This window comes from Halorussus sp. MSC15.2 (assembly GCF_010747475.1).
Lineage (GTDB): Archaea > Halobacteriota > Halobacteria > Halobacteriales > Haladaptataceae > Halorussus.
Window position 1 is genome coordinate 882,866 of record NZ_VSLZ01000001.1, and the last position, 55,589, is coordinate 938,454.

Annotated in this window: 55 protein-coding genes and 1 pseudogene (2 of these 56 running past the window's edge); 31 read left to right on the forward strand and 25 right to left on the reverse strand. The window is 66.0% G+C overall.

The genetic code is table 11. From position 1 onward, the window contains the following. Together FXF75_RS04645 and FXF75_RS04650 are read right to left on the reverse strand one after the other, a co-directional pair. Window positions 1–1,134: the 5' portion of a hypothetical protein gene (locus FXF75_RS04645; RefSeq protein ID WP_163520340.1), read on the reverse strand. The gene continues 156 nt to the left of window position 1, outside the view; only the first 1,134 of its 1,290 coding nucleotides appear in the window; the start codon lies at window positions 1,132–1,134; its stop codon lies beyond the left edge, outside the window. A gap of 440 nt (window positions 1,135–1,574) precedes the next feature. Further along, complete coding sequence (locus FXF75_RS04650; protein WP_163520341.1) at window positions 1,575–4,295, reverse strand: lamin tail domain-containing protein; 2,721 nt, start codon at window positions 4,293–4,295, stop codon at window positions 1,575–1,577. A 186-nt stretch (window positions 4,296–4,481) separates the two neighbouring features. On the opposite strand from FXF75_RS04650, the gene FXF75_RS04655 reads away from it, so the two are divergent. Both FXF75_RS04655 and FXF75_RS04660 read left to right on the forward strand, forming a co-directional pair. Beyond that, on the forward strand, window positions 4,482–4,682 hold the full coding sequence (locus tag FXF75_RS04655) for a hypothetical protein (protein WP_163520342.1): 201 nt from the start codon (window positions 4,482–4,484) through the stop codon (window positions 4,680–4,682). Window positions 4,683–4,734: 52 nt separating this feature from the next. Beyond that, window positions 4,735–4,995 carry a hypothetical protein gene (locus FXF75_RS04660; protein WP_163520343.1) on the forward strand — a complete coding sequence of 87 codons (261 nt, stop codon included), beginning with the start codon at window positions 4,735–4,737 and terminating at the stop codon, window positions 4,993–4,995. A 121-nt stretch (window positions 4,996–5,116) separates the two neighbouring features. Here FXF75_RS04660 and FXF75_RS04665 read toward each other — a convergent pair whose 3' ends face one another. The 5 genes from FXF75_RS04665 to FXF75_RS04685 all read right to left on the reverse strand — a co-directional run bounded on the left by FXF75_RS04665 (window position 5,117) and on the right by FXF75_RS04685 (window position 8,536). Beyond that, on the reverse strand, window positions 5,117–6,085 hold the full coding sequence (locus FXF75_RS04665; protein ID WP_163520344.1) for a succinylglutamate desuccinylase/aspartoacylase family protein: 969 nt from the start codon (window positions 6,083–6,085) through the stop codon (window positions 5,117–5,119). 66 nt (window positions 6,086–6,151) lie between these two features. Further along, window positions 6,152–7,084 (reverse strand): hypothetical protein, encoded by a 933-nt coding sequence (locus FXF75_RS04670; RefSeq protein WP_163520345.1) that lies wholly within the window; start codon window positions 7,082–7,084, stop codon window positions 6,152–6,154. Beyond that, window positions 7,035–7,634, reverse strand: coding sequence for a gamma-glutamylcyclotransferase family protein (locus tag FXF75_RS04675; RefSeq protein WP_163520346.1), 600 nt, complete (start codon window positions 7,632–7,634; stop codon window positions 7,035–7,037). The genes FXF75_RS04670 and FXF75_RS04675 overlap by 50 nt, the downstream gene beginning before the upstream one ends. A 232-nt stretch (window positions 7,635–7,866) precedes the next feature. Further along, complete coding sequence (locus tag FXF75_RS04680; RefSeq protein ID WP_163520347.1) at window positions 7,867–8,190, reverse strand: hypothetical protein; 324 nt, start codon at window positions 8,188–8,190, stop codon at window positions 7,867–7,869. Between the two features lies 1 nt (window position 8,191). After that, a complete protein-coding gene (locus FXF75_RS04685) occupies window positions 8,192–8,536 on the reverse strand; it encodes a winged helix-turn-helix domain-containing protein (protein WP_163520348.1) in 345 nt (114 codons plus the stop codon). Window positions 8,537–8,642: 106 nt separating this feature from the next. On the opposite strand from FXF75_RS04685, the gene FXF75_RS04690 reads away from it, so the two are divergent. After that, the gene (locus FXF75_RS04690; protein WP_163520349.1) at window positions 8,643–9,002 is read left to right on the forward strand and encodes a hypothetical protein; all 360 of its coding nucleotides are present in this window, start codon (window positions 8,643–8,645) and stop codon (window positions 9,000–9,002) included. A gap of 28 nt (window positions 9,003–9,030) precedes the next feature. On the opposite strand, the gene FXF75_RS04695 is transcribed toward FXF75_RS04690, so the two are convergent. Both FXF75_RS04695 and FXF75_RS04700 read right to left on the reverse strand, forming a co-directional pair. Continuing rightward, window positions 9,031–11,289 carry an NADP-dependent malic enzyme gene (locus FXF75_RS04695; RefSeq protein WP_163520350.1) on the reverse strand — a complete coding sequence of 753 codons (2,259 nt, stop codon included), beginning with the start codon at window positions 11,287–11,289 and terminating at the stop codon, window positions 9,031–9,033. An 83-nt stretch (window positions 11,290–11,372) separates the two neighbouring features. Beyond that, window positions 11,373–12,491 carry a Xaa-Pro peptidase family protein gene (locus FXF75_RS04700; protein WP_163520351.1) on the reverse strand — a complete coding sequence of 373 codons (1,119 nt, stop codon included), beginning with the start codon at window positions 12,489–12,491 and terminating at the stop codon, window positions 11,373–11,375. A gap of 225 nt (window positions 12,492–12,716) precedes the next feature. Between FXF75_RS04700 and FXF75_RS04705 the strand changes: the two genes are divergently transcribed. The 9 genes and pseudogenes from FXF75_RS04705 (at window position 12,717) to FXF75_RS04745 (ending at window position 21,197) form a co-directional block, all read left to right on the forward strand. Next, window positions 12,717–13,193: a heme A synthase gene (locus FXF75_RS04705; protein ID WP_163520352.1), complete on the forward strand. Its 477-nt coding sequence runs from the start codon at window positions 12,717–12,719 to the stop codon at window positions 13,191–13,193. 96 nt (window positions 13,194–13,289) lie between these two features. After that, window positions 13,290–14,195: a basic amino acid ABC transporter substrate-binding protein gene (locus tag FXF75_RS04710; protein WP_375335528.1), complete on the forward strand. Its 906-nt coding sequence runs from the start codon at window positions 13,290–13,292 to the stop codon at window positions 14,193–14,195. 6 nt (window positions 14,196–14,201) lie between these two features. Further along, window positions 14,202–15,119: an amino acid ABC transporter permease gene (locus FXF75_RS04715; protein WP_163520354.1), complete on the forward strand. Its 918-nt coding sequence runs from the start codon at window positions 14,202–14,204 to the stop codon at window positions 15,117–15,119. After that, entirely contained in the window at window positions 15,116–15,889 is a 774-nt protein-coding gene (locus FXF75_RS04720; protein ID WP_275897377.1) for an amino acid ABC transporter ATP-binding protein, read from the forward strand. Before FXF75_RS04715 ends, FXF75_RS04720 begins: the two co-directional genes overlap by 4 nt. A gap of 245 nt (window positions 15,890–16,134) precedes the next feature. Further along, window positions 16,135–16,945, forward strand: a pseudogene (locus FXF75_RS04725) (basic amino acid ABC transporter substrate-binding protein). A 4-nt stretch (window positions 16,946–16,949) separates the two neighbouring features. Continuing rightward, a complete protein-coding gene (locus FXF75_RS04730; protein ID WP_375335518.1) occupies window positions 16,950–17,624 on the forward strand; it encodes an amino acid ABC transporter permease in 675 nt (224 codons plus the stop codon). Then, window positions 17,621–18,370 (forward strand): amino acid ABC transporter ATP-binding protein, encoded by a 750-nt coding sequence (locus FXF75_RS04735; RefSeq protein ID WP_163520355.1) that lies wholly within the window; start codon window positions 17,621–17,623, stop codon window positions 18,368–18,370. Before FXF75_RS04730 ends, FXF75_RS04735 begins: the two co-directional genes overlap by 4 nt. Beyond that, a complete protein-coding gene (locus FXF75_RS04740; protein ID WP_163520356.1) occupies window positions 18,363–19,343 on the forward strand; it encodes an amino acid ABC transporter permease in 981 nt (326 codons plus the stop codon). The genes FXF75_RS04735 and FXF75_RS04740 overlap by 8 nt, the downstream gene beginning before the upstream one ends. A 168-nt stretch (window positions 19,344–19,511) precedes the next feature. Continuing rightward, window positions 19,512–21,197, forward strand: coding sequence for a Na+/H+ antiporter NhaC family protein (locus FXF75_RS04745; protein ID WP_163520357.1), 1,686 nt, complete (start codon window positions 19,512–19,514; stop codon window positions 21,195–21,197). A 57-nt stretch (window positions 21,198–21,254) separates the two neighbouring features. On the opposite strand, the gene FXF75_RS04750 is transcribed toward FXF75_RS04745, so the two are convergent. Then, window positions 21,255–21,890 (reverse strand): hypothetical protein, encoded by a 636-nt coding sequence (locus FXF75_RS04750; RefSeq protein WP_163520358.1) that lies wholly within the window; start codon window positions 21,888–21,890, stop codon window positions 21,255–21,257. Window positions 21,891–21,962: 72 nt separating this feature from the next. Continuing rightward, a complete protein-coding gene (locus tag FXF75_RS04755; protein ID WP_163520359.1) occupies window positions 21,963–23,021 on the reverse strand; it encodes a hypothetical protein in 1,059 nt (352 codons plus the stop codon). 234 nt (window positions 23,022–23,255) lie between these two features. Here FXF75_RS04755 and FXF75_RS04760 point away from each other — a divergent pair, with 234 nt between their 5' ends. Beyond that, the gene (locus FXF75_RS04760; RefSeq protein ID WP_163520360.1) at window positions 23,256–23,564 is read left to right on the forward strand and encodes a HalOD1 output domain-containing protein; all 309 of its coding nucleotides are present in this window, start codon (window positions 23,256–23,258) and stop codon (window positions 23,562–23,564) included. A gap of 16 nt (window positions 23,565–23,580) precedes the next feature. Here the strand turns inward: FXF75_RS04760 and FXF75_RS04765 are convergent, their stop codons facing one another. After that, entirely contained in the window at window positions 23,581–25,020 is a 1,440-nt protein-coding gene (locus FXF75_RS04765) for a replication factor C large subunit (RefSeq protein ID WP_163520361.1), read from the reverse strand. 108 nt (window positions 25,021–25,128) lie between these two features. Between FXF75_RS04765 and FXF75_RS04770 the strand changes: the two genes are divergently transcribed. From FXF75_RS04770 to FXF75_RS04785, 4 genes are all read left to right on the forward strand, one after another. Continuing rightward, window positions 25,129–25,884, forward strand: coding sequence for a molybdopterin-binding protein (locus FXF75_RS04770; RefSeq protein ID WP_163520362.1), 756 nt, complete (start codon window positions 25,129–25,131; stop codon window positions 25,882–25,884). Window positions 25,885–25,996: 112 nt separating this feature from the next. Next, the gene (locus FXF75_RS04775; protein ID WP_163520363.1) at window positions 25,997–26,602 is read left to right on the forward strand and encodes a GNAT family N-acetyltransferase; all 606 of its coding nucleotides are present in this window, start codon (window positions 25,997–25,999) and stop codon (window positions 26,600–26,602) included. 11 nt (window positions 26,603–26,613) lie between these two features. Beyond that, window positions 26,614–27,210, forward strand: a complete 597-nt coding sequence (locus FXF75_RS04780) for a GNAT family N-acetyltransferase (protein WP_163521113.1) — start codon at window positions 26,614–26,616, stop codon at window positions 27,208–27,210. 16 nt (window positions 27,211–27,226) lie between these two features. After that, a complete protein-coding gene (locus FXF75_RS04785; RefSeq protein WP_163520364.1) occupies window positions 27,227–27,457 on the forward strand; it encodes a flagella cluster protein in 231 nt (76 codons plus the stop codon). Here the strand turns inward: FXF75_RS04785 and FXF75_RS04790 are convergent. Beyond that, window positions 27,447–28,646 carry an amidohydrolase family protein gene (locus tag FXF75_RS04790; RefSeq protein WP_163520365.1) on the reverse strand — a complete coding sequence of 400 codons (1,200 nt, stop codon included), beginning with the start codon at window positions 28,644–28,646 and terminating at the stop codon, window positions 27,447–27,449. The two genes, FXF75_RS04785 and FXF75_RS04790, sit on opposite strands and share 11 nt — an antisense overlap. Before the next feature lie 156 nt (window positions 28,647–28,802). Here FXF75_RS04790 and FXF75_RS04795 point away from each other — a divergent pair, with 156 nt between their 5' ends. Continuing rightward, window positions 28,803–29,396: a transporter gene (locus FXF75_RS04795; protein WP_163520366.1), complete on the forward strand. Its 594-nt coding sequence runs from the start codon at window positions 28,803–28,805 to the stop codon at window positions 29,394–29,396. A gap of 402 nt (window positions 29,397–29,798) precedes the next feature. Here the strand turns inward: FXF75_RS04795 and FXF75_RS04800 are convergent, their stop codons facing one another. After that, window positions 29,799–30,395, reverse strand: coding sequence for an N-acetyltransferase (locus FXF75_RS04800; protein ID WP_163520367.1), 597 nt, complete (start codon window positions 30,393–30,395; stop codon window positions 29,799–29,801). Between the two features lie 79 nt (window positions 30,396–30,474). Further along, window positions 30,475–31,215 carry a metal-dependent hydrolase gene (locus FXF75_RS04805; RefSeq protein ID WP_163520368.1) on the reverse strand — a complete coding sequence of 247 codons (741 nt, stop codon included), beginning with the start codon at window positions 31,213–31,215 and terminating at the stop codon, window positions 30,475–30,477. Window positions 31,216–31,322: 107 nt separating this feature from the next. Between FXF75_RS04805 and FXF75_RS04810 the strand changes: the two genes are divergently transcribed. The 4 genes from FXF75_RS04810 (at window position 31,323) to FXF75_RS04825 (ending at window position 34,820) form a co-directional block, all read left to right on the forward strand. Beyond that, entirely contained in the window at window positions 31,323–32,036 is a 714-nt protein-coding gene (locus tag FXF75_RS04810; RefSeq protein WP_163520369.1) for a helix-turn-helix domain-containing protein, read from the forward strand. Between the two features lie 227 nt (window positions 32,037–32,263). Beyond that, on the forward strand, window positions 32,264–33,052 hold the full coding sequence (locus FXF75_RS04815) for a proteasome subunit beta (protein WP_163520370.1): 789 nt from the start codon (window positions 32,264–32,266) through the stop codon (window positions 33,050–33,052). Beyond that, window positions 33,052–33,798 carry an archaeal proteasome endopeptidase complex subunit alpha gene (gene psmA / locus FXF75_RS04820; protein ID WP_163520371.1) on the forward strand — a complete coding sequence of 249 codons (747 nt, stop codon included), beginning with the start codon at window positions 33,052–33,054 and terminating at the stop codon, window positions 33,796–33,798. The genes FXF75_RS04815 and psmA overlap by 1 nt, the downstream gene beginning before the upstream one ends. Before the next feature lie 68 nt (window positions 33,799–33,866). Next, window positions 33,867–34,820 carry a hypothetical protein gene (locus FXF75_RS04825; protein WP_163520372.1) on the forward strand — a complete coding sequence of 318 codons (954 nt, stop codon included), beginning with the start codon at window positions 33,867–33,869 and terminating at the stop codon, window positions 34,818–34,820. 68 nt (window positions 34,821–34,888) lie between these two features. On the opposite strand, the gene FXF75_RS04830 is transcribed toward FXF75_RS04825, so the two are convergent. The 6 genes from FXF75_RS04830 to FXF75_RS04855 form a co-directional block, all read right to left on the reverse strand. Further along, entirely contained in the window at window positions 34,889–35,209 is a 321-nt protein-coding gene (locus FXF75_RS04830) for an antibiotic biosynthesis monooxygenase (protein WP_163520373.1), read from the reverse strand. Window positions 35,210–35,448: 239 nt separating this feature from the next. Then, window positions 35,449–36,474, reverse strand: coding sequence for a helix-turn-helix transcriptional regulator (locus FXF75_RS04835; protein ID WP_163520374.1), 1,026 nt, complete (start codon window positions 36,472–36,474; stop codon window positions 35,449–35,451). A 261-nt stretch (window positions 36,475–36,735) separates the two neighbouring features. Next, a complete protein-coding gene (hmgB, locus tag FXF75_RS04840) occupies window positions 36,736–38,073 on the reverse strand; it encodes a hydroxymethylglutaryl-CoA synthase (protein WP_163520375.1) in 1,338 nt (445 codons plus the stop codon). A gap of 89 nt (window positions 38,074–38,162) precedes the next feature. Then, window positions 38,163–40,193 (reverse strand): hypothetical protein, encoded by a 2,031-nt coding sequence (locus FXF75_RS04845; RefSeq protein WP_163520376.1) that lies wholly within the window; start codon window positions 40,191–40,193, stop codon window positions 38,163–38,165. Between the two features lie 49 nt (window positions 40,194–40,242). After that, complete coding sequence (locus tag FXF75_RS04850; RefSeq protein ID WP_163520377.1) at window positions 40,243–40,833, reverse strand: DUF2150 family protein; 591 nt, start codon at window positions 40,831–40,833, stop codon at window positions 40,243–40,245. 49 nt (window positions 40,834–40,882) lie between these two features. Then, window positions 40,883–41,752, reverse strand: coding sequence for a TatD family hydrolase (locus FXF75_RS04855; protein ID WP_163520378.1), 870 nt, complete (start codon window positions 41,750–41,752; stop codon window positions 40,883–40,885). Window positions 41,753–42,025: 273 nt separating this feature from the next. Here FXF75_RS04855 and FXF75_RS04860 point away from each other — a divergent pair, with 273 nt between their 5' ends. After that, window positions 42,026–42,493: a hypothetical protein gene (locus FXF75_RS04860; RefSeq protein ID WP_163520379.1), complete on the forward strand. Its 468-nt coding sequence runs from the start codon at window positions 42,026–42,028 to the stop codon at window positions 42,491–42,493. Window positions 42,494–42,602: 109 nt separating this feature from the next. Here the strand turns inward: FXF75_RS04860 and FXF75_RS04865 are convergent, their stop codons facing one another. Beyond that, window positions 42,603–43,064 (reverse strand): NYN domain-containing protein, encoded by a 462-nt coding sequence (locus FXF75_RS04865; RefSeq protein WP_163520380.1) that lies wholly within the window; start codon window positions 43,062–43,064, stop codon window positions 42,603–42,605. A gap of 175 nt (window positions 43,065–43,239) precedes the next feature. Between FXF75_RS04865 and FXF75_RS04870 the strand changes: the two genes are divergently transcribed. The 3 genes from FXF75_RS04870 (at window position 43,240) to FXF75_RS04880 (ending at window position 47,313) form a co-directional block, all read left to right on the forward strand. Continuing rightward, entirely contained in the window at window positions 43,240–44,814 is a 1,575-nt protein-coding gene (locus FXF75_RS04870; RefSeq protein ID WP_163520381.1) for a S8 family serine peptidase, read from the forward strand. A 147-nt stretch (window positions 44,815–44,961) separates the two neighbouring features. After that, on the forward strand, window positions 44,962–46,692 hold the full coding sequence (locus FXF75_RS04875) for a sodium:proton antiporter (protein ID WP_163520382.1): 1,731 nt from the start codon (window positions 44,962–44,964) through the stop codon (window positions 46,690–46,692). Window positions 46,693–46,935: 243 nt separating this feature from the next. Then, window positions 46,936–47,313, forward strand: a complete 378-nt coding sequence (locus tag FXF75_RS04880; protein ID WP_163520383.1) for a hypothetical protein — start codon at window positions 46,936–46,938, stop codon at window positions 47,311–47,313. Here FXF75_RS04880 and FXF75_RS04885 read toward each other — a convergent pair. Then, window positions 47,289–47,768, reverse strand: coding sequence for a hypothetical protein (locus tag FXF75_RS04885; protein WP_163520384.1), 480 nt, complete (start codon window positions 47,766–47,768; stop codon window positions 47,289–47,291). The genes FXF75_RS04880 and FXF75_RS04885 overlap by 25 nt on opposite strands. Window positions 47,769–48,092: 324 nt before the next feature. Here FXF75_RS04885 and FXF75_RS04890 point away from each other — a divergent pair, with 324 nt between their 5' ends. The 3 genes from FXF75_RS04890 to gcvH all read left to right on the forward strand — a co-directional run bounded on the left by FXF75_RS04890 (window position 48,093) and on the right by gcvH (window position 49,901). Beyond that, window positions 48,093–48,272: an AbrB/MazE/SpoVT family DNA-binding domain-containing protein gene (locus tag FXF75_RS04890; protein WP_163520385.1), complete on the forward strand. Its 180-nt coding sequence runs from the start codon at window positions 48,093–48,095 to the stop codon at window positions 48,270–48,272. 151 nt (window positions 48,273–48,423) lie between these two features. Further along, window positions 48,424–49,521: a glycine cleavage system aminomethyltransferase GcvT gene (gene gcvT, locus FXF75_RS04895; protein WP_163520386.1), complete on the forward strand. Its 1,098-nt coding sequence runs from the start codon at window positions 48,424–48,426 to the stop codon at window positions 49,519–49,521. After that, window positions 49,518–49,901 (forward strand): glycine cleavage system protein GcvH, encoded by a 384-nt coding sequence (gene gcvH, locus FXF75_RS04900; protein WP_163520387.1) that lies wholly within the window; start codon window positions 49,518–49,520, stop codon window positions 49,899–49,901. The genes gcvT and gcvH overlap by 4 nt, the downstream gene beginning before the upstream one ends. Before the next feature lie 10 nt (window positions 49,902–49,911). Here gcvH and FXF75_RS04905 read toward each other — a convergent pair whose 3' ends face one another. Beyond that, entirely contained in the window at window positions 49,912–50,670 is a 759-nt protein-coding gene (locus FXF75_RS04905; protein ID WP_163520388.1) for a hypothetical protein, read from the reverse strand. A 348-nt stretch (window positions 50,671–51,018) separates the two neighbouring features. After that, on the reverse strand, window positions 51,019–53,187 hold the full coding sequence (locus tag FXF75_RS04910) for a hypothetical protein (protein ID WP_163520389.1): 2,169 nt from the start codon (window positions 53,185–53,187) through the stop codon (window positions 51,019–51,021). A 234-nt stretch (window positions 53,188–53,421) separates the two neighbouring features. On the opposite strand from FXF75_RS04910, the gene gcvPA reads away from it, so the two are divergent. Further along, window positions 53,422–54,765 (forward strand): aminomethyl-transferring glycine dehydrogenase subunit GcvPA, encoded by a 1,344-nt coding sequence (gene gcvPA, locus FXF75_RS04915; protein ID WP_163520390.1) that lies wholly within the window; start codon window positions 53,422–53,424, stop codon window positions 54,763–54,765. Window position 54,766: 1 nt separating this feature from the next. Then, window positions 54,767–55,589 carry the 5' portion of an aminomethyl-transferring glycine dehydrogenase subunit GcvPB gene (gene gcvPB / locus FXF75_RS04920; protein ID WP_163520391.1) on the forward strand. The gene runs 656 nt beyond the window's last position, so the window shows 823 of its 1,479 coding nt (coding positions 1–823); it begins with the start codon at window positions 54,767–54,769; the stop codon falls past the right edge of the window.

Genomic DNA, 55,589 nt, shown 5'->3' on the forward strand with positions numbered 1-55,589 from the left:
GTGCGCGGCGACCGGAATCGGCAGGACCGCGACCCCGAGGGAGGCGTAGTCGAGGACGAGACCCGCGCCGAATCCGAGCGACGCGAGCGCGCCTGCTTCCATCTCGGGGAGACGCCGACCGAGGGCCACGGCCGCCAGCGGGACGCCCGCGACCAGCACCGGATACCACAGCGCGACCACTGCGTCGGGCGACAGCCACGGGAGGTGTCGCTCGCAGAGGACGCCGCCGAACCGAACGACGAGCGGGAGCGCCGCGAGCGTCCCCGTCAGAGCGACCCGTCGGCGGTTCCGTCGGTCGGTGAGCCGTGCCAGATAGCGCCGGGACTTCCGACCGAGCAGGGGTGCCAGCGCCACCGCGACCACCGTGGACCACCCGTCGGCGTCGTAGGTGTCGTCGTTGGCGTGGTACACTCGGCGGACCGTGAACCCCGGCTTGCCGAGGAACGCCGACTCGACCCGCCGCTGGGCGACCTCCACGCTATCGACGGTGTGCGTGATGGTGAACCAGTCCCAGTGTTCGGCGTGGGCCTGCACCGCGGTCCAGTTCCCGTCTCGCGGACCGTAGGCCCGGAGGTGGTGGCGAGCGCCGAAGTACTCCCCGCGGTGGAGTTGGTATCGCTCGGTGACCCAACCCCGGTCGGCGACGTAGACGTAGCGGGCCGCGCCGGGGGCGTCGCGCCACGGGACGCGCTCGTCGCCGACGACCCCGGTCTCGTCGGGCGGGTCGCCGACCCACTCGTCGTCGCTGTGGTTCCACTCGCGGCGACCTGTGAGATACCGCTCCACACGTCGAGGGTCGTCGCGGACGACGACGTTGATGGAACTCGCCCGCCGGTCGAACGTCCGGCCGGGGGCGACGTACGGCCAGATTCGGGTGTCGCCGACGCTGACCAGCGTCGCTCCGGCGTCGTCGGCGGTTCCGTTCGCCGTCGGTCCGGTTTCGTCCGCTCGGGCCGCCCCGAGACCGACTGCGTCCGCTCCGACCGCACTCGGTCCGACTGCGTCCGCTCCGACGCTGCGCTGCTCGACCGCGAGGGCCGACGTTACGACCGCTGGATTCACTACCGCGGACCCCACGACTGCGGACCCGACGAGCGCAAGCACGACGAGACCGACGGTCGTGACACGTCGCATATTCCGGGGTTCACAGGGACCGACCAAGTAACTGTGGTCCGACCGCCGTAACTTCGACGCGGCGGTGAACGACCATCCGATAGTTCCTGAAGTGAGTCCGCTGCTGACTACGTGTTGATTCGACCGCAGTCGGCGAGTCGCCGTCCGAAACCGCCGAGGTCGGGAGCCGAGTATAGCAGTACGGAGAGCTATAATCGTCAATTAGCGAGCCTTTTCACTCTCGGATGGGTCGCTCCCGACGTGGCGTGCACAACAAGTTGCGCCGCACCCCGACGCTAGGCACCTGTCATCTCGCCACCGCACGCCACACCCAGTCAGCCAACAGTCGTGCGACGTCGTCTCATCCCCTTCCCCCATCTGCGTTTTTCGATGCTGTCGAGGGAGAGCAACTCGTTACGGTGACTCGGTGAAGAACGGAAAGACCCGACGAAGTGCGGGTTTCAGTAACTATACTCGGTGTGCAGAGTTCCGCCCGCGTCGTAGAGCGACACCGTGTCGCCGCCGTCGTTCCAGACGTACGACCCGCCCCAGTAGAGGTCCGTCGCGGAGTCGGTGCCGTCGCCCGAGTGGAGTCGCACCGTCTCGCCCGCCCCCAGCGAGAAACCGTCGGGGAACCCGTAGGTGTGGTCCGCCTCGTCTTCGACGGTCCACCCGGTCAGGTCCTGCGCGCTCGACCCGGTGTTCTCGAAGTCCACGTACTCGTCGTTGAGCGTGGAACCGGCCTCGCTGACCGTCTTCACGGCGATTTTGCTGTCGGAGTCGTTGGTCGGGTACGTCTTCTCGGCGGCCAGATTCCCGGCGTCGTCGTAGACGGACGCCGTGTCGCCGCCGTCGTTCCAGACCGCCGACCCGCGGTCCCAGTAGAGGTCGGTCGAGGAGTCGGTGCCGCTCCCGGTGTGGACGCGCACGGTGTCGCCCGCCCCCAGCGAGAAGCCATCGGGGAAGCCGTAGGTGTGGCCCGCTTCGTCTTCGAGAGTCCATCCGGTCAGGTCCTGCGCGCTCGACCCGTCGTTTTTCACGTCCACGTACTCGTCGTCGAGCGTCGAACCGTCTTCGCTTATTGTCGGAATCGACACCGAGTAGTCCGACGACGTGCCGGGCGTGTAGGCGTCGAACAGCGGGAAGGAGCCGTCGAAGACGGTCGTCTCGGGCACTTCCGGACTGGTGGCGACGCTGTTGGTGTCGTCCAGCACTCGGTCGGCGTTGACTTGGAGGTCGGTGCCGAGTCCGTCGGCGAGGTCGTTGACGTTCGCGCGGGCCGCCGCCGTGGTCTTGCCACTCCCCACTAGAACCACCGCGCCGCCGTCGGCGACGAAGTCGTTCAGGGCGTCGATTTCGCTCTGTGTGAACGACTCGGGCGGCGTCGTGACGACGACCGCTCGCGCGCCGTCGAGGTTCGCACCGGTGAACTCGTTGACGCCCTCCAGCGCGACGTCCTGTCCTTCGAGGTAACGCATGTAGTAGGCGGTGTCCTCGGCCGAGAGACCGTAACTCGCGCCGAACTGACCGTGGCCGCCGTCGACGAGAACGTCGCCAGAAGTGTCGGCGAGGTAGTCCACGAGGTTCGTCAGGAAGGCGAAGTTGCCGTAACTCGACGTATCGGTGCTGTACCCCTCCGACTTCTCGTAGCTCTCGTCGATGAAGGGACCGCCGACTACGCCGACGTTGGCGTCCTCGTCCACCGCTACCAACGGAATGTCCCCGCTGTAGGCGTAGCCGCCGTCGAGGTCCTGCGTGGCCGTGGACTCGGCGTAGACCGGGACCCGGGAGTCCGGAACGCCGCCGGACGCCGTCCGGACGCTCGCGGTCTGGGGGAAGAAGAGGTCGTCCACGGGGTTGTCGCGAATCTCGGTGGAGTTCCCGGGGTCGCTCTCGGCCCAGACCTGCGTCCCGTCGGCTCTCGCGGTCGTCTCGGAGTCGACGAACGCGTCGTGCTTAGCGAACGACGAGTCGTAGACGCGGGCGTGACCGTTCTTCACGAGTCGGTGGTTGTAGTTGGCGTCCCGGTTCCCGTCGCCCGACGCGTCGTAGTAGATGTAGCCGAGGACGCGGTCGAACGCGTCCCGGACCGGTTCGTTGTCGTCGAACGCGAGGTCCACGGACTTCCCGCCGAGTTCGCTCTTGCCGAAGTTAGTGGCGTCGTCCGCCCGGGCTTCGAGGTAGGTGTTGGACTCGATTCCCTCCCACTCCTCTACGCGCTCGTACTGACTGTTCGAGGACTTCTCGGGGGTGTCCGTGCCGAGGATGCGGATGTTCTCGGTCGTCCCGTCGTCGAACGTGACCTTCACCGTGTCGCCGTCGATGACCTCCGTGACAGACACCGTGTAGGTCTTCTCGGGGTCGAGTCCGAGTCCGTCCCGGTCGCCGAAGTAGGAGAACGCGGTGTTGAACTGCGTCGTGACCGGTTGGTACGGTTCGCCGCCGTTGCGAATCTCGTCGGTCACTTGGTCGTCGTTGAACCGAAACGCGAGTTCGAGGTGGCTCGCCACGTCGTTGAGATTCGCGGTCTCGTCGTAGTTACTGTGGTCCGACTGGTCGTGGAGGAACAGCCACCCGCCGTTCGACACGAAGTCCCCGAGAGCACTCAGTTCCGACTGAGTGAACGCGGTACTCGGCGACGTGATGACCGCCGCGTCCGCAGCCGAGAGGTCGGCGGTCAGCGAGGTGGTCGCGCTCACCGCGTACCCGTTGTTCTCGGCGTAGCCGTCGAACTCCGCGAACTTCGAGAGAGTGTAGTACTGGCCGTGACCCTCGTCCCAGAGGACGGTGCCCGAACCGCCGAGCGCGTCGTCCCAGACGTTGAGGACGAACTCTTCGTTCCCCGTCTGCCAGTCGGTGTCGGCGTCCGTGACCAGCATCGACCCGAAGCCGACGACGTTCCAGTCGCTCGCCACGACCGGAATCGGGGTATCCTCGCCGTAGGAGACGGCGTCGGCGCTGGTGTCACCGTCGCCGTTCGTCGCGGTGTCCTCGGCCCAGACCGCGACGTGGGCGTCGTCCGTGAGCGGTGCGTAGTCGTAGGTCACCAGACTCGACGTGGAGTACGCTTCGAGTTCCGGTATCCGACCGGACGCCGCCCGACTCCGACCGGTGAGTTCGATACCCGCGGCCGAACTGCCGGCCGCGGTCGCGAGCGCCGAGAGGAACGTACGTCGGTTCATGCGTGAAAAAAACAGAAACTCTAACCACATAAATCAACGTATTTCTAATATATTGTAACTATATATCTATAAAATGTAATCTCGCGTGAAGTTCTTCCGGATGCGTCCGCCGAACGGAACCGAGGATTTGACTGTCTTGGAGTTCCAACTCGCGGGCATGACCAGACGAAACGACGGTGGTCGCTGATGGGCCGCGGCGAGAAGGTCCGGTTCGGACTGGCACTCGCGTTCGGAGTCGTAGTACCCGGACTGCTCAAGTACGCGTTGACCACCGCGGGCTACGACGCGCTCGGCACCGCGGTCTGGGTCAGCGGCTATCTCACGGCGATACTGGCCATCTGGTACGTCTGGGTTCGTCCGCTGAACCTCGAAGGCACCGCCGGATGACTGCCGGATAGCGGAACTTTAAAGGGTATTTCGGGCCGAGTTTCCAGTAAAGATGCTAGAGTTCGTGCCAATGCCGCTCATCGACGACTTCCTGCTCCAGTACAACGTCGGGCAGGTACTGCTGTTGGCGTTCGTCCTGTCGGTGGTGGCGGCCATCCCGCTCGGCTCCCGGAAAGTGCTGTCACTGAACGCTATCACGTTCGGCCTGCTGTTCGTCGTAGTCCCGTCGAGTCTCGCGCCGCTCCACTACAAGTTCCTCGGCATCGCGCTGCTGGTGGTCGCGCCGGTGCTCTACGTCACGGCGCGAAAGTAACGCCGCGCGAGTACCCGGCACTCTTCCTCACGTCGTCACGCGACACGGACTCCACTCCCGAACGGTACCCTCCTCTCCGTCGTGGAACCGCTCTGCCAGTCCCGTCGGCGAGCTCCACCTTTCACTCTTCGCGGACGAGCGCGACGCTCAGCAGTTTCTCACCGGCGGTTACGGTCGCCTCCTGCGTGAGCGAGTAGAGGATTCCTCCACGGTCGGTCTCGACGCGCTGTAGCACCTCGTAGCTCGTCGGGTCGTAGAGCGTGCCGACGCGTTCGCCCGCCTCGACGCGCTCGCCCACCTCGCGGTCGGGGTCGACCCGGAACAGTCCGGAGTCGTCGGCCGTGACTCGGCCGAGGTGGTTGCGCGCCACCGTCGGGTCGTCGGCGGTCGGGTCGCCCGCGAGCAGGCCGAGGTGTCGGAGGACGTTCAGCGTGCCCGACACGCCCGCCTCGACGGCGTCCTCAACGAGGTGTTTGTTGTGGGCGAGTTCCGGCGTGACGGTCGGGATGCCCTCCCGGGACGCCACGACCCGGAGTTTCCCGCCGAAGTCGCGGGCGTCCCACTCGGCGTCGGCGTCCTCGCCCGCCTCCTCCGAGAGCAGGAGGTCGGTGCCGAACGCCTCCGCGAGCGCGCGGGACTCCGCGTCGCCCTCCATGAACACGACGTGGGTGAGCATGTCCGCGCTCCCGGTGTGGAGGTCGAGGACCGCGTCGGCGTCCGCGACGTACTCCCAGAGCGTCGCGGCCATGCGTTCGTGGAGGGTCCCGTCGGCGTCGCCCGGCCAGACCCGGTTCATGTTCCGGTTGACGCTGTCCAACTGCTCCGGGGTCGTGTACGAGACCCGGTCGAAGGTGAGCGGGTCGGCGACCGGGACGGCGACCACTCGACCTGCGAGTTCGGTCCCGTCGGCGGTGAGGCGGTCGTGGACCCGCCGGAGGGTCTCGGTGCCGTTTATCTCGTGGCCGTGCTGTGCGGCCTGTGCGTAGACCGTCGGGCCGTCCGCAGACCCCTCGTAGGTATGAACCGTCGTTTTGACCTTCCCGCCCGAGGGTAGTCGAGCGAGCGTGATGCGCTCGGAATCGTGTCGCATGGGTCGCTCAATTGCGTGCACACAATTGAATGCTTCTCTCGGAGACCCCTGACGGGGCGTGGCAGTTCAGAGGGTCGACTTGCTCCTGTAGAATATCACCAGTGCCCAGACGACGCCCGCGAACAGGAAGAGGAGCAGTTGATAGTCCTCGTTGTCCACGCGCAACGCCGCGCCGACCAGCACCAGCGTCAGCGGTGCGGTGAAATCGTACAGGTGTCGCTCGAAGAGGTGGACCGAGTCCCTGTACACCCTGACGGGTTGGCACACGCCGTTGCCCTTTCGACTGATTTCGTGAAGCTTCAGTTCCTGACGAACGTCGTGGTCGAGGAAGATTTCGGGGATGTCCTCCCCGGTCTTGCGGATGTCCTCCAAGTGGAGTCGTTCCCGACAGTCCAGATATCGTTGCGAGTCCCTGTTTTTCTGCCGCCGTTTGCGTGCCCGCGTCTCGTCGTCGAGCGGGAGCGCCTTGACGCCTCTCGCGATACCCCGAGTCGATTCGACCACAACCCTATCGCCCTCCTCGATGCCCAGCAGTTCTATCGTGTTCGCCGGAATCCGACAGACCCTGTTCTCTAAGTCCGGAAAGACTGCCATGCGGACGCGACACGCCGCCGGACGAACGCCGAGAACCGAGTTCAGGACCCGCCTGTGCCAGCGTTGCTCCCGGTTCGATATCGGCTTCACCCACACCCGTCCCGCTTCCGTCGCGGTGCCGTAGTTAGTATCGTCGGCCGAGGGAACGCCGAGCGCCGTGCGAATCGTGAAATCGAGTCCGATTCGCTGGGCCGGCCCGTCGGTCGAACCACGCCGGGGACGTGTCTGGACTCTCGAGTGTATCTCGGTCTCCTTGTCCGGATTCCTGAGCTTCAGGAACTCCCGCTGGGACGGCCCTCCCCATCCGTCGAGAATCTCGGGGTCTATCTGAACGATATATTCGGTCTCGGCCTCCCTATCGTTCGTTCTCGTTACCGTGAACGTACTCGGGTGATTCCTTCCCATTGCCCCACTCCTGAAGGTAGCGTTCGAGGGTCTCCCCGGTCGCCACCTCCGTAGAGTGTACAAAATCGTCGTAGAAATCAGTGCCCCAATATCTCGCCCCTTTCAGGCAAATTTTTAGGTACCCTGGAATGGGGAGGATGTCGTCGCGTTGCTTCTCGCCGACGGCGATTTTGACCGGGACCGACAGTGCGTCCTCCCGCGCCGAATCGTAGAACTCGATATCGTCGCTATCGACTTCCTCCATCGTGTACCCGCTCTCCCTGTCTATCAGTTCCCCCTTCTCGTCGTCGTAGAGGCGCGGCACGAGTATCCCGTTTATCCACGCGTCCGGGTCCGGGACGACGTTGAGCACCGCTCGACGCATCCCGGTGTACGACCGGAAGTCGGCTTCGTTGTTCAGTATCCGCTTGTATCCCCGGACTCGGACCCTGATACCCCGTTCGTAAGAGGGATGGGGAAGGTCGTCCCACTCGTCCGGATAGAGCAGACTGCCGTAAACGATAATCCCGACGTCACTGAAATCGCGTTCGGTAGACTGGTCGGCGTCCATCCGTGTCCCCCTTACGAGGGTAGACCTTTAATTAGTAGGCGGTCGGTTGCACCCTGATTCCCGGCGACCGCGACCGACGCTGCGAGAAAACGACATCGTCCCGGGAACCGCCGACGGCGCCGTCGGGACTGTTCGTCGGTGGACGACCGAGGTGTCTTCACCTCCAGCAGTCAGGCACGGTCGGCTACGGGCTATCGGTGGGCGACGGCCGCCTCGCGCGACCCGCTTCGAGTCACGTCGGCATCCTGAGCGCGTAGAGGATACAGCCGAGTCCCACCAGCGTACTGCCGTTGGAGAGTATGACGTACGCCGACGCCGCGGTGGGGCTGTTTCCGAGGAGGAGCATGGGAACTACCAGCACGAACGGGAGACCGACGGTGAGGGTGAATCCGACCGCGATGAACAGCATCGGTCTGCTGTCGTTGCGCCGGTAGCCGCGGAAGGCCTGATACGCGACGAGGAGACCGACGAGCGCCGCGACGAAGTTCATCCCCTGCGACAGCAGTCGCACCCAACTCGGGATGTCCGGCGGCGCGGTTTGGAGCGGTCCCAGCACGTCACATCCCCTCGACGAGGTCGGTGAACCTGTCGGCCACGTCCTCGCGGCGACTGACTTCGACGGTGAGCGACCCCTCGACGAGTTCGACGGTCACGCGTTCGAGGCGAGGCGAGTACACTTTGTGGTGGTGGCCCGCCGCGGTGTCGAGGCGGGTCTGAGACTCCACGAGGTCGTACGCTCGCAGGTCCTCCAGTCGCCGGTAAATCGTCGGCTCCGATGCGCCGCACCGTTCGCTCAATGCGTTGGCTGACATGGGTTCGATGCTGGTTGCTGTGAGGATTGTGCGCACCGTCTCGTCTTCGAGGAGGGCGGCGATGTCCTCCACGTCGCAGTCCTCACTCACTGTTATCGAGTAACTTTCCGAATCGGTATAAAAACCTGACGACAACTTCAGTGCGTGAAGTCGCGTCCACCCCGCTAACACGACGGGGGGCGTAGCGGAACCCGAGATGACGATTTCGCTCACCGCGCACGACGTTCGCCTGCCCGACCTGACCGCGCTCGCGCTCCTCGCGCTCACGCTCGCGGTCGGAATCGCCTTCTACGGAGACCTCCCGGCGGAGATGGTCGTGGGGTGGCACGTGGGACTCGACGAGGGCGTGCGACTCACGCGCGCCCCGCGACCTGTGGCGACTTTCGCGGTTCCCGCCGTGGCGACCGGCGCGTACGTCGTCGTCAGAGCCGTCGCGTTGCTTCCCGGCGTCCGCGACGAAGTGCGAGCGGCCCGCTTCGTCTACGACCTCGCCGCCAATCTCCTGCTCGTCGCGTTCTGCGCCTCGCAGATGGCGGTCGTCACCGCGAACCTGTGAGGAAGAAACGGGGCGTGAAAGTGAGGTCTTACTCGTTCTGCTGGGCGTCCACGACCGCGACGCCCGCCAGATTCACGATGTCCTTGACTTCGTCGCCGCGCTGGATGACGTGGACCGGTTTGTCCATGCCGACCAGCATCGGGCCGATGGCGTCCGCGCCGCCGAGTCGCTGGAGGAGTTTGTAGCCGATGTTCCCGGCTTCGAGGTTCGGGAAGACCAGCAGGTTCGCGGGGTCGTCGAGTTCCGAGAACTCGTAGGTGCCGTTCAGGATGTCCTCGACGACAGCGGTGTCGGCCTGCATCTCGCCGTCCACCGGGAAGTTGACCTCGGGGTCCGCGCGGAGCTGCTTGGCGGCTCTGCGGGGCTTGCGCGTGCCCTCGTTGTCCACGCTCCCGAAGTTCGAGTACGACAGCATCGCCGCGCGCGGTTCGACGTTGAACCGGCGGGCGAGTTCCGCGGTGTGGCGGGTGATTTCGGCCAGCACGTCCTCGTCGGGGTCCTGATTGACCGTGGCGTCCGCGCAGAAGACGACCCGGTTCTTGAACGTGAGCATGTAGACGCCCGCGGCGTAGTCGGCGTCGTCGGCCGTGCCGATGACCTGCAGGGGCGGTCGGAGCGCCGAGGGGTAGTGGTGGGTGAGACCCGTCAACATCGCGTCGGCGTCGCCCTGCTCGACCATCACGCTCCCGAAGTAGTTGCTGTCCTTGCGCACGAGGTCGGCGGCCTCGCTCTCGGTGATACCCTTGCGCCGCCGGAGTTCGTAGAGGCGCTCGGCGTACTCGTCGTAGTCACCGTTCGCGGGGTCGGCGATTTCCGGGTCGAAGTCGAGACCGAGGTCGGCCGCGGTGGCTTCGATGGACTCGCTGTCGCCGATGAGGACGGGGTTGGCGATGCCCTCCTCCTGCATCTGGTAGGCCGCCCGAATCATCTTCTCGTCGTCGCCCTCGGCCAGCGCCACGCGCTTGGGGTCGGACTTGGCCTTGTTGAGGACGACGCGCATCATCTCGCGGGACTTTCCGAGGCGCGCTTCGAGCGTCTCGACGTACTGCTCGGTGTCGAGTTCGCTGCGGGCGACGCCCGACTCCATCGCGGCCTCGGCGACCGCGGGAGCGACCTCGAAGAGGACGCGGGGGTCCAGCGGTTTCGGGATGATGTACTCCGGCCCGAACTGGAGCGGTTGGTCGCCGTAGGCCTTGACCACGGCGTCGGGCACGTCCTGCTTGGCGAGGTCCGCGAGCGCCTCCGCGGCGGCGACTTTCATCTCCTCGTTGATTTCGGTCGCGCGAACGTCGAGCGCGCCCCGGAAGATGAACGGGAACCCGAGGACGTTGTTGACCATGTTCGGGTAGTCCGAGCGCCCGGTCGCCATGATGACCTTGTCGTCGCGGGCCTCCTTGGCCTCCTCGTAGCCGATTTCGGGGTCAGGGTTCGCCATGGCGAAGATGACGGGGTCGTCGGCCATCGACCGGACCATCTCCTGCGAGACGATGCCTGCGACCGAGAGACCGACGAACACGTCCGCGCCCTCCATCGCGTCGGAGAGGTCGCCTTCGGGGACGTCGCGGGCGAACTGGGCCTTGTACTCGTTGACGTCACCGTGTTCTGCCCGGTCCTCGGTGATGATGCCCGAGGAGTCACACATGATGATGTTCTCCTTGCGCGCGCCCAGCGAGACGTAGAACCGCGCGCTGGCGATGGCCGACGCGCCCGCGCCCGAGAAGACGATTTTCAGGTCCTCGATGTCCTTGCCGTTTATCTCGGTGGCGTTCAGCAGGGCCGCCCCGGAGATGATGGCGGTGCCGTGCTGGTCGTCGTGGAACACCGGGATGTCCATCTCCTCGCGGAGCGTCTCCTCGATTTGGAAACACTCCGGAGCCTTGATGTCCTCCAGATTGATGCCTCCGAAGGTGGGTTCCATCGCCTTGGTCGTCCGGATTATCTCCTCGGCGTCCTCTTGGTCCAACTCGATGTCGAACACGTCGATGTCCGCGAAGCGCTTGAAGAGGACCCCCTTGCCCTCCATCACGGGCTTGGACGCTTGCGCGCCGATGTCACCCAGTCCGAGGACCGCGCTCCCGTTCGAGACGACGCCCACGAGGTTGCCCTTCGCCGTGTACTTGTAGGCGTCTTCGGGGTTCTCGTCGATGGCGCGGCAGGGCGCGGCCACGCCCGGCGAGTACGCCAGACTCAGGTCGCGCTGGGTGTTCGTCGGCTTGGTCGTCGAAATCTCTATCTTCCCGGGCGGTTCCTCGCGGTGATAGTCGAGTGAATCTTCGTCTAGTCCCATAGACCGAAGAATCGTACCCGCCGATATAAAAGTATCCGAAGCCGTCGAATCGCGGTTCGACAGATGACGAACTCCGTCCGGGGTCACTCCCCCTCGTCTTCCTGCACGAGCACGTCGGGACACTCTATCACGGCGTCGTAGTCGTAGGCGTCCACGGCGGTCGTGGGCCACCGCCCGGTGTCGGTCAGCACCTCGAACCCATCTTCGGTTACCAGCACGGTGTCCTCGCTCTTCGCGCCCTGCACGGTCGGGTTCCACGCGTAGGCCATGGGCGTCGTGACTTCGGCCGACTCGGCCATCTCGGGCGCGGCTATCCACTCTCGGCCCGCGAACCCGGCCGCGCCGCCCTGATGGTGGCGCTCCCACTCGTCGGCGTGACCGAGGTGTTCGTAGGCGGCCTGAATCGCCTGAAAGACGCCGGTCGGGTCGCCCGACAGGCCGGATATCGCCTGTGTCGCGCCGAGCGCGGTCACCGCCACGATGCGGGCGGCGTGGTGGCGCTCGCCGAGTTCGTTGAGGTCGGCGTCGTCCATCTCCGACTCGAACGCGACGGTCCGGGTCGTGCTGGCGTGGAGTCCGTGGCGCTCGGCCGTGACCGAGACCAGCGCGTACTCGCCAAGTTCGGCGTCGGTCGGCGTGTAGTGGCGGTACTTTCCGGCGCGTTCGGAACCGCCGACCAGCGCCACGGGGGCCTCGATGCCGCGGGCCGAGAGCGCGACCCGGAGCGCGGAGGCCACCTCCGACTCCGTGTCGCCGGGTTGGAGTTCCCGGCAGACCGCTTCGACCGCCTCGGCGGTCTCCCGACCGAGTTCCCGGTAGTTCTCGACGTCCTCGTCGGTGAGCGGTTGCCGAAGCGGCGAGGCGTCAACCGACTGCAGGCCGGGCGCGTCGAAGTCCGCCGCGGCGGGGTCGGGACTGCGGTCCGCGACCGCTTCGCCCAGCGACTGGCGGTACCAGTCGAACTCGGTGACCGGAACGTCCTCGGGGAGTTCCTCGTCGCGGAGGCGGTCGGCCTCGATGTTGTTCGTCACGACTTCGAGTCCGTCGCCGTCGTAGCCCACCGCGGCGACTCCCGCGTCGCCCTCGCGGTCCACGACGTTGCTCCCGCCGGTCAACCACGCGAACGAGTTCGGCCGGGCGAACCAGACTGCTTCGAGGTCGTTCTCCGCGAGGTAGGCGTCGAGGCGCTCCTGTTTGGTCATGTCTGGTCGGTCGTCGCCGACGGCCTTGAAGCAGGTGGATTCGGTAGTTCGCGGGACGGTCCGTTCTCGCGTCGCCGACTGCCTCTCGGGGTCGAACGCCGTCTCGCGTCGAATCGCCGAGGCGCAGTCGAACAGACCTAAGTGCGACCGGCCGAAAGCACCGCTAAGGGGAGTTCCAACCGTGCAAACCCACACACTCAGACGCTCGTCGGGAGGTGCCCGCTGATGGTCCGGTTCCGACACCTCGCGGCCGTCACGACCGGTCTGACGTTCGCGCTCATCCTGCTCGGCGTCTACACCGCCGCGATGGGCGCGGGATTGTCCTGTTCGGCCCAGTGGCCGTTCTGTGACGGCGGCCTGATTCCGCAGACGTTCCCGAGTTTCGTCGAGTGGTTCCACCGCCTGATAGCGATGATAACCGGGTTCTTCATCCTCGGCACCGCCGTCGGGTCGTGGAAGTACACCGGCGAGAAGCGCATCCGCGGCGCGGCGACCCTCGCGCTGGCGGTCACGCCGATTCAGGTCGTCCTCGGCGGTGCGACGGTCTTCGTCTACACGCCGCTCGTGCAGGTCGCTCACCACACGGCCGCGCTGATAATCTTCGGTGCGCTTCTGGCGACGACGCTGTGGTCCTACGAGGCCGAGCGCGCGCCCGACGCTCGCGGGGCCGACTCGACGACCGGTTATCCGACCGACGACTGACGCTCATTTTAGCGGCTCTGTTCTCCGAATTCGGACGTTTCGAGCCAACGTTATGTAGTATCGTGTAGTCGTGAACTTGGGGGAAAACACATGGACATCGACAGGCGGTCGTTTGTCAAGGGGAGTGCAGGAATCGTCGGCGGTCTCTCTCTGGGAGGACTCGCCGGAGCGCAGGACGAGGGAGTCGTTCGCATCGGGTCGGACATCCCGTACAAACCGTTCGAGTATCGGACGCAGAGCGGCGATTTGACGGGCTTCGACGTGGACCTCGCGGAGGCCATCTTTCAGGGGCAGATGGACCGGGACTACGAGTTCGTCCAGACCGGATTCGACACCATCATCCCGAGTCTGAACAACGGGAACTTCCGCATCATCATGTCGGCGATGACTATCAACGAGCAGCGCGACCAGCAGGTCGATTTCTCGGAGCCGTACTTCATCGCCTACCAGACGGTGGCGATACTGAAGGGGAGCGACATCCAGAGCGTCGAGGACCTGAAGGGGAAGACGGTGGCCGTCCAGAAGGGCACCACCGGCGAGGCGGCCGCCCAGCAACTCAAGAAGCGGTTCGGCGGCGACCTCAACATCGACAGCTACGACCAGATACCCGGGGCGTTCAACGCGCTCCTGAACAACCAGGCCGTCGCGGTCATCAACGACAACGCCGTGAATCTGCAGTACGCGGACGAGCGCGACAGCATCGTGATGCTCGAAGGGGAGGGACAGGCGGCCCAGGAGTTCGAGAACGCGCCGCCCTACCTCACGCTGACGGTCGAACGGTACGGCATCGCGTTCCGGGAGGACGACGACGAGTTCCGCCAGCGGGTCAACGAAGCACTGAACGCGGTCATCGGGAGCGGTCAGTACGCGGAGATTTACAAGGAGTACTTCACCGGCGAACCGCCGCAGGCGATACTCTCGCGTGCACGCCCGGCACCGGGGACGACCACGGCCGACGGGACCGCCGGTAACGCGACCGACACGACCACCAACGGCGGGTAATCCCAGATGGCGGAGACGTACGCCGAGGAGCGCAGTGGCGAAGCCGCGGCCGACGAGGGACTCCTGACCGACGAGCGCGTCAAGTTGGCCGGGATGGCGGTGGCGCTCGTGTTCACCGCGGTCATCCTCGGATTCATCGCGCTCATCCTGTTGGAGTACGTGAACTACGACCTGCTGTTCTCGGTGGTGCCCCGGTTCGTCGTCGCGTTCGTCCGCGTGGTGATAGTGGTCGTCATCTCCAGCGTCCTCGCGGTTACCGCCGGGGTGTTCGTGGGACTGGGCCGGGTGTCACGCACCTCGATTACGCACTCCATCGCCACCGCGTACGTCCAGTTCTTCAGGGGGACGCCGCTCCTCTTCCAGTTGTTCATCATCTACCTCGGCATCCCGTCGCTGTGGCCGCCGGGGGAGTTCCCGATTTCGGAGGGGTACGTCGTGGCTCCGGCGGTCTTCGTCGTGGACTGGACGTTCATCACGGCGGTCGTCGCGCTGACGCTGAACCACGCCGCGTACGTCGGCGAGGCGGTGAAGGGCGGCATCAACGCGGTCCCGGAGGGGCAGATGGAGGCCGCCCGGTCGCTCGGGATGTCGTACGTCGATTCGATGCGGGAGATAATCCTGCCACAGGCGTGGCGCAACGCGCTGGCGGCTATCGGTAACGACCAAGTCATTCTGGTCAAGGACACGTCGCTGCTGACAGTCATCGCGTTCCCCGAGATAATCACCGTGTTCCGGGAGATAAACTCGAACCAGTTCGACGCGTGGACGCCCATCGTCCTCGTCGCGGTGACGTACCTCGCCATCACGCTCCCGCTGATGCGGACCGTCCAGTACCTCGAAGACCGCGCCGAGTGGGGGACCGGCGACGACGACGAGGCGTCCGGCGGACTGCGCGAGCGGTTCGGGTGGGGTGAGCGCCGATGAGCGACACGGACGAGGTGACGACCGACGACCTCGCGGCCGGTCAACCGATGGTCGAGTTCGACGGCGTGGACAAGTTCTTCGGGAGCGCCCACGTCCTCAAGGACATCGACCTCGCGGTCGAGGAACAGGAGGTCGTGGTCATCGTCGGCCCGAGCGGGAGCGGGAAGTCCACGCTCCTGCGCTGTGTCAACCGACTCGAAGAGATTCAGGACGGCGAGGTTCGCATCGCGGGGGAGGCCATCACCGCGCCCGGCGTGGACGTGAATCGGCTCCGTCAGAAGGTCGGGATGGTGTTCCAGCACTTCAACCTCTTCCCGCACAAGACGTCGCTGCAGAACGTCACGCTCGCACCGGTTCGGGTCCGCGGTCTCTCGAAGGCCGACGCCCGCCAACGCGGCGAGGACCTGCTCGGGGAGGTCGGTCTCGGCGACCAACTGGACTCGTTCCCCGCCGAGTTGTCGGGCGGCCAGAAGCAGCGCGTCGCCATCGCCCGTGCGCTGGCGATGGACCCCGACGTGATGCTGTTCGACGAGGTGACGAGCGCGCTCGACCCCGAACTCGTCGGCGAGGTGTTGGGCGTCATGCGGGGTCTCGCCGAGGAGGGGATGACGATGCTGGTCGTGACCCACGAGATGGGGTTCGCCCGGGAGGTCGGCGACCGGGTGGTGCTGATGTCGGAGGGCCGCATCGTCGAGGAGGGGCCTCCCGACGAGTTCTTCGACCATCCCGAGACCGACCGAGCCAAGCGGTTTCTCCAGCGAGTGCTGTAGCGGTCGCTCCCGCCGATTTAGGTCGGCACTCCGGCGACCCGCCGGTCCTCACCGGCAACTGGCCGCGTCGCCCGTGGCCGTAACTCGTCGCCCGCCGCGTCGAGTTCTTCGACCGAGGCGTTGAAAATAGTGACAAATAACCTACTTTTATCGGGGAAATTACGGGACGGGAGCCGTTTTTTGCAAGTTCGAGTGGTAAAATGGGTGGGAAAGGTTCAAAAGAGTAGTCTCCCTCCTATGGCAGTATGGAACGCAGAACTTCCGTCGACATGGACCGTCGTACCTACGTGAAGGTCGTCGGTGCGAGCAGTGTCGCAGGCCTGACTGGAACCGCGGGATGTATCGGTAGCATCACCGGTTCCAGCGGCGGCAAGAAACTGACCGCCGGTACCGCGCCCGGGTTCCCCCCCGTTCGAGATGAAGCAGGGCGGCGAACTCGTCGGCTTCGACATCGACCTTCTCGAAGCCGTCGTCTCCGAGAGCGAGTACACGCTGTCGGGATGGGAGGAGTTCGAGTTCAAGGGACTCATGCCCGCACTCAGTAGCGAGAAAATCGACGTCATCGCGGGCGCGATGACCATCAACGAGAAGCGCGACAAGAAAATCGACTTCTCGAACCCCTACTACAGCGCCGACCAGTCGATTCTCGTGCGCAAGGGCGGCGACTTCTCGCCCTCGAAACTCGACGACTTCTCGGGTCATCCCATCGGTGCCCAGAAGGGAACCACGGGCGAGGGCATCATCAAGGACGAACTCATCGCGAAGGGCAAACTGAACGAGTCGAACTACAACTCCTACGGAAGCTACGTGCTCGCGGTCGAGGACCTCGTGAACGGCAACATCGACGCCATCGTCATCGACAAGCCGGTCGCCAAGACGTTCCAGAGTGAACGCGACGTCTCCATCGCGTTCACCTACGAGACCGGCGAACAGTACGGCTTCGGCGTGCGTCAGGGCGACAGCGAGGTTCAGAAGGCCCTCAACACCGGTCTCAAGGCCGTTCGCGATAGCGGCAAGTACGCCGAAATCCGTAACAAGTGGTTCAGCGACTCGTAGAGCCGTGTTGACTCCGCTACTGTCGGCCGACTGGACGTTCGTCGTCGAGAACCTGCCGTACCTGTTCGGCGGGATAGTGCTGACTATCGCGCTGACGGCCGCCAGTATCCTGCTCGGCTTCCTCGCCGGATTCCCGGCGGGGACCGTCGAGGTGTACGGCGGCCGGTACGCCAGCGGCGCGGTCGAGAACGTCGGCGTCGTCCTCCGGGGCACGCCCATCGTCGTCATCCTGCTGTTCGCCTACTTCGGCACGCCCATCGAGAGCGCCTTCGTCGCGGCCGTCCTCGGTCTCGGACTGCGGAGCGGGGCCTACCAGTCCCAGATATTCCGGGGTGCGATTCAGAGCATCGACGAGGGCCAGATGGAGGCCGCTCGCGCCGTCGGGATGTCCCGATTCGAGGCGATTCGTCACGTCGTCGTCCCGCAGGCGCTCCGCCGGTCGATTCCGGGGTTCCAGAACGAGTTCACTATCGTTCTCAAGGACACGAGCGTCGCGTTCGCTATCGGTCTCTCCGAACTGCTGACCCGAAGTAACGACCTGTTCGTTCAGAACACGAACGCCGTGCTGGAGGTCATCCTGTTCGCCAGCGCGGTGTACTTCGTGCTGACGTTCGCCACGAACCGGACGTTGGATTACGTCGGCAACGTCTTCGCGATTCCCACTGGTGATTCCACATGAGTCTGCTACGCGTCGAGAATCTCTCGAAGAGTTACGGTGACGAACGCGTCCTCCGAGACGTGAGCTTCGAAATGGACCGGGGCGACGTCGAAGTCGTCGTCGGCCCGAGCGGGAGCGGGAAGTCCACGCTCTTGCGGTGCGTCAATCGCCTCACGGAGTACGACTCCGGCGACATCTACCTCGACGGGGACAGTACGACGGGTCCCGACGCGGACGTGAACGAACTTCGGCGAGACGTCGGGATGGTGTTTCAGGACTTCAACCTGTTCGCGCACCTGACCGCCCGCAAGAACATCACGCTCGGTCTCCGGCGAGTCAAGGGTCTCTCCAAGGAGGAAGCGCGGAGCGTTGCCGACGAACACCTCGATATGGTCGGACTCGCACCGCAGGCCGACTCCTACCCGGCCGAACTCTCGGGCGGCCAGAAACAGCGGGTCGGCATCGCCCGTGCGCTGGCGATGGACCCCAAACTGATGCTGTTCGACGAACCGACCAGCGCGCTCGACCCCGAACTCATCGGCGAGGTGGTCGGCGTGATGCGCGAACTGGTCGAGCGCGGGATGACGATGCTGGTCGTGACCCACGAGATGGGGTTCGCTCGGTCGGCGGCCAGCACCGTCACCTTCCTCGAAGAGGGTAATATCGTCGAGCGCGGTCCGCCGGAACAGTTGTTCGAGAACCCCGAGAAGGCGCGGACCGAGGAGTTCCTCGGTCGCCTCGACGAGGTCCACGGCGACCATGAGTGACGTCACTCGCCGCGCGACGGCGGCCCCGCGCTGGCGCTCGTACGGACTCCGCCAGTGGCTCGGCGTCGCGGCCGCGGCGCTGTTCTGGGGATGGCTCGTCTTCCGGTGGGTCAACGACCTGCTGCTCGGCGGGACCGTCGTTCCGCGCGGCCAGTCGCTAATTCCCGCCGAGACGTTCGCCGGAGTCGCCAGTTCGCTGTCGGCGACGGCCGACGCGCTCGGCGTCCTCGGCTGGCCGCTCTCGCAGGTCGCTGGGTTGTTCTCGTTCGTCGCGACCGGCGCGTCGGCGCTGCCCGCGTTGGCGGAGGGAGCGTGGCTGACCGTCGTACTGACCGTCACCACCATCGCGTTGGGGTTCGTCATCGCCGTTCCGCTCGCGGTCGCGCGTGTCTACGGCGAGAAGACGGCGTGGCTCTCGCTCGGGTACACCGAACTCATCCGCGGGACGCCGCTGCTGGCCCAACTGTTCGTCCTCTACTACGGTATGGGGCTGTCGGCGTGGATACGCGAACTCCCCCTCGTCGGCGTCGGCATCGTCCCCGGGCAGGCCGTCTGGGTCGCCATCATCGGCTTCACCATCAACGGCTCGGCCTACCAGTCGGAGTACATCCGGGCGGCCATCGAGGGCGTCGATTCCGGACAGTTGACCGCGGCCCGCGCCGTCGGGATGTCGAAACTCGCGGGAATTCGATACGTCGTTCTGCCGCAGGGGCTTCGCTACGCCATCCCGGGCTGGTCGAACGAACTGGTCTACCTCATCAAGTACTCGTCGCTGGCGGCGTTCATCACCGTGCCCGAACTGTTCGAGCGCGCCGACGCCATCGCGTCGGAGACGTTCGAGTTCACCACGATGTACGCGTTCGCCGCGCTGCTCTACCTCGGTCTCGTCCTCTCGGCGTCGAAGGTGATGTCGGCGGTGGAACGGCGGTTCGCCATCCCCGGCATCGGCAACGTCGAGGGCCGGGACCGGTAACGACTCGGTCCGGTGGACCCTGTTTCCGTAACCGGACCGACCGACGAGATTCCGATTGCCGATTTTCAATTTCCCGTTTCCGGCCGGTCAACGAGCGTGAAATTACCCGTCGATGAAGAATGGCGAGGACGGAACTTCTAATAGACAGTAATAATCACGGGGTAACGCATGGCACTCGAAAGTATCGACGCTGGTGTGTGGTCGCTCGTCCCCGCCATCCTCGCAATCTCGTTGGCGTGGACGACCCGAGACGCCCTCATCGGGCTGTTCGTCGGCGTAGCGAGTACCGGGCCGATTTACGGCGCGTTACGGCCTGGCGCGGACGCGGTCGGGGTTCCCCCCGACCTCGTCGGGACGCCCGTAGGCAACGCGCTCGGTGCGCTGTTCGGTCTCAAGTTGATTCCGACGCTCGTGGCGACCGCGCCGCTGTTCAGCGACGCGTGGTACGTCGAGAACGTCCTGCTCGCCATCTTCGCCATCGGCGGGATGATTGGCCTGATGATTCGGGCCGGGGCGATTCAGGGCGTGCTGGAGGCCCTCGCCGAACGGGCCGATTCCCCGGCGGACGCCGAGAAGGCGGCCTACATCGCCGGAGTCGCCGTCCACATCGACGACTACTTCAACTGCTTGGTGGTCGGGTCGATGATGCGCCCGCTGACGGACAAGTACGACGTCTCGCGGGCGAAGTTGGCCTACTACGTGGACTCGGCGGGGAGTCCGGCCGCCCGCCTCGCGTTCTACTCGACGTGGGGCGCGGCGCTCATCGGCTTCATCGGCGGCGGTCTCACCGAGGCCCAGCGTCAGAACGTCCTCCCCGAGAACATGGGCGGGTTCGTGCAGGGGACCGGCGAGAGCGCCAGCGCCGTGACCGCCGAAATCTGGCCGCTGTTCTTCAACAGCCTCTTCTTCGGCTTCTACTCGTGGATAGCGCTCGTCCTCGCGGGTCTCGTCGCGTGGCAGGTCTTCCCCAACATCTTCGGCATGGGGCGCGAGGAGTCGCGCGCCCGGTCTGGCGGCGGCGTCGTCGGCCCGGACCAAGACCCCATGATATCCGAGGAGATAGACGAGTACGAGATGTCGCCGGCCGCCGACCCCGACTGGCGCAACTTCGCCGTCCCGGTCGCTACCATGATTCTGGTCGGTCTCGGCGCGATGTTCTGGCGCGGCAGTCCCGTCGTCACCGTTCCCGGCGAGACCTCGAACCTCCTGTTCGCGCTCGGCGACTACCAGTTGTTGATTCCGCCCGCGGGACCGTGGGCGTTCAACATCGGCGGCGTCAAACTCGGTCTGGCGGCCACCGCGGCGCTCGTGGTCGCGGCGGTCCTCTACCGCCTGCGCGGGGACATCCCGAGCAACGACGAGGCGACCGACGCGATGGTCCGCGGGTTCAAGGGTATCTTCCTCGCGGCGCTCATCCTGACGCTGGCGTCGTCCATCCAGAACAGCGTCACCGTCCTCGGCATCTCCGGGTTCGTCACCGACTGGTTCCGGGGCGTCCCGGCCGGACTCGTCCCCGTGTTGCTGTTCTTCGCCACCGCGGGCATCAGTTTCGCCGACGGGAGTTCGTGGTCCACCTACGGCATCATGTTCCCCATCGCCATCCCCGTGGCGTTCACGACCGGCGCGAACCTGCCGCTCGTCCTCGGGGCGGTGTTCAGCGGCGGTATCTTCGGCGACCACTCCTCGCCCATCAGTGACACCACCGTCCTCGCGTCCTCGACCAGCGGGAGCGACCACCTCGTCCACGTCCGGACCCAGATTCCGTACGCGGTCATCACCGCGACCATCGCGGCGGTGCTGTTCGTCCTGTTCGGGTACGTCCTCCCGCAGGGCTTCGAGGTCATCCCGTACTGAGACCTCGCGCCGTCTCTTTTCGGGACGGCTACGGGACCGAACCGGCGCTACTGCGGCCTACGCCGAACGCTCGCCGAGTTTCGGCATCGGACTCCGCACGCTCTCGTTTGTCAGGGTCTCGTTGACGACTTCCCTGCCGATGGGACCCTCGAACTGGTAGAGTTCGTGGGCCTGCTCGCTCACGTTCCGGACGTGGGTCACGTTGACGCCGTTCCGTTCGCGCACCGCCACCGAGAGGTTCGTCGCCGCCCGCGCGGTCTGGTTAGCACGGAGTTCGACGATTCGCGCCCGAACGACGAACTCCGCCAGCGAGGTCCGGTACTCGCCTTCGGAGAGTTCGCCGTCGGCCCACGCGTCGGTGAGGTTCCCCCGGACGCCGGTGAGCGCGTCCAGATACGATTTGAGCGTCTCGGTCTCGTCGGCGACGACCGCCGCTCGCTCGGCGGGGGTGGTCGCGTTCGCCAGTCGGTCCGCGAGCGTTCGGTTCCAGAGTTCGCCTTGGAGGGCCGCTCCCTGTGCGCCGACAGCGCCGGCGAGTTGCTGGCCCGGCGAGACCGTAGTGGCGTTGCTCTCGTTGGTCGTCGTGTCGTCGTGGGGCCACGTCGACTGGCTCCCGCCGGCGTCGGCCGCGACCGCTCCCGTCGCACCGAGCAGGGCGACGCCGGCGAGTAGCAGGACGAAGGTGGGTTTCATCGGTCGTTTCCACGGGCCAGACGACCAATAAGCCGCCGTTACTGAACCCGAATTTACCCGAATTAAGGCGTATCAGGACTTGTGTTGCTCTTGGGCCAGCGCGAGTACGTTCTCCCTACCGAGCCTGAAGCTCTCTATCTTGCCCTGCTCGCGGAGGCTCCCGACGACCTGACTCGTCTTCGCCTCGGTCCAGCCGAGTTCGTCCACGACCGCCTTCTGCTTGACGCGGCCGCCCCGGCGTTCGAGCAGGCGGAGGACGCGCTCCTCGTTGCTTAGCAGGTCTTCCGGGGGTTCGTCGGCGGGTTCGTCGGCGCGCTCGTCGCGGTTCCGGTAGAACCACCAGCCGACCCCGGCGAGCGCGGCGAGGACCGCCACTGCGCCAGCCACCGCCGCCACGGTCGTCCACGGGACGTCCGGTCCGCCCGCGCCGGGCGCGGCGAGGACGATTCGGGGTTCGTTGCCCGCGAACTCGATGGGACCGCTCCAGACGACCGCTCGCTCGCGCTTCTCGTACCCGGTCTCGGGCTTGGGTTGAATCGTCGTGGCCTCGTAGCCTTCGGGCCACTTGACGAGCAGTCGCGTCTTCTCGTTGAGGATGAGTCCAGACAGCGAGTCGCCGACGCGGAGGCGGTCGTCCGAGACGGCGGCGAACCCGTGCCACCGGAACGAGTAGACCACCACGCCGTATCGCTGGGGGAACTCCCGGATTTCGGCCCGGACCGAGTAGTTCGTTCCCGTCATCTCCCGACCGGTGGACTGCTCGGCGCTGTGAATCGTGCTGTTCATCCGGGCGACGAACTGCTGGCTGTACTTGGTCGAGTTCTCCTCGATGTCGGCTTTGTACCCCCGGAACGCCGACGCCGTCTCGGGGTCGTCGAGGCGGGTGCGGTAGACGACCTGCCACGTCGCGGTCCCGTTCTCGGCCACCCGGACGTCGAGGACGACGGTGTCGGGGGTGACCTGTTGCACCTGTGACTGGGGCGACGCGTCCGCAGTCGCCCTCGCGTCGGCCGCGCTCGCCGTCTCACCCGCGGACGTGCCGACTGCGGACGTACCGACGGCGGGTGTGCCGACTGCGGTCGAGAGACAGAGAACCGCGACGAGCAGCGCTACGAACTGTCGTGCCCCCATTCGTCACGTACGTCCGACGCGCAAGGAAAAAGGGGTTGCGTCGTTTTTAGGGCGACGAGGGTGGTTCCACGGCCGATTTCTTTCCGGTACGGGCTGGTTACTCGGGTTAGGGCCGAGTTGCGGCGTTTAACTCGGATTAACTCGACCACAACCCGTCCTCAGGCCCAGTAATCGGCTTTCAGCGTTTGGGGGCTTGAAGCACCTGTCCGCCCTCCTACGAATCGGCGAGATAGCATGTCGAAGACGGAAACGCACACGGTCGATGCGGTGGAGTACGAGAGCGAGACACCCCTGCGCGTGCAGGCCGACTGGTCGGGTACCGAGACACTGGACTCGGCGATAACCTGCGCGATTTCGCGGGCGACCGACGCCTCGGTGACCGAACTCGCGCCCCTCTACGAGTACATGGACCCCGACGCGCTCCACGAGTTCGTCGCCTCGATGCGCGACCGGGAGACGGAGACGAGTATCACGTTCCAGTACGAGGGACACGACGTGACCGTCCGGGGCGACGGCGAGATACTGGTGTGGCCGCCCCGGTAGTCGTTCGGAATCAGTTTCAGAAGTCGGTCAGTCCGGCCTGACCGTCGTCGCCGTCGTCCCCGCTGGCTTCGGCCGCCGAGTCGTCGGCCTGCCCGCCCGAGTCCTCGTTCGCGTCGGCGTCGTCGCCGCGCTGGGACCCGAAACTGCCCTCGAACGCGCCCCCGGAGTGTTCCACGGCCGCCTTCTCGCGGAGGGTCTGGGCCTCCTCCACGATGTTCTGGACCTTGTTCGTGTCCTTGCCCGACCCGGTGACGAACGCGACGTGTTCGGCGTCGAGGTCGTACTTCGCGGTCATCGCGACGGTCATCTCGCGGTTCTTGCAGTGGTGGGTCATCGCCGCGAGGAACGGCATCATCTCCCGGCGAGCGGTGGACATGCTCACGCCCTCGGTCTCGGCTATCTTCCGGGCGACGTAGTCGCGCTTGCGCCGGTTGGCCTTCGAACTCCCGAGCTTTCGCCAGTAACTCGGCGGGCCGTACCGGGTTCGGCCGCCCTTCTCGCCGTCGCGAGACGCCGCGACCCCGGCCGCGATGTTGTCGGTGGCGTAGCGCCACATCGAGTAGTCCTGCGTGGCCCGGACCCGGCCGAGCCACTTGTCGGCGTTCGAGAGGAAGTCGTAGGCGGTGGCGAGTTCCGCCCCCTCGTAGTCTTTCGGCACGTTGTCCTCGACCCAGTTCAGCAGGTCGTCGGGGGTCTCGTCCACGTCGTAGGACTCCTGCAGCGCGCTCTGGGGGTCCTCCTCTTTGAACACCGCGTCGAGGAACTCGAAGATACCGCTGGTCCGGTCGCGCTCGCCGGTGACGTTCACGTCCTCCTCGGTGAGTCGCTCGCTGGTCTCGGCGATTGCCTGCAGGTCGTTGACCGCCGACCGGAGGTCGCCGTCGTTCTTATCCGCGATGGCCCGGAGCGCCGCCTTCTCGTACTCGATGCCCTCCTCCTTGCAGATGTGGCGGAGCGCGGGCACGATGGAGCGGGCGTAGACGTCCCGGAACTCGATGGTCTCGCAGTTGTTCCGGAGCGTCTTCGACATGTCGTAGAACTCGTTGGCGATGAGCACCATCGGCTGTCCGGCGTCCTTGACGACGTCGGTGATGGCCTTCGACCCGCCCCTATCGACGTTGCCGTGGAGGTTGTCGGCTTCGTCCATGATGACGAGTTGCCGCCCGTCGGCGCTCCCGGTGAGCGCCTGATTTTGGGCGGCCCCGCCCGCCAACTTCTCGACGACGTCCGCGGTCCGGGTGTCGCTGGCGTTCAACTCGATGGTCGGCCAGCCCATGTCGTTGGCCAGCGCGTGGGCGGCGGAGGTCTTGCCCACGCCCGGACTGCCGTGGACGATGACGGTGTCGCGGTGGTCGTCCCACGTCTCGGCCCACTCGCGCAACTGGTCGCGGGCCTTGTTGTTCCCGCGAATCTCGGAGAGGGAGGAGGGCCGATACTTCTCGGTCCAGTCGGTCATTGGAGGGAGGTAGGTGCGAGCGGTGTTTAGTGGTTGCGGAGAGCCACTCCGTTCGGTCGCCGGGGCCACGCCGACACGGATAAGTTCACCACGGCCCACCACTCCGGCATGGAAATCGCCGTCCTGTCGGTCGGGGACGAGATACTCGCGGGGGACACCGTGAACACGAACGCGTCGTGGCTGGCCGACCGCATCGACGAGCGCGGCGGGAGCGTCCGCCGGATTCTGACGGTCCCGGACGACCGCGCGGTCATCGCCGAGACCGTCCGGGAGTGGGCCGCGGCGTTCGACGCGGTCGTCGTCACCGGAGGCATCGGCGGGACGCCCGACGACGTGACGATGGAGGGGGTCGCCGACGGTCTCGACCGGGACCTCGCCGTGGACCGCGACGAGCGCGCCCGCCTCGAGGAGAAGGCCCGGCAGTTCCGCGAGGAGAACCCCGAGATGACCGAGGAGTACGACCTCGAACTGGACCTCGACGCCGCGGCGTCGCTCCCCGATGGGTGTCGGGCGCTGGCCACCGACGCCGGGTGGGCACCCGGTTGCGTCGTCGAGAACGTCTACGTCCTTCCGGGCATCCCCGAGGAGATGAAAGCGATGTTCGAACTGGTGGCCGAGGAGTTCGGCGGCGACGTGGTCTCCCGGACGCTCTACACCCCCGAACCGGAGGGCGCGCTCGGCGACCGCCTGAGCGAGGTCCGCGAGCGCTTCGACGCGTCGGTCGGGAGCTATCCCGGCGTCGGTTCGACGCCCGGCCGACTGAAGGTGACCGGAACCGACGCCGAGACGGTCGCGGCCGCGACGGACTGGCTTCGGGACCACGTCGAGACCACCGACCCGCCCGAGTCCGACGCCGACGATTGAGGTGTCAATCCTGACCGACGACCGAGGCGACCGTCCCGACCGACGGCCCGGGAGTGTCACCGGGTACCACTCTCGGACAACGCTTTTCATCGAGGCCTCCGACGATTCCGGCATGTTCCCGGAGCGCATCGAGACCGACCGACTGGAACTGACCGCGCTGACGGCTGAGACCGTGGACGTGCTGGCGTACTACGACGTTTGCTCCGGAAACTCCGGCGACGACATCGAGACCGTGACCGAGTACCTGCCGTGGGACCCTCACGAGACGCCGAAGGAGACCGCGGAGTTCCTCGACCGTCTCGGAGAGCAACGTGAGGCGGGCGAGAACGCCGAGTTCGTGGTTCGGCCCGAATCGGACAACCGCATCGCTGGTGCGGTCGGTCTCTGCCCGGACTGGGACCGCCGCACGGCCGAACTCGGCATCTGGCTCCGCGAACCCTACTGGGGCCGGGGGTACTACGGCGAGGCGTTCGCCGAACTCGCCGGAGTCGCGTTCGACCGCCTCGACCTCGAAGCGGTCGAAATCGTCCACCGTCACGGCAACCGCAACTCCCGGCGCGCGACCGAGAAGTTCGTCGAGCGGTTCGGCGGCAGACACGAGGGTCGCCTCCGGAACTACTGGGTCGGTCCCGGCGGTCCGGCCGACGCCCACCGCTACACCGTCACGCGCGCGGAGTACGATGCGGCGGGCGAACCTGACGAGGGGGTCCGAGCGTGAGCGAGAGCGGCCTGTTCCCGGAGCGAATCGAGACCGACCGCCTACTGTTAGAGCGACTCTGCCACGAGAACGTCGATACCCTCGCGTTCTACGACTGCTTCGCGGCGGGCGTCGCCGACGAGCAGGTGTTCGAGTACGTTCCGCAGGACCCGTGGCACACGCCGAAGGAGGCCCACGACCGCATCGACGACGCCGAGGAACGCTGGCGGGAGGGCACCGCCGCGGAGTACGCGGTGCGACCGACGGAGGCCGAACCCCGTGCGGGGGAAATCGCGGGTACCGCGCATCTCCACTGCGAGTGGGAGCGCCGAACCGGACGACTCGGACTCGTCCTGCGCAGACCGTTCTGGGGCCGGGGTTACTCCGGTGAGCGAGCAGATGCCCTGATGGAACTGACCTTCGACCGCCTCGGTCTCGAACTCGCCACGGCGGGGTTCAACGAGGGCAACGAGCGGTCCGAGCGCGCCATCGAGAAGTACGTCGAGCGATTCGGCGGGCAGTACGACGGCGTCCTTCGAAACTGGGTCCCTATGGGCGACGAGGTGGACGACCTGCACCGCTACACGGTCACCCGCGAGCAGTGGAACGAAGCGACGAAGGGGGATTGACGAGAACCGACCGCACATGACCGACGAACGCTTCGACGTTCACGACCACCGGCACGCGCTGAAACTCCGCAAGGACACCGGCGACACCCAGTTCTGGGAGAACCGGAAGGCTCTCGACTGCCCGGCCTGCGGCGACGCCTTCTCGGACCTGCTGATATCCGAGAAACGCAACAACAGTTTCAACTCGCCCGACGGTCGGTTCTGCGTCGTGCGCGAGTCCGACCGGATTCTCCTCTTCACCCACTGAGTTCGCCGACGCCGCCGACGCCGAACGCGTCGCCCGCGACGACGTCGCCGCCCTTGACGACCGTCCTCGGGTCGCGAACCGCGCCGATGTCTTCGAGCGGGTCGTCGTCGAGCACGAGGAAGTCCGCGAAGGCTCCGGGTTCGAGGACACCGGCGTCTTCCAGTCCGACGACTTCCGCCGCCCTGCCGGTCATGGCGACGAGCGCGTCGTGGGGGTCCATCCCGTACTCCACCATGAACGAGAGTTCGGTCGCGTTCGTGCCGTGGTAGTTGAACGGCGTCCCGGCGTCGGTCCCGCCGACGATATCGACGCCCGCCTCGACGGCGGCCGCGAACGATTCGAGGTGGCGCTCGTACACGTCGTTGGTCTTCTGGAGCGCGTCGTCGGTCGCGTGGTCGGCGTTCCGGACGATGTGGTAGGGGGCCGAGAGGGTCGGTACCAGCACCACGTCCTCGGCCACGAGCAGGTCGATGGTCTCCTCGTCGAGGAACGTCCCGTGTTCGATAGTGTCCACGCCCGCCTCGACGGCGGCCCGCGCGCCCGCCGCGCCGTGGGCGTGGGCCGCCACGTGGACGCCGCGGCGGTGGGCCTCGTCCACCAGCGCCGCCATCTCCTCGTCGGTGAACGCCGGAGTGCCGGGGTCCGTGCCGGGGGTCGTCACCCCGCCGGTCGCCATGAACTTGATGAACTCCGCGCCGCGCTTGACCTGCTTGCGGACCGCTCGCCTGCACTCGGTCGGTCCGTCCACCTCTTGCCCGAGGTGGTGGCCGTGTCCGCCCGTGATGGTGATGGACCGGCAGTTGGCGGTCATGCGTGGACCGGCCACCTCGCCGTTGGCGACGTACTCGGCGAGGACGACGTCGAGGTCGCGTGCGCCCATCGCGCGGACGCCAGTGACGCCGGATTCGAGGGTCTTCCGGGCGTTGCCGACCTCGGTCAGCAGCAGTTCGGCGTCGTTCATCGCCACTACGTCGGCGACGGTGGCCTCGCCGGACAGCGAGAAGTGGACGTGCGCGTCCACCAGTCCCGGCACGACGGTCTTCCCGGAGAGGTCGTAGACCGGTTCGTCGCCTCCGGGGTCGGCCTCGCCCACCGCACCGACTCGGCCGGACTCGGGGTCGAACCGGAGCGACGCTTCCTCGAAGCGTTCGCCCCTCCCGTCTAGCACGCGGACGTTGCGAAGAATCATTTGTAGGACGTTTCCGACCCTCTCTCTTGAATCCCGCGAATAGTGGTTTCACGTGGCACGTTTCTGTCCGTCCACGTCCTGACTCCGTAGTATCTGAATGTAACCGCGCCGGCGCGGGCCACAAGATACTCCCGTCGGCGGTGGGACGCCGAGGATATGTCCACGGCAGAGCGGACGACACGGAAGACCGACGGACTCGTCGGGCGCGCCACGCTGGCCCGCGGTACGACTGCGGGCGTCGGAGCGTGGTTGCTCGGCTATCTGGTCGTCTACGTCTCGAAGTCGGCGGCCGTCTCGGAGGCACTGCGGGGCGTCGGGTTCGTCTCCCGACTGCTCGGCGGCGAGGGCGTTCCGGCGTGGAAGGGCGTGACGTGGCTCTTCCTGAACGCCCACTTCGTCGCCACGCGGTTCCCGACCATCGCCGGCGGGACCCGCACGGCGAACTTCGTGACCCGGGAAGGCGGGTCGGCGCTGACGCTTGCGCTCCCGGTCGTGTTGTTGCTCGCCGCGGGCGTCGTCGCGACGTACGGTCGTCGCGGCGGACTCGCCGAAGGGGCCGCGGCGGGTGCCACCGTCGCGCTCGGGTACCTCCCGCTCTCGGCGGTGGCGGCGTTCGCGACCACTCACGCCATCGGGACCACCGAGGCGACTATCTCGGCCGACCCGGTGACCGGTGTTCTGCTCGCGGGCACGGTCTACCCCATGGTCCTCGGCGCAGTCGGTGGAATCGCTGTCGGGTTACTGGATTGAACGCGACGCTCGAACGGGCGTCGGAACCGCCGCTCCGAGTGGCGTCGTTTCGACGGACACGGCCGCCGACGGGTCGGCCGAGTACAGTTCTCGGTTAGCGAGTACTTCCGCGGAGCTAATCGACTACTACCTCTCGGAAAGCAGAGCAGGAACATCGCTGGCCGCCGATTACGGGGCGCGAGAGGACGAGTAAGGGCAGACGAAGAATGGACGCTTGGGAATAATATGAAAAACGTTCACACATCACTAAAGGCCGGGCGTGTAACTGGTTTTCGATGCAGAAGTTGTGCAAGTACTGCGGACAGGAACAGCCAGTCGTGGAGACAGTCTCGTGGCAACTGAACCTGTGTAGCGAGTGCGGGAACTCGATAGAGAGCCAGTAACCCCGATTCGTGGTCGCGGCTACTCCAATTTCCGGGCCACCATTTCTCCCCAGTGCTCGAAGCCGTGTCGCTCGTAGAACGCCGCGGCGCGGTCGTTCTCGCGGTCCACGTCGAGGACGAGACGGTCCAGCGGCAGGTCCTGTTCGGCCGCGAACTCCACGGCGGCGTCCATCAGGTCGTCCGCGACGCCGGTGCCGCGGTACTCCGGCCGGACGTAAATCTCGTTCAGGACGGCGGCGTCCCATATCATCGCCAGTTGCTGGGGGAGGACGAAGACGTAGCCGGCGAGCGCCGGTGTCCCCTCTTCCGAAGCGCGGTCTCCGGTGGCTTCGTCGGCGTTCGCCTCGTCGGGTGTCGCTCCGTCGGCGGTCGTCCGGTCGGGTTCCACCGCCGCGACGGTCACGCACCGCGGGTCGTGTTTCGTACACCAGAACACCCAATCGAGGTATCGCTCGCCGTACTCCTCGGTGAGTTTCGCCTCGTACGTCTCCCGCTTGTCGTCGTCGCCCGTGCCGGTTCCGAGACCTAACTCGAACCCTCGCTTGAGGTCCCACAGGTCGCGGGGGTCGCGGTCGGGGTCGTACTCGCGGAGTCGAACGTTCTCGGCGTCGGTCATACTCCGCGGTTGGCGGACGAGGTTGTTAGCAGTTGTGAGTCGGGACCGTGTGATTTTCCTCCGGTGGGACTCCTCTGACTCAGTCACGTCGCTCCATCCACACTCGGAGACCGACCACCGTGTATCCGGTCAGTGCGAGGAGTGCGCGCTCGCCGGTGTAGGCGACGGGAAAGAGGCGCTCGACGGTGCCCGATTCGGACCCCTTCTTCGGGTCGATGCCCGTGCTGTAGTGGGTGTTCTCGGTCGTCCGCACTGGGTCGGAGTTACCGCCTCCGCCACCGCCGGAACCGCCTCCGCCCGAACCGCCACCGCCGGCCCCCGCTTCGCCTCCCGCGCTGGCCGACGTTTCGGGGGCGAACGCCTCGACCAGCGCCTCGAAGTCCACGTTCACGAGCGTCTGGACGAACCCCTCCTCGGTCGAGTAGTACAGTTTCCCCGAGAAGGTGTAGAAGCGGTCGTGGACCGGGTAGAACAGGTTCACGCCGTTGAAGAACGCGTCGAGGCCGATACCCGCGAACGTGACCGCGACGATGGTGACCCACGCGACTCGGACGCCGCGCGCGCCCCACCGCGAACGGACGACGGACCGTTCCCGTCGTCGCAGGTCCGCCCAGAGCAGGACCCCCCCGAGCAGTGGTACCAGCAGCGTGTGGAACGCCGCCCGGTGCGCGCCCGGTATCCAGAACCCCAGAAACACGTCGAAGTCCACGAGCGCGGTGGCCGCCATCACCACCGCCACGGCCTTTCCGTCGAACTGTTCTGCGAGCAGGGCGGTCCCGACCAGACCGGCGAGCGCGACGTGGACGACCGTCGATGGCATTCGTGGTAATCGTGAACGTGACCCGTTATCAGTGTCCCGGTGCGTTCGTCGCCCGTCGAACCCGAACTTCGACACGTTTTTTGCTCCGGAGCGTCGCAGTCGAACCCATGACCGAAGCCACCGACCCCCGCGAGGACCTCGCCGAGCGAATCGCGGGCGAGATAACGCTCAGCGACGACCCCGGCGCGACCCTCCGCAAGTGGCGGACCGACTTCGGGGTCTCCCAGACCGACCTCGCCGACCAACTCGACGTCTCCTCGTCGGTCGTCAGCGACTACGAGAGCGGTCGCCGGGCGAGTCCGGGCATCGGCGTCGTCGAGCGGGTCGTGACCGGCCTGCTCGACATCGACGAGCGCCGGGGCGGCGACCGCATCCGCCAGTACGCCCGGGTCCTGTCGGCCGGGTTCGAGAGCGACATCGTCAACGACCTCCGGGAGTACCCCACCACGGTGCCGCTCGACCGGTTCTACGACGCGGTGGGCGCGACCGAACTCGCGGGCGGCGACCAGCAACACGTCACCGGCCACACCGTCATCGACAGCATTCAGGCCATCACCCGACTCTCCAGCGAGGAGTTCTACCGGCTCTACGGCCAAAGCACCAGTCGGGCGCTGATGTTCACCAACGTCACCCGCGGCGAGTCGCCGCTGGTCGCCATGCGCGTGGTGAACCCCACGCCCAACGCGGTGGTCCTCCACGGACTCGACCGCGAGGACCTCTGGGAACACGCGCCGAAGATGGCCCGCCTCGACGGGTTCTCGCTGGCGATTACGAACGAACCGATAGACGACGTGTTGCACTCGCTCCGCGAACTCCCCTGAACGCCGCCTCCGTCTTCCGTGTCCTGCCCTCCGCCGTTCATTTCTTTTCTTCTCCGCTTTCCCTCCCACCTCCTATCCTCCGTCTTCGGGGGCCGTCCCGCCGCCGTCCGGACGTACCGCTGTTCGGACCTGCCGCCGTCGGACGCCCGTCGGACCTTCGGTTCTGACCTCCGGCTAAAATATATTTTAGATAACACTTTTCGGTGGGTAGCTCCAATCCCGTTTGTATGCCAGACGCCAACCCCCGACCGACGTTCGGCACCCCGCACGAGTTCGATAGCGGCCAAGGGTTCAGTAGCGGACGCGAATCCGGTAGCGGACACGAACACGGGTCGTCGCCAGAGGCCGACCCGGAACTGACTAAAACCGGTACGACGACCGTCGCCGTGGCGGCCGACGACGCGGTGGTCGTGATGGCCGACCGGCGCGCCAGCGCGGGCGGCCGGTTCGTCACGAGCAAGGACACCCAGAAGGTAGAGCGAGTCCACCCCACTGCCGCCGTCGCGCTCTCGGGCGCGGTCGGAAGCATTCAGGACTACACCCGGCGACTTCGCTCCCACGCCGACCAGTACGAAATCCGGCGCGGCGACCCGCCGAGCGTGGACGCCTTCGCCACCTACGCGGGGAACCTCCTCCGCAACGGTCCCTACCGTATGGTCCGCCCGGTGCTGGGCGGCGTCGATAGCGAGGGGCCGCACGTCTACGACCTCGACGGCGGCGGCGCGGTCCTCGAAGCGCCCTACGCCGCCAAGGGGAGCGGAACCCAGTTCGCGCTCGGCGTCCTCGAACGCGAGTTCAGACCCGGATTCGGCGTCGAGCAAGCGACCGACGCCGCGGCCCGCGCCGTGGCGAGCGCCATCGAGCGCGACACCGCGAGCGGAAACGGCGTGACCGTGGCCGAAATCACCGCGGACGGCGCGACCATCGAGGCCCACGACGACCCCGCCGCACTGTACGAGGGCGAACGGAACTCCGCCGCGCCGGAATCGACGGACGACGCCGAGGAGGTGGCCTGATGCAGGGCGACCAGCAGGGCTACGACCGCGGGACGAGCATCTTCTCGCCGGACGGTCGGCTGTATCAGGTCGAGTACGCCCGCGAGGCGGTCAAGCGCGGCAGTTCGAGCGTCGGCGTCCGGACCGACGGAGGTGTCGTCCTCGCCGCCAGACGACGAGTGCGCTCGCCGCTGATGGACGCCGAGAGCGTGGAGAAACTCCATCAGGTGGACGACCACCTCGGCGTCACCTCCGCGGGCAACGCGGCCGACGCCCGCCGACTCGTGGAGTTCGCCCGACAGACCGCCCAGCGCGACCGCCTGGCCTACGACGAACCGATGCCGGTCGAACCGCTCGCGAAGGAGGTCGCCGACCGCGTGCAGGAGTACACGCAGTCCGGCGGCGCGCGCCCGTACGGGACCGCCCTTCTCGTCGGCGGCGTCACGGACGGGCGGCCCGCGCTGTACGAGACCGACCCCTCGGGGACCCCCTCGGCGTGGGACGCCGCGGCCATCGGCGGGGAGAGCGAGGAGATTCGGCAGTTCCTCGAAGCCGAGTACGTCGCGGACGCGGACCTCGACTCGGGCGTGGACCTCGCACTGGAAGCGCTCGCGGCCCCCGACGACGCGACGTTCTCGCCCGCCGAGGTTGCGGTCGGTACCGTGACGGCGGAGTCGGGGTACCGAACGCTCCCGACCGGGGAACGCCGAAACGCGCTCGACGCGCTCGGACTGCTCGACGAGGACGGCGGTCCGCAGGCGTCCTGAAACGCGCTCACCCCGACACGTCAATTCGATAACCGCATGCTTATCTTACGCCCGGATAGAGTCGAACTATGCGCCGCCGCGCCCTCCTCGCGACCCTCGGAACCGCCCTGTTCGCTGGCTGTGAGTCGAAGACCACCGACCGCGTCGCCGAACCCGACGACACGGCGACGGAGACGTACGCCGGGACGACGCTCTCTGAACCGAAACCGACCCCGAAACCGCCGGAGTCTGTCTCGCCCGAGTCGGCCGAACGGTTCGTCCGGGAGTACGAGCGCGCCACCGTCTACAACCAACTGCTCCCGGGCAACCCCGACGAGAGTGGAGGCGTCGAGGTAGACCCCGGCGGGTGCGGCGGTGCGAAGTCCATCGACGTCGAAGAGCCGACGACTCGCGTCCTGTTGACCGACGACGTCGGCGTCTACGTCGCGTCCGCTATCAGCGGTCACGTCCAGCACGTCTGTCCGGGGAGCCGGTCTTCGAGCGGGACCCGGAACCACAACTTCGTCACGCACTACGTCGGTCCGGACCGCCACGTGGCGATTCCCTACAACTTCTACCAGTGCGCCGGTCCGGAGGAACCCTACGTCAGTTCTCGGGCGACCGAGAACGCCACCCTCGACACGGACGACGACGGGTACCGGGAGGCGGCACCGCTGAAGATTCAGTTGTACGACTTCCACCCCGACGACCCCGCCGTGGCGGTCTGGCTCACTCACGTCGGGAGCGGCGACCGCGTGCTCGCAGACACGTACTCGACTGACCTCTTGTTGACGGTCGTCGCCAACCTCGCGGTGCGCACGGGAACGTACCGACTGGTGGCGCGCCTCGCGGACGGAACGAGCGTCACCCGCGAGTTCGACGCGGCCGGTCCGTCGGCCCCCGGGTGGAACGGGACCTGTGTCTACGTGACCCCCCAGAAGGACCTCCGGGCGCTCGTGGTCGAACCCGAGGACGGACTCGGAATCCCGACGTCGAGGTGTCACGAGTCGCTGGCGCGTGCGGAAACGACCACCGAGGAGTAGCCCCGCGTCCGCCGAGTCGCGTTCTCGAACGACGTCGCGCAGTTCGCCCACTGCGACCCCGTGCTGTCCTACGCAGGTGGGTCTGCGTCGTCACCGAACCCACTCCCGTAGGCCTCGACGACTTCCGTGACGGTGACTTCGTACGCGTCGTACCACTCCGTCCACCGCTGTTTCGCCCGTTCGTGGTCGGAGTCTGCTCCGAACGATTCGAGCGCGTCCAGCGACTCCCAGTAGTACACGACGAGAACCTCCTCGCTCTCCGGGGCGTGCCACGTCCGCTTGCCCAGATAGCCCTCCGTGTCCTCGGCGGCCGCTTGTATCGCGTCGTTCAACTCGTGGAACTCCGCATCGTACTCTCCCGGGTCGAGGCGGAACGTAACGAGATACATCAGTACGTTTTCTCCCTCTCTATTTCGAGCGTGTATACCTACTGGATTGTACCAAAACCGTTCGAAGGAGGACGAAACCGGCGCTCCCCCGACCCCGTGTCCCGGCACGCACGTCGGTATTTCATATAGCGAGAAATAATTTACAGGAACCGAGCGCGACGGACGCTCCGCTCTCGAACTCGGAGGTGACAGCGCTCAGTCGTCGAAGAGAGCGGAAAGAAGGGAAGCAGCGACGGAACTTACGACGCCTGCCGAATCTCCTCGACGTCCCGGCGGCGCGTCCCGGCGACCGACAGGTCGCCGGTGACGAACAGGTCCAACACCTCGTCGTCCAATTCCGCGCTGACGCGGACGCACCACGGGTCGTCGGAGACGACGGTCTCGCGCCACTCCTCGCCGACGTTCCAGATGGGCCGGTCGCGCACGTTCAGCGCGTGGTCGTGAAACAGCGAGACGACCGCGGGGTGTTCGAGGACCGCGAGGGTCACCGGGGCGCGGAGTCGGCACCCGCACTGCCGGCAGTCGAGGCGGACCTGCGCCCGGTCGCCGCCGGTCTCGGGCAACTGCTCGGTCACCGACTCCGGGGGCGCGGCCAGCACGGCGTCCATCGTGGCGGCGCACTCGGGACACACCCCGTCGGACATCACCGAGAGGCGGTGGCGGTGGTGGCGGTCGAACGCGTCGAGCAGGCGCTCGGGGTCGCGGTCCCGGCGCGCGCTCGGCGGAAACGGCAGCGTCAGGACCGCGCGCTCGCAGTCCTCGCAGGCCACGGTGACGTAGTTGGCCTCGCAGACCGCCGCGAGTTCGCCCGACTCGCAGAGCGGGCAGGGGTCGCCGGTCGCCACAGGGCCGAACGAGACGCGGTCGGTGTAGGTCCCGGCGCTGATGGCGCGGGCGACCTGTAGTCCGGCGTAGGTCAGCGCGTACTCGTCGTCCTCGGCTTCGAGGAACAGGTCGGTCAACTGCCGGAGGTGGTAAGCGAACCCCGCAGTGGTGTCGGCGGGACTCGCCTCGAACAGTTCCGAGAACGTCATGGTCCGGCCGGAGACGAGTTCGTCACCCTCACCGGAGTCGCCAACCAGCGTACGGAGGACCGACATCCGCACCTCGTTGCCCAGCGCCTCGAACGCGTCGCTGGCCTCGGCCGATTCGACTTCGGGTCCGGACGAGTCTGCGCCGCGCTCGGACTCGGCGATTCGTGCCCCTTCCGACTCGGGGTCGGCACGCGTCGCGCCACCCGTGCCCTCCGTGCCAACGTCGCTCATGCAGAGACACTCGGGGGCCCTCGTTTATAAGGACTCTGACGGCGGCGGTTTCGGCTTCGAACGCCGAACCGAGTTCTCGGGGCTTAGAGCCGCGGTTCAGGCGCGGAGGGTCCGCCGTGACGGTAGCGGGCGTTCGCGCTCCTCGTCGACGTTAACGCGCCGGTCTCGACGACTGGAATCGGTGGGCGGAGCGGGAGGAACAGAGCCTGAGGAAAGTCGGGAATCGGAGAGGGAAGAAGCGAAGACGGACGCTCTAACTCGCTACTCCACGAAGTCGTAGAGACGCTCGTTCATCCGACCGCGGCCCGTGAACACGAACTCGCCGTCCGGCACCGTGAAGTCCTCCATCTCGATGGTCTTGTCGTGGTTGTGGCGGTCGTGGACGTTCTCGTACTCCTCGAACGAGAGGTCGTAGCGACTCTCGATTTGCTCGTCCACGTTGAGCTGTTCGATTTCGTCCTTCCAGCCGTCTCGGACGGTCTCGGCGTGGATTTCGGCCTGCGCGCCGGAGCCGTACGAACCGACGAGCAGGCGTTCGCCCGCGAGGTCGAGTCCGGCCTCTGCCGCGCTCTTGAGCGCGGAGGCACGGGCGATGTGGACCGACCCGGTGTACCAGTTGCCGACCTGCCGCGCGATGGAGAGGGTCGGTTCGATGACCTCGCCGTACCACTCCTGATACTCGGCGGTCGATTTGAGGTCGTCCATGTGGTTCCGGATGGCCTCCTCGTAGGTCTCCCGGTCCTCGTAGTCCTCTTCGCGAGGCTGGAGACCGATATCCTCGGCGAGTTCCTCCTCGACGGACGTGTTCCGAATCATGTGGCGGTAGCCCAGCAGGCCCGCCTTCCGGACCATTCCGGGGAACGGCGTGTGGAACGGGATGTACGCGAAGTCTTCGGGGTGGGACGCGCCGGCGACCGACTCGTAGTCCTCCAGCGCCTCGCGCATCCGGGCCAGATACACCTGCATCGAGCGCTTGCCGTCCACGCTCGGGAACTGCTGGTTGGGCTTGAGGAAGTCGGTCTCGTCGGCGCTGCCGTACCCTTGGTCGGTCGAGAGTTCGACCAGACTGGGGTCCTCGGTGATGAGCATCGCGACCGCGCCCGCGCCCTGCGTGGCCTCGCCAGGGTCCCCGCGGGCGTAGAGCGCGGTGTCGGTGGCGACGACCAGCGCGGCCCGGCCGCGGTTCCGGCCCGCCTTAATCCAGTTGTAGGCGTCGTCCAGACTCTGGGTCCCCGCGATGCAGGCGAACTTGCGCTCGCCCTTGTTGGCGTGGTGGAAGTCTTCGTCGTAGACTTGTTCGAGGCACCCTGCGATGTACGTCGATACCGGCTTGGAGTTGTCGAACGCCGACTCGGTCGCCACGTCGATGCGGCCGATGTCGTCGGGGGTCAGTCCCTTGCGGTCCATCAGGCGATGGGCGGCGTTCGCGCCCATCGTCACGATGTCCTCGTGGGCGTCCGGGAACGAACTCGCGTGCAGACCGAGTCCCTTGGTGTACTTCTCGGGGTCCTCGCCCTTCTCGGGCGCGAACGTCTCCGCGAGGTCGAGTTTGAGCTTCCCCGTCCAGATTTCGATGGCGTCGATACCGACGGCTGTCATGTCTCTGTCTCCGGTGACCGGCTATATGATTTTGTCGATACCCGTTTCGACGAACGTCGAATATCGTGCCCGAACCATCGGGCGTCGAGTTACGCGTTGACCGTGAACGTCGTCGTCTTCGTCTCGCCGTCCGCGGTCTCGTAGTAGACCGTGACGGTAGCACGCCGACCCTGCATATCGACCGGGTCGCCGTTGTTCTTCCGGAACTCGAAGAACTGGACGACGGCCGTGTCGCCGCTGCCGACGGTCGCCCGACTGGCGAGCGATATCCGTTCACCCACGGCCCACCCCTCGCGCCTGTCGGTCGTCGAGTCGGAGTTCCCGTCCCCGTCGACGTCGATTTCGACCTCGCCGACGCCGCTCTCCGTCTCGCGAATCCGTTTGCCCGGACCCTGAGTACTGTTGACCTTCACGGCGGTCAGGTCGGCGGCGTCCGACAGTTCGTTGCGTAGTTCGACTTGCAACACGGACCTGACGCCGGACTGGGTCCCTTCGACCGTCCTGGACTCGCCCGTGTACGTGACACCGGCGGTACCGCCGCCGCCGTCGCCGAAGTTACGTACGTCGATAGTCAACGCGTCGCCACTTCCGCCGCTCGAACCGTAGACGCGCACCTCTCCGTTCCCTTCCGCGCGAACTGTCACCGTCGTCGTTCCGTCGGGACCGGTCGTGCCGATTGCACTTCCCGAGACGCTCGCGACCGAGGTGTCGCTCACGGAGAACGCGACGTCCGCGTTCTGGGCGGTCGGGTCCGTCCCGACGGTGAGCGTCACCGTCTCCGAGGCACTGGCGTCCCACGTGCAGGTCTCGTCGCTGTCGCAGGTGAGGGCGTTCCCGTTGTCCGCGTCGCTCTCGGCCTCACGCCAGTCCACTCGATACGCGTGGTCGCCCCCGCCTGTATCGGACTGACCGCGCACGTGAACCTCGTAGGGCACTGTTTCGGCGGCGGTGGACCCCTCCGTGTCGTCGTCGTCCGGTCCGTCGAACCCGAGCGCGAACGTGTCTGTCCCCGTTCCGCCCGCGTCGGCGGTCGGGTCGTAGGTGAACACCGCTCGCCCTCGGTCGTCCGTCGTCACCGTCGTGTCGGACGGGTCGCCGGTCTCGGCGTCGTAGAGGTCACCGCCGCTCGGACTGTCCGTGACCGTCACGCTGACGCCGCTGACCGGATTGTTGAACTCGTCTCGGACCTCGGCGACGACGCGCTGGGTCCCGTCCGCTCGAACGGTGGCCCCGTTCCCCTCCACGTCGACCGCGTACGTGGCTGTCGGTTCGTTCACGTCGGACCCGACGCCGACCTTCGCCAGTCGTAGTTCGTAGACGCCGGGTTCCAGCGAGATGCGGACGCGGTCCGAACCGGCGTCCTCGACGGCCGTCACGTGCTTGCCGGGGTCGTCTTCCTCGGGGTCGCGCTCGCCTTCGAGCAGTTCACGCCACTCGGTGACGCTCAGTTTCGTCGGGACGACCACTGCGAGTTCCTCGCCGTCTTCGTTGCGGACCGTCACGGTCCGGGTCGCCGAACTGACCGGCCGGATGTTCACGCTCGCGGTCCCGCTGCTCGACTTCGAGAGACTCCCGCCCAGCGCCACCAGCGAGACGGTGTTACCGCGGACGAGTCGCTGGCCCGCCTCGATTCGGTTCGCGTCGTCGAACCGGTTGTAGAGGACGCCGTTTCGGTAGACGGTCGTCGGCGGGTCCTGATAGACGTGGTAGAGCGGTTCGTAGGTCACTCCGCGGGTCCGAAAGCTCCGGTCGTCTCCGTTCCAGTAATCGCCGGTCTCGCCCGCCGCCTTCGCGTTCACGAGGCGGACATCGGCGGGTGACGTGGTGGCCAGCGTCCCCGAGGGCGGTGCGGGATTGACGAAGAACGCCCGCACGGGGTACCGGGTGCCGAGGGCGACCGACGCCGACCCGCCGCTTCCCGTGACGGCGGTCCGGAGGAGTTCGTCCCTGAAGTCCTGTAGCTGGCTCTGAACCTGCTGGTTGTGGTTGAACTCCACCTGCTCGTTCTGCTGGGGGACGACCGAGGCCTGATACGTCGAGAGCAGGACGATGAGTACCGCGAACAGCAGCACCGTCCCTATCTGGACCGTGACGCCGCGGTCGTCGGTTCGCAGTCGCACTACTCGGTTGGTTTCAGGGTGGACAGATAAAAATAGCGCCTGCGCGGTCCTACTCGTCTTCCTCGTCTTCCTCTTCGACGACTTCGGGGTCGCTCATGGCGCTCTGGAGGCTGTCGAGACCGTTGACCCACTCGGTGACGAGTCCGTATTCGAGTTCCTCGGTGACCGACATGTCGAGTTCCTCGCCGTCGATGATGCGCGTCCCGGCCGCCGCGACCAGTCCGAGCGCGGAGTCGAGGTCCTCGCCCTCCTCGGCGCGGCCCGCTTCCACGACGTACTCCTCGACGGTGCCCTCGTCGGCGGGACCGTCGGCGACGTACTGCTCGGCCGCGTAGAAGACGCAGACGAGACTCGTCTGGACGCCGTCGATGAGCATCGCTTTCTCGTCGCTCTCGAACTCCACTTCGTCGAGGACGACCTCGCGGATGTCCGTGAGTTCGTCCAGCGCCTCCTCTTCGTCGATGTCGCCGTCGTCGTACGCGATGACTATCTTCGCGACGGCGATAGCGACGTCGTCTTGGAGGTTGAGGAGAAGACGTGCGGAGTCCTCGTCCTCGGGGTCGATTTCCTCCTCCCGAATTCGGTCGAGCCAGTTCTGCCAGCGTTCGTCGGAGTAGAATTCCTCCGGAGGCGCGCTCATATCCTTTCCGAGTGTTGCGCGCTTCATATGCCTTTCTGCTTTGGCCGCGCTAACTGTCGAACGTTTCTTCCGTGCTAACGCCGTACACCCGCCTCGGCGTTTCGACGTGGGCGTTTCGGACGGCGTCGTCGTAGCCCTCCTCCTGCATCCACCTGACCCGTCTGGGGACGGTCCGGGGTCCCATGACCGCGCCGGGCCGGTCGGGGTCGTCCACGAAGTCGGTCTCCATCAGGAACGGGTCGCCGCGCTCGACGGCGACTTCGAGGCGGTCCTTCTCGCTCATCACGCTCGGCGTCGGTCCCGCGAGTTCCCCGCCCGCGTAGTGCTTGACGACCCGCTCGGGGTCGAGTCCGGCGTCCTCGGCCCACCGCGCGATGTCCGTCAGGTCGTCGCTGGCCTCGGTGTGGAGTTGGACCGCGCAGTCGTTGTCCGCGCCCAGCGACAGTCCGTGCCGGAGGACTTCGTTCGAGGCCTCCCACACCGCGTCGGTCGTGTCGTAGTGCGGGCGACCGGTCTTGAGTGCGACCGCCTCGCCGGGTTCGACGCGCTCGCCGTCCGCGACGTACTCCGCCGCGAGGTCCAGTCCGGCCCGCATCAGGTCGCGGGCCTCCTCCGGCGAGTAGCCACGGTCGTCCACCAGTTTCGATATCAGGCCGGGGTGAACCCCGAGGACGGGCCACGCTCGACCCGGAAGCACCTCGTTCGCCCGCGAGACTACGTCGAGGGTCGTCTCGAAGACCGGCCGGAACTCCTCGCCGGTCTCGGGTTCGACCCCGAGCAGCCACGAGGGCTTGTTGACCACGAGCAGGTGCGTGCCGCCGCTCCGGGCGAAGTCCTTCACGGCCTCGATTCCCCGGCCGTGGTCGGGGTCCAGATGCAGGTGATTGTCGAGTACCGGCGTTCCGAGGTCCTCGCTCATGGTCGTGGCTTCGCGCGAGAACGAAAAAAACGTCGGCGGTTCGCCACCGGTCGGCGGTCGCTGACTAACCGCGCGCGAGTCGTGCGCTCGCGGAATCGAGTCGATTCTGCGTCGCGCGTTCGTCTCGCGGGTCGCGCGCACCGTTCACATCGCGAGGCTCGCCCGCGTAACACGCACGTGCAGGAGACAAGATAAAACAAGCTCGCCGGACGGGATGCATCGAACGCTCGCCCCGGCGCGGACTTGAAGGTCGCTCGGACCCGAGACTCCGCCATGACGGAGGACGACCCGCGGAACGTCCGGTCGCTCGCCGTCGCGGTCGGCGACGTCGTGACGGCCTACGAGGCGCGACGGCGGAGCGAGCGCAGACCGGTCCTCAGAGTGACGCCGCCGTTCTCGGGCCGGATGCGCGCGCGACTCCACGACCCCGGGCCGGCCGCGCAGGCGGCGACCGAGGACGACGACAGGGATACCGAGACGGGGGCGCTCCACGTCCCGCCGGCGCGGTTCCTCGCCGAGGAAGGTGTCCCGCAGTATCCGACGCCCGACAGCACCGAGGACGCGCTCCGCTCGGACCCCGACACCGAATTCTCGGTCGAGCGCCACCGCGAGCGTCACGTCGAGGCGGTCGAAGCGTGGCGTACCGCCGTCGGCGAAGCCATCGTGTCGTCGCTGAACCTCCGACTCGGCGAGGGGACGCACAGCGTCGAGGTCAAGACCCTCGGCGACTCGTCGGTGTAGTTGATGACTCGTTCCGGGGGTGGAAGGGCGACGACAGAGAGAGTGATACCGGAACCCGCCGACGAGAGAACGTATCGCCGAGCGCCGCTCCCCGAACGGAGACGGCCTTTCAGTTCGTTTCCGTCGCGCTCTCTTCCACGACGAAGGCCTCGTGGGCCGCGTTCTGGAGCGCGTCCGACCGGCCGTGTTCGCCCGGCGCGATGGCGACGGTCCGGACGCCGTTCCGGGCGGCTTTCTCCAATACGGGCTTGAAATCGGTATCTCGCGAGGCGATTGCCAGTACGTCGAGTCCGTCGGTCAGCGCGAACTCCGTGGCGTCCACGGCGAGTTTCACGTCCACGTCGCCGCTGGTGACGGTGACCTCGAAGCCGCGGGCCTCGGCGGCCTGAATCAGCGCCGGGGTGGCGTGTTCGTCGAGGTAGAGTCGGGTCACGGAGAGTTGACCGAGGTCCTCGGCTACCGAACGGACGTCGTCTAAGTCCACGTCGAACTCCTCGCGCAGCACGTTGGGACCGTCTACGAACAGCGCGACGGTCGTCTCCCCGTCGAGGAGCGAGCGCAGCGGTTGCATGTCCTGCCGTAGCGGCCGTTCCGGTTTAGCCGTGCCGGTCCGGACCGCATTCTGAAAGTTCCACAGTTGCAAACGGTTCAATAGTTTGTGATACGAGTTACTATAACCAGATAACAATTTATTACAGGTCAAAATCAAGATTTAAATAACTCCGTTCCATGGGGTAGAATGTAGCATGTCAGACGACAGCACGCAGCGATTCAATCGCCGTACGTTCCTCAAGGCCACCGGCGCGGCCGGTGCAGCAGCCGCAGTGAGCGGTGTCACAGCAGCGACCCCCGGGCGCGAACCCGGTCCCAAGAAGGACGAGATTCTCGTCGGCGTCTCCGCAGGAAACGGTGACGTCGAAGCAGCAGTCACCACGCACGTTCCCGGCAACGCGGAGGTCGTTCACACGAACGACAACCTCCGCTACGCCGCGGTGAAGTTCCCGAGTCAGGTCCCCGACAAGGCCAGACAGAACTTCATCGACGCCATCACGAAGAAGGACGGCATCAAGTACGCCGAGCGAAACAAGACGCACAAGGCGCTCGCTACGCCGAACGACCCGCGGTTCAGCGACCAGTACGCGCCCCAGCAGGTCGAGTCCCCCGCCGCGTGGGACGAGGTCAGCGGCTTCGGAGACTCCGGCGTCACCATCGCCGTCGTGGACACGGGTGCCCAGTACAACCACCCCGACCTCCAAGCGAACTACGAGTCCAACCCCGGGAAGGACTTCGTGGACGACGACTCGGACCCGTATCCGCCGGACCCGTCGAGCGAGCAGCACGCCACGCACGTCTCCGGCTGTGCGGCCGCGGTCGTCGACGACGGCACGGGCGTCGCCGGACAGGGTAACTCCTCGCTCATCAACGGTCGGGCGCTCGGCCCGAACGGCGGTTCGACGGCCGACATCGCGGACGCCGTCGAGTGGGCGACCGACCAAGGCGCGGACATCATCAACATGTCCCTCGGTGGCGGCGGCTACACCTCCACGATGAAGAACGCGGTCCAGTACGCGGTCAACAACGGCGCGCTCCCCATCTGTGCGGCCGGTAACGACGGCTCCAGTTCCGTCTCCTACCCCGCGGCCTACAGCGAGTGTATGGCCATCTCCGCGGTGAACTCCAACGAGGAACTCGCCTCCTTCTCGCAGTACGGCGACGTGGACCTCGCCGCGCCCGGCGTGGACGTCCTCTCGACGATTCCGACCGACAGCTACGCGAAGTTCAGCGGAACCTCGATGGCGACCCCCGTCACGTCCGGCGTCGCCGGTCTGACCCTCGCCAAGTGGGACCTCAGCACCTCCGGCCTCCGCAGTCACCTCAAGGCCACCGCGAAGGACATCGGTCTCTCCTCGGACAAGCAGGGCGCGGGTCAGGTCAACGCCTACAACGCGGTCACGACCCAGCCCGGCGACGGTGGCGGTGGCGGCGGCGGTGGCGGCGGCGACTCCTCGACCACCACGAAGTCCGGTTCGCTCAGTAGTTCCTCCGACTACGACGACTACTCCTACGCGTGGCAGTACAGCAGTCCGAGCCAAGTCGTCGTGGAACTCTCCGGCCCGTCGGACGCCGACTTCGACCTCTACGTCAACACCGGCACCACGGCGGCGCCGACCCCCAGCAGTTACGACTACCGCTCGTACACCACGAACAGTCAGGAGTCCATCACCATCGACAACCCGGACGACTCGACGGAGCTGCAGATTGACGTCGATTCCTACAGCGGTTCCGGCAGCTACGACCTGACCATCACCGAGAAGCAGTAACTCGGCGAGTAACAGCGACTACATTTCTTTTTCGCGCGACGTGACGACCGACATCCGACCGCAATCGCGGTCGCGTTCTCGCAGTACGAGTCCTCAAAGTGCGACTCGGTAATTGAGCTTTTACGTTTCGCCGGGGTAGCCACTGACATGGTTGCCGAAACCGGAATCGCGGCCGAACTCATCGACCTGCTCTCGGTGTTCGTCATCGCCGCGGGCGTCGGCGTCTTCGTCGCCAAAATAGGTCGGTTCCCCTACACGATTGCGCTCCTGCTCGCCGGACTCGCAGTGTCGATTCTGGGTATCACCATCGACATCGAACTCTCCCACGACCTCATCCTGCTCGTGTTCCTCCCGCCGCTGCTGTTCGAAGGCGCGGCGACCACCGACCTCGAACGCTTCCGGGAGAACCTCTCGCACGTCCTCGTCCTCGCCGTCGTGGGGTTGATAACCGCGATTCTCCTCCTCGGAATCGTCGGTCACTTCGCCTTCGGGTTCCCCCTACTGGTCTCGCTGCTGTTCGCGGCGATGATTCTGCCGACCGACCCCGTATCGGTGCTGGCGCTGTTCGAGGAACTGGGCGCGCCCGAGCGCCTGTCGGTCTTGGTCGAGGGCGAGAGTCTCATCAACGACGGCGTCGGCGTCGTCATCTTCTCGACGCTGTTCGCGCTGGTACTCGACTCCACCGCGGCCGGGACCGACCTCGCGGACCTCGTCACGACCAGCACCATCGTGGACGCATCGGCCGACATCGTCGTGGCCAGCGCGGGCGGTGCGGTCGTCGGGCTGGTCGCCGGACTCGCGGTGTACCAAGTCATGTACCGCCTCGACGAACACACGACCGAAATCGTGCTGACGCTCGTACTCGCGTACGGGAGCTTCCTGCTGGCCGAGCACACCCTGAGCGGCGTCATCAGCGATTACTACTTCAGCGGCGTCATCGCCACCGTCACGGCGGGACTCCTCATCGGGAACCGCGGCGCGGAGTACGCGATGAGCGCCCAGACCAAGATTTCGGTGTTCAACACGTGGGACACCGCGGCCTTCCTCGTCAACACGCTCATCTTCCTGCTCATCGGCGCGAAGACCCCTATCAACCAGATGCTCGCACACGGCCGACTCATCCTGCTCGCCATCCCGCTGGTCCTGCTCGCGCGTGCGGCGGTGGTCTACCCCATCACGAACATCGTCAATCGGTTCGTGCCGAACTCGGTCCCGCTCGACTACCAGCACGTCATGGTCTGGGGCGGGCTTCACGCCTCGATTCCCATCGCGCTGGTGCTCGGTCTGCCGCCGGACTTCCCGTTCCGGGAGCGACTCCGGGCGATGGTGTTCGGCGTCGCGGCGTTCAGCCTCGTCGTGCAGGGACTCACGATGGGCCGCGTGATGAACGCGCTCGACATCGTGACTCGCTCGGAGACCGAGGCACTGTACGAACTGCTCGTGGGACGCGCCCGCGCGGTGGACGCCGCGCTCGAATCGGCCGAGCGCCTCCACGACGCCGGCGACCTCTCGGAGTCGGTCTACGAGGACTTCCGCGGGGAGTACGAGCGCGAGAAGCGCGACCTGAACGAGACCATCTCCGAACTCCTCGAAGACAACCCGGAACTCCGTCGCGAGGAACTGCTCATCGGCGAGCGGCAGGTACTCAAACAGGAGAAGAGCGCGCTGATGGACGCGATGCGAACCGGCACGGTCAGCGACGACGTGGGTCGCCGCCTGATGGAGGAGGTGGACCTCAAACTCGACCGCGTGCAGTCTGGCGAGAGCACGGTCAGCGACCGCCCGGAGGAGGAGCGCTACGAGGAGTTCTGGCGCTCGCGCGCCGCGGAGTTGGGTCTGGAGACGCAACTCGAAGCGCGGGAAGCCAGCGACGACTGACCGCGGACTCTGTCGGGCGTCCGTCCCGTGAGTTCTCCGACTCGTCGGACCGCGGGCCGACCGTGCCGTGGAGTCGTTTACTCCCAATTCAGGTGAGACTGACTTCTCACAGCAGTCACCTCGGGGATAGCTGACTTCGCTTCGGCGTTCGACTCCGGAGAGTCTGCGCACGAACGTTCAAATACGATACCGCACCAGTTCGCCCCGACCGGCGCGCAGAACGCACCTGCCGGTCCGATAGCCATGACGCACTGCCACAACTGCGGTCACACCGGTACGTTCGTACTGCTCGTCCAATGCACGCTCGCAGTTCGCGGTCCCGACGTGGACCACGACGCCGCGTCTATCGCGGACTGTCCCCGCTGCACGCCGACCGGAAATTACGGTGTCGCTCCGTCCACGGCCGACCGAGATGCCGCGGACCGCGGTGCCGCCAGAGATACCGCGGGCCGTGACGCCGACGCTCGCGCCGACTGTCGTCCGGACCGCGCCGAACGCGAGATGCTCCCGTCGTCGGGTGACTGCTCGCTGGCGGTCCAGTGTCCGGCCTGCGACAGCACCGACGTCGGCGTCGCGGCCAGCGACCTGCTGGTGTGCTACGGACCGACCACTACGTCGTAGCGGTCCTCGACCGCCTCGTCGTCTTCGACCGCCGCGACCGATTCGTCGCCGTCGTCAGTCCAGACGACCAGTCGCGCGTCCGCGCGCCGCGCAGCAGTGGCGAGACGGCGTTCGAGCAGGTCGGCGATGCCGACGCCCCACCACGAGCGAATCTGTCCGCGCTCGCAGAGCCACACCGCTCGCGGGTCGCGCTCGGCAGCTAACTCCGCCGCACGGTCGGCGGCCGCTCCGGCGTTCCGTCCGTCGTACCGCCGAATCGTCCGGCCGCTCGTGGCTTCGGCGGTAACGTACAGCGGTGCAGACCGCCCGGCGGGACCGACCGTCGCGACGACGCCCGGTTCGACCGTCACGGTTTCGGGCGGACGCGGCGGTGCGTAGGTGCCCCGGACGAGTGCGGTCTGCGCGCCACTTTGGTCCAACTCCGAACGGAGTTGGTTCATCTCGCGCGTAGCCATTATAGACTATTTAGTCGAAAATACGCAGCAATCATAAGTGTGTCGATACGTGTCGTTCGTGGACGAGTGACTCCGGGTCCACCTCGTCCCGTGGAGGTTCGCGAAGGCCAGTAAAGTCATTGGAGACGGGTTGAAATCGGTGGATTCGGAGAAGTGACTCACCGCTACCCACGTGGAAAGTTCCTCTATTTCGATACGGCTGTTGGAAAAATCATCGTCGATTCGTCCAACACGTCGAAAAACAATCAGTCGTTCCACCATTTAGCCGATATAGTCGAAATAGCTAAGAGTCCATAACAACACCGATACCAAAGACGGCCGTAGATGAGTTCAGACGACACCGAGGAGAAGATACTCGGCACGACGACAGTGACCCAGCGATGGCGCATCAGTCTGATAAAGGCAGTCCGCGAGGAGTTCGCCGAAGACGGTCTCGACGTCGAAGAGGGCGACCGCCTCGTCTACAAACTCCGTGACGGTCAAATCGTCATCGAACCCGCGTGAAGTCTCGACCTCGCCGATTCGAGCGTTCGCCCGTTCGACCTCCACCCGGCCGTTCGACGTACGCGCTTCGACGCTCGCTAACTCGGACGCGAGTACCTGTCGAGCGTCCGGAAGACAAAGCATTACGTGCCGGGCGTCCAACCGTCCTACCATGACCCTTCGGAAGCCGCCACTGCGCGACGTTCACGCCGGCGAAGGAGCGACGTTCACCGAGTTCGGCGGATGGGACATGCCCGTGGAGTTCGAATCCATCAAGGTCGAACACGCCGCGGTCCGCGAGGACGCGGGCATCTTCGACGTGTCCCACATGGGGCAAATCGAGGTGGCCGGGCCGGACGCCGAGGAACTCATGCAGCGACTCACCTCGAACGACGTGACGCAACTCGGCCACGGCGACTCCCACTACTCGATGATAACCGACGAGGAGGGCGCGATTCTGGACGACACCGTGGTCTACCGACTCCCCGACGACCGCGACGCGACGTTCCTGTTCGTTCCCAACGCGGGCCACGACGAGCAGATGTACCAGCGGTGGACCGACTACCGAGAGCAGTGGGAGTTGGACGCCAGCGTCGAGAACGTCACCGACGAGTACGCGATGTACGCGGTACAGGGTCCGGAGGCCCCGGACCTCGTGGCGGACGCGACCGACGACGACGTGACTGACCTCTCGAAGTTCGAGGGCGCATACGCGTCGTTCGCGGGTGCCGACTGCTGGACCGCCCGAACCGGCTACACCGGCGAGGACGGCTTCGAGGTCATCGTCCCCGTGGACGCGGCCGAAGCGGTCTGGGAACTGTTCGACTGCCAACCGTGCGGTCTCGGCGCGCGCGACACACTCCGAATGGAGATGGGGTTCCTGCTGTCGGGACAGGACTTCGACGCCGAGAGCAACCCCCGAACGCCGTACGAGGCGGGCGTCGGGTGGACGGTGAAACTCGACACCGAGTTCGTCGGCCGCGACGCCCTCGAACGCGCCGACGAGGAGGGAACGGACGAGAAATTCGTCGGCATCGAACTCGTGGACCGGGGCGTTCCGCGCCACGGCTACGACGTGACCGACACCGACGGTCACATCGTCGGCGAGGTGACCAGCGGTACGATGAGTCCGACGCTGGACGAACCCATCGCGCTGGGCTACGTTCCGACCGAGTACGCCGACGTCGGGACGAAGGTCCGCGTGATGGTCCGCGGCCAGCCGAAAAAAGCAAAGATTGCGAACACGCCATTTCTGAGTGACCAACAATGAGCTTCGAAGTCCCTGACGACCGGACGTACAGTAGCGAACACGAGTGGGTCGAGACGACCGACGGCACCGCCAGAGTCGGCATCACCGACTTCGCGCAGGACGAACTCGGCGACGTGGTGTTCGTCGAACTCCCCGACGAGGGCGAGGACCTCACCGCTGGCGAGGAGTTCGGCGTGGTGGAGTCCATCAAGGCGGTTTCGGACCTCTACGCGCCCGTCAACGGCACCGTCACGGCGGTCAACGACGCGCTCGCGGACCAACCAGAACTCGTCAACGACGACCCCTTCGGTGAGGGCTGGATGCTCGAGGTGGAACTCGCCGAAGATAGCGGTCTCGACGAACTGCTCTCCGCCGAGGAGTACCGCGAACAGATAGAGTAACGCCGCCGCGTTACAGCGGCGTCCACCCGACCGAGAGATTCCGATTCGGGACGTGCCACCGCTGCTCGCCGACCGGGCCGTCCTCGGCGGAATCGGCCAACCGAACTTCTACGACGGCGTCCGCGTCGTCAGCGAGCGTCTGCACGATATCGCTGTCGTACGGCTTCTGTAGCGTGTAGTGCGCCATGGCGTCGTGGTTCCGGACGTGCCCGCCGACGACTCGGAGACAGCGCCGAACCACGTCCTCGCCGTAGAAATCGACCAGCGGTTCCAGCGAATCGATACCCACCCTGAGGTCGGCCGGGCGGAGCGAGTCGGTCCGGGCCGCGAAGTCGTCGATGGCTTCGACCAGCGCGGCCTGAAGTCCGGCCAGTTCGGGGTCCGCGATGCGGGTCTCCTTGACGCCCGCCAAGTCCCGCGAAGGAGTTCCGTTCGTCGCAGCGACCGACCGAACTGCGCCGACGTGATTGAGGACGTGGGTCGTCTCACTGACCGGACGCGGCGACTCGCTCGGGTCGGGGAGTCGCTCGGCGATACTCTCGGGCGTGGCGTCGGTGACCGCGAGGACGCGATAGCGGACTACGTCGTCGTCGCCCAGCATCCGCGAACTCGCGCGCGTGAGCAGTTCACGGGGTACGTCGCCCACGACCATGAGGTTACAGCCGGTGGACTTCAGTTCGTTCAGCAGGCCGAGGAAGTCCGCGAGGTCGTCGTCGGGCACCGACTCGTCCGACCCGCGCGCAGGTTCGCTGGTATCTGGGGACGACATTCGTTTTCGTGTGACTGTCATTTTCAGGGACAGGTTATAAATTTTCCTCCATAGGTATAGTGGATATATTATCTTATTCTCTGCAGAAAGGGACAGTCATCATACAAAACAGGAACTGCTGACGGAAACGGATACATTTCCGTAGGATGAAACCCCTAGTTGAGTATAGAAAATTCTATATGATTTTGCCTCTAACTTATGATAGCATGAATTTGCCCAAATTTAGAGGTTGTTCCATCGAACCTATTAAAATATTGCAAGTTGTTTGGATTGGTATGCTGTTCCTGAATAATACTGGCATAAGAATTAATATATGTTGTGCGAAACCGGGGCCATAGTCTAACCCAACTAGAACCAGTTGTCACTCCAGATTAATTCGCCATCAACAATTAATGGTTCTTGGTCGTTTTCTATCCATTCCTGAAGTGCCCCTAGTGTAGCTGTCCCATTACCGTATTCTCCGAGAGCGATGTGATATGGTTGGTCGTCAAAGAATGTAGGTTTGAGATTAGTGCCGATTCCATATCCGTGAGTTGGATATGCACGGACAGTAACGCTCATCTCCGAATCACACTTATATTTTCGCGATATGTGAAACAACGTTGGAATCCCTCCCTTACATGGCGCTATTACCACACTAGAGTCGCCAACTACCACGTACCGACTACCAATTGAGGTGTACTTACGGATAATCTTCATCGCGCTACTAGCGTTGAACCCGTGATGCAATAGCCGAGCCAACGTCTCGCCGACTTCGACCGCACCCGAGTTGTAGAGGTCGGATAAACTCACGACGGCGGCGTTCGCACCGGCTTTCACGAGTTCGACACCTTGGTCGTGAGACCGGCATCCGTTCAGCAGGGCTACGGTCGCGTTCGTCTCGTCCAGTGTGGCGGCGTCGAGGACCCCGTCGGAACACTGGAATCCGCGGCCGTCGATGTGGCCGACGAAATGGAACACGTCGTGGTCTTCGGCGAGCAGGTCCCGGAGTTCGGCCGTCGAGACGCCCGATTCGGAGGTCACGCTGACGGGCACGTCGTCTCGACTGCCGTATATTTCGTCCACGGAGTCCAGTTCCTCGCGCATCTGGTCGTCGTTGCAGACCACCGCGACGTCGACGGTGCCGTCCGAGGGTTCGGGCGTCTCGTGGTCGAACGCCTCCCGGACGAGTTTCGTCCCGCGAACCGGCGTCCCGTCGCCGACCCACGCCTGTTCGAGCGCGTCCACCTCCGGGAGCGTCACGTACTCGTCCAGCGTCGGCACGCCGCGAGTCGCGTCGGTCCCGTCCTCGGCACCGTCGTTTCGCAGCAGATGCGGTGGGTCGGCTGACTGCAGAGAATCGTCGCCCGTCGCGGTCCGCTCTCGCCCGCTCGGCCGCCGGAGGAACGAATCCAGCGCACCGTCGAGTTGGTCGGGGACCTCCCGCTGGTTGGACGAGACGTCGCGCTCGGTCTTCGGTCGCACCAGCGAGAGGTCGTTGACGAGGTAGGGCAGGAACTCGACCGCTTCGGCGTCGGGTTGGACGTGCGTCACTCGGTGCCACGGTGACGCGATGGCCTCGATGGCGTCGTCGGGCACCGAGAGGTACGCCCGGAGTCGCTCGGCGGGCGACGCCTCGTAGAGGTCGGCGAAGTCGAGTTCGACGTGCGCTTCGAGGACCTCTCGCTCGTGGAGGTCGTCGGGGTACAGGCCCTCGGTTCGCGTCACGCAGTCGAGGAAGAACACGCGTTTGAGCAGTGCCGCCGTGGCGTCGGCGACCGCCGCCGGTTCCTCGCCGAGGTGGTGAGTGACGCCACCCGTCGCCGTCACGGCGGCGCGGTCGCCCGGGACGACGGTCGCACCGAGGTAGTACGCCAGCGGCGCGACGGTGTACACCGCCCAGTACTCCGACGGGACCGTTATCTGAACGCCGGTCTCGGGCGCTTCGAGACCCGAGGGAATCGAGAGTTCGTCTCCGCGTTCGACGCGGGGCGGATGTCCGCGTAGCGTCGGCCACGCTCGCTCGGGCGACGTGGTCTTCAGCGCCGACGAGAACGCCGACACCGCGTCCATCGTCGCTTCTGGGTCGTCCGGGACCGTAATCGTCGCGGCCGGAGCGCTGTGGTAGGACCGCGCGCCGACTTCGACGGTGGTCTCCTCCTCGAACTCGAAGGTCACGCGCTCGGGCGTCACGTCGATGCGGACGCGTCCCGAGACGCGCAGATACACCTTTATCGGCGAGTGGAGTTCCACGAGGTAATCGTCGTCCGAGAGTTCGCGGGTCGTCGGGCTATCGACCGACAGCAACGGGTCGCCGTCGGGCGTCCGCACGTCGGCGGGAACCATGTACGGGAGGCGAAGCCGTCCGGCCGAGATTCGGCAGGCCGTATCGACCGGAAAGGTGAACGCGTCGGTGTCCGCGGGCGTCGGGTCCACCGACTCGTCCGTGAGGAGCAGAAAGTGTCTGGTCTCGACCGGGTCGACGATGTCGATACCGGTCTCGTCGTCGGGCGATTCGAATCTCGGATGGAGAGTCATGAGTCGAGAATCGGCTATCGTATTCTACCGGACGCAGGGCGCAAGTAAAAACCCTCGGACGAGGTGACATCAGGTCCGCGGCCTGTACCCGTGCCCTGATTCCCCCGACGTGACCAGCGGCTCGCTTTCGAACCTGACCCGCACTTTGTCTCCAACGCCAGAACGACGACGTTCACCGGAAATCGAAACCGAATACCCCCATCTTAAAACGATACACTCCGTACCTCCGTTTACATGAGCGGACGACACGAGTCAGGGGAGCGGGGAAGCCCGTACGCACCGCACACCGCCGACGAGACGGCGGCGATGCTCGACGCGGTGGGCGCGGACGACGTGACGGAACTGTTCGACATCCCCGACCCCGTCGAGTTCGACGGGGAGTTCGGCATCGAGGCGAGGAGCGAGCGGGACGCCGAGCGCCACGTCAGGGGTCTGCTATCGCGCAACGACGACCTGACCGAGTTCCTCGGCCGGGGTCACTACGAGCACTACGTGCCCTCGCTGGTGGACCACCTCTCGGCGCGCTCGGAGTTCCTGACCTCCTACACACAGTACCAGCCAGAAATCACGCAGGGGTTCCTGCAGGCCCTGTTCGAGTACCAGTCGATGCTGGTCGAGTTGACCGGTCTCGACGTCGTCAACGCCTCGATGTACGACCACGCGACCGCGCTCGCGGAAGCGGCCCTGCTCGCGGCCCGCGTCCGGTCCACCGACGGCGACCGCGTACTGGTTCCCGACTACCTCCTCGCGAACCGCCGCGACGTCCTCGAAAACTACACCGACGGCGCGGGACTCTCGGTGGAGACGTTCGCTACCGACGACGGGAACGTGGACCCCGACGTTCTCGCCGACGCCATCGACGACGACGCCGTGATGGTGTACGTCGAGAACCCGACCACGCGCGGAACCGTCGAGGAGAACGTGGACGCCGTCGGCGAACTCGCCGACGACCACGACGCGCTGTTCTGTCTCGGGTCCGACCCGGTCGCGCTCTCGATTCTACAGGAACCCGAGAGCGTCGGAGCGGACGTGGTGGTCGGCGACGCCGCCGCGCTCGGACTGCCCACAGCGTACGGCATGGGTCTGGGCCTGTTCGCCTGCCGCGAAGACTTCGTGCGACAGGTACCCGGCCGCCTCGTCGGCGCGAGCGAGGACGCCGCCGACAATCGCACCTACACCCTGACCCTCCAGACGCGCGAACAGCACATCCGCCGGGAGCGCGCCACGAGTAACATCTGCACGAATCAGGCGTGGGTCGCGCTGCGGACGGCCATCCACGCGGCCTACCTCGGTCCCGACGGACTGGTCGAACTCGCCAACGACTGCGTGCGTCTGGCCGCCGACCTCGCCGAACGGTTGGACGCCGTCAGCGGCCTCCGAGCGCCGGTCCACGACCGCCACCACTTCCGGGAGTTCGTGGCCCACACCGACCAACCCGCGAACGCGGTCGCCTCGGACCTCGAAGCCGAGGGGTTCGCGGTCCACGCCGTGGGCGACCACGAGGTACAGGTCTGCATCACCGACGCCAACGAACACGCCGCCGACGAACTGGTCGCGGCCTTCGAGGAGGTGGCCTGAGATGAGATACGACCAAGCACGTTGGACGAACGAGAGCGCGGAAGGCGACGATGACGCGGAGGGACAGTACGAACCGCTCCTCTCCGAGAAGAACTCGAAGAGGGTCGAGGTCGAGTCGCCGCTTCCGGACGACCTGACCCGCGACAGTCTCGAACTCCCCGACCTCTCGGAACCCGAACTCGCGCGCCACTACACGCGGCTCTCCCAGATGAACTACGGCGTCGATAGCGGGCCGTACCCCCTCGGGAGCTGTACGATGAAGTACAACCCCAAGTTCACCGAGGACGTGGCCGCGCTCCCGAGCGCCGCGGTCCACCCCGACCGCTCGGAGGGGAGCGTTCAGGGGAGCCTCGCGCTGATGCACGGGCTTCAGGACTATCTCGCCAGAATCGGCGGGATGGACGCGGTGAGCCTCCAGCCCCCGGCGGGCGCGGCGGGCGAGTTCACCGGGATTCTGGTCGCCAAGGCGTTCCACGAACAGAACGGCGAGGGCGACCAGCGCGACGAGATTATCGTCCCCGACAGCGCCCACGGGACGAACTTCGCCAGCGCCGCGCTGGCGGGCTACGAAGTCGTCGAACTCCCCTCGGGCGACGACGGCAGAGTCGATTTGGAGGCGCTCGAAGCCGCCGCCAGCGAGCGAACCGCGCTGTTCATGCTCACCAACCCCAACACGCTGGGTCTCTTCGAGCGCGACATCGAAGAGATAGCCGACGTCGTCCACGACGCCGGGGGACTGCTCTACTACGACGGCGCGAACCTCAACGCCCTGCTCGGACAGGCCCGGCCGGGCGACATGGGCTTCGACATCATGCACTACAACG

Excerpts from the sequence above, each read along its gene's own strand:
- FXF75_RS04675 (WP_163520346.1), bottom strand. The coding sequence starts at position 7,634 with ATGGACGCCGACCAGTCTACCGAACGCGATTTCAGTGACGTCGGGATT.
- gcvH (WP_163520387.1), top strand. The coding sequence starts at position 49,518 with ATGAGCTTCGAAGTCCCTGACGACCGGACGTACAGTAGCGAACACGAG.
- FXF75_RS04910 (WP_163520389.1), bottom strand. The coding sequence starts at position 53,187 with ATGACTCTCCATCCGAGATTCGAATCGCCCGACGACGAGACCGGTATC.
- FXF75_RS04650 (WP_163520341.1), bottom strand. The coding sequence starts at position 4,295 with ATGAACCGACGTACGTTCCTCTCGGCGCTCGCGACCGCGGCCGGCAGT.
- FXF75_RS04665 (WP_163520344.1), bottom strand. The coding sequence starts at position 6,085 with ATGCGACACGATTCCGAGCGCATCACGCTCGCTCGACTACCCTCGGGC.
- FXF75_RS04690 (WP_163520349.1), top strand. The coding sequence starts at position 8,643 with ATGACGATTTCGCTCACCGCGCACGACGTTCGCCTGCCCGACCTGACC.
- FXF75_RS04860 (WP_163520379.1), top strand. The coding sequence starts at position 42,026 with ATGACGGAGGACGACCCGCGGAACGTCCGGTCGCTCGCCGTCGCGGTC.
- FXF75_RS04865 (WP_163520380.1), bottom strand. The coding sequence starts at position 43,064 with ATGCAACCGCTGCGCTCGCTCCTCGACGGGGAGACGACCGTCGCGCTG.
- FXF75_RS04775 (WP_163520363.1), top strand. The coding sequence starts at position 25,997 with ATGTTCCCGGAGCGCATCGAGACCGACCGACTGGAACTGACCGCGCTG.
- FXF75_RS04815 (WP_163520370.1), top strand. The coding sequence starts at position 32,264 with ATGCCAGACGCCAACCCCCGACCGACGTTCGGCACCCCGCACGAGTTC.
- FXF75_RS04790 (WP_163520365.1), bottom strand. The coding sequence starts at position 28,646 with ATGATTCTTCGCAACGTCCGCGTGCTAGACGGGAGGGGCGAACGCTTC.
- FXF75_RS04885 (WP_163520384.1), bottom strand. The coding sequence starts at position 47,768 with ATGGCTACGCGCGAGATGAACCAACTCCGTTCGGAGTTGGACCAAAGT.
- FXF75_RS04870 (WP_163520381.1), top strand. The coding sequence starts at position 43,240 with ATGTCAGACGACAGCACGCAGCGATTCAATCGCCGTACGTTCCTCAAG.
- FXF75_RS04705 (WP_163520352.1), top strand. The coding sequence starts at position 12,717 with ATGGTCCGGTTCCGACACCTCGCGGCCGTCACGACCGGTCTGACGTTC.
- psmA (WP_163520371.1), top strand. The coding sequence starts at position 33,052 with ATGCAGGGCGACCAGCAGGGCTACGACCGCGGGACGAGCATCTTCTCG.
- FXF75_RS04735 (WP_163520355.1), top strand. The coding sequence starts at position 17,621 with ATGAGTCTGCTACGCGTCGAGAATCTCTCGAAGAGTTACGGTGACGAA.
- gcvPA (WP_163520390.1), top strand. The coding sequence starts at position 53,422 with ATGAGCGGACGACACGAGTCAGGGGAGCGGGGAAGCCCGTACGCACCG.
- FXF75_RS04905 (WP_163520388.1), bottom strand. The coding sequence starts at position 50,670 with ATGTCGTCCCCAGATACCAGCGAACCTGCGCGCGGGTCGGACGAGTCG.
- FXF75_RS04805 (WP_163520368.1), bottom strand. The coding sequence starts at position 31,215 with ATGCCATCGACGGTCGTCCACGTCGCGCTCGCCGGTCTGGTCGGGACC.
- FXF75_RS04825 (WP_163520372.1), top strand. The coding sequence starts at position 33,867 with ATGCGCCGCCGCGCCCTCCTCGCGACCCTCGGAACCGCCCTGTTCGCT.
- FXF75_RS04770 (WP_163520362.1), top strand. The coding sequence starts at position 25,129 with ATGGAAATCGCCGTCCTGTCGGTCGGGGACGAGATACTCGCGGGGGAC.
- FXF75_RS04855 (WP_163520378.1), bottom strand. The coding sequence starts at position 41,752 with ATGAGCGAGGACCTCGGAACGCCGGTACTCGACAATCACCTGCATCTG.
- FXF75_RS04785 (WP_163520364.1), top strand. The coding sequence starts at position 27,227 with ATGACCGACGAACGCTTCGACGTTCACGACCACCGGCACGCGCTGAAA.
- FXF75_RS04740 (WP_163520356.1), top strand. The coding sequence starts at position 18,363 with ATGAGTGACGTCACTCGCCGCGCGACGGCGGCCCCGCGCTGGCGCTCG.
- FXF75_RS04890 (WP_163520385.1), top strand. The coding sequence starts at position 48,093 with ATGAGTTCAGACGACACCGAGGAGAAGATACTCGGCACGACGACAGTG.
- FXF75_RS04715 (WP_163520354.1), top strand. The coding sequence starts at position 14,202 with ATGGCGGAGACGTACGCCGAGGAGCGCAGTGGCGAAGCCGCGGCCGAC.
- FXF75_RS04760 (WP_163520360.1), top strand. The coding sequence starts at position 23,256 with ATGTCGAAGACGGAAACGCACACGGTCGATGCGGTGGAGTACGAGAGC.
- FXF75_RS04795 (WP_163520366.1), top strand. The coding sequence starts at position 28,803 with ATGTCCACGGCAGAGCGGACGACACGGAAGACCGACGGACTCGTCGGG.
- hmgB (WP_163520375.1), bottom strand. The coding sequence starts at position 38,073 with ATGACAGCCGTCGGTATCGACGCCATCGAAATCTGGACGGGGAAGCTC.
- FXF75_RS04660 (WP_163520343.1), top strand. The coding sequence starts at position 4,735 with ATGCTAGAGTTCGTGCCAATGCCGCTCATCGACGACTTCCTGCTCCAG.
- FXF75_RS04800 (WP_163520367.1), bottom strand. The coding sequence starts at position 30,395 with ATGACCGACGCCGAGAACGTTCGACTCCGCGAGTACGACCCCGACCGC.
- FXF75_RS04765 (WP_163520361.1), bottom strand. The coding sequence starts at position 25,020 with ATGACCGACTGGACCGAGAAGTATCGGCCCTCCTCCCTCTCCGAGATT.
- FXF75_RS04850 (WP_163520377.1), bottom strand. The coding sequence starts at position 40,833 with ATGAGCGCGCCTCCGGAGGAATTCTACTCCGACGAACGCTGGCAGAAC.
- FXF75_RS04655 (WP_163520342.1), top strand. The coding sequence starts at position 4,482 with ATGGGCCGCGGCGAGAAGGTCCGGTTCGGACTGGCACTCGCGTTCGGA.
- gcvT (WP_163520386.1), top strand. The coding sequence starts at position 48,424 with ATGACCCTTCGGAAGCCGCCACTGCGCGACGTTCACGCCGGCGAAGGA.
- FXF75_RS04695 (WP_163520350.1), bottom strand. The coding sequence starts at position 11,289 with ATGGGACTAGACGAAGATTCACTCGACTATCACCGCGAGGAACCGCCC.
- FXF75_RS04745 (WP_163520357.1), top strand. The coding sequence starts at position 19,512 with ATGGCACTCGAAAGTATCGACGCTGGTGTGTGGTCGCTCGTCCCCGCC.
- FXF75_RS04670 (WP_163520345.1), bottom strand. The coding sequence starts at position 7,084 with ATGGGAAGGAATCACCCGAGTACGTTCACGGTAACGAGAACGAACGAT.
- FXF75_RS04700 (WP_163520351.1), bottom strand. The coding sequence starts at position 12,491 with ATGACCAAACAGGAGCGCCTCGACGCCTACCTCGCGGAGAACGACCTC.
- FXF75_RS04755 (WP_163520359.1), bottom strand. The coding sequence starts at position 23,021 with ATGGGGGCACGACAGTTCGTAGCGCTGCTCGTCGCGGTTCTCTGTCTC.
- FXF75_RS04835 (WP_163520374.1), bottom strand. The coding sequence starts at position 36,474 with ATGAGCGACGTTGGCACGGAGGGCACGGGTGGCGCGACGCGTGCCGAC.
- FXF75_RS04810 (WP_163520369.1), top strand. The coding sequence starts at position 31,323 with ATGACCGAAGCCACCGACCCCCGCGAGGACCTCGCCGAGCGAATCGCG.
- FXF75_RS04875 (WP_163520382.1), top strand. The coding sequence starts at position 44,962 with ATGGTTGCCGAAACCGGAATCGCGGCCGAACTCATCGACCTGCTCTCG.
- FXF75_RS04830 (WP_163520373.1), bottom strand. The coding sequence starts at position 35,209 with ATGTATCTCGTTACGTTCCGCCTCGACCCGGGAGAGTACGATGCGGAG.
- FXF75_RS04750 (WP_163520358.1), bottom strand. The coding sequence starts at position 21,890 with ATGAAACCCACCTTCGTCCTGCTACTCGCCGGCGTCGCCCTGCTCGGT.
- FXF75_RS04880 (WP_163520383.1), top strand. The coding sequence starts at position 46,936 with ATGACGCACTGCCACAACTGCGGTCACACCGGTACGTTCGTACTGCTC.
- FXF75_RS04720 (WP_275897377.1), top strand. The coding sequence starts at position 15,116 with ATGAGCGACACGGACGAGGTGACGACCGACGACCTCGCGGCCGGTCAA.